This window comes from Pannonibacter phragmitetus (assembly GCF_050510895.1).
Lineage (GTDB): Bacteria > Pseudomonadota > Alphaproteobacteria > Rhizobiales > Stappiaceae > Pannonibacter > Pannonibacter phragmitetus_B.
The window spans coordinates 4,160,001-4,217,191 of sequence record NZ_JBNINT010000001.1 but is presented as its reverse complement, the minus strand read 5'-3'; the positions used below and the strand labels follow the sequence as shown (position 1 = coordinate 4,217,191).

The 57,191-nt window shown below is 62.0% G+C and carries 49 protein-coding genes, 1 tRNA gene, 2 rRNA genes and 2 pseudogenes (2 of these 54 cut by a window edge); 26 read left to right on the top strand and 28 right to left on the bottom strand.

The window, feature by feature from the left end:
* The 3 genes from ACQB61_RS20315 to recQ all read left to right on the top strand — a co-directional run.
* Positions 1 to 324: the 3' portion of an MAPEG family protein gene (locus ACQB61_RS20315; protein ID WP_430514088.1), read on the top strand. The gene continues 99 nt to the left of window position 1, outside the view; the window shows 324 of its 423 coding nt (coding positions 100-423); its start codon lies off the left edge, out of view; its stop codon occupies positions 322 to 324.
* A 120-nt stretch (positions 325 to 444) separates the two neighbouring features.
* Positions 445 to 1,341 (top strand): GNAT family N-acetyltransferase, encoded by an 897-nt coding sequence (locus tag ACQB61_RS20310; RefSeq protein WP_430514087.1) that lies wholly within the window; start codon positions 445 to 447, stop codon positions 1,339 to 1,341.
* Positions 1,342 to 1,451: 110 nt separating this feature from the next.
* On the top strand, positions 1,452 to 3,338 hold the full coding sequence (gene recQ, locus ACQB61_RS20305) for a DNA helicase RecQ (RefSeq protein WP_430514086.1): 1,887 nt from the start codon (positions 1,452 to 1,454) through the stop codon (positions 3,336 to 3,338).
* Between the two features lie 6 nt (positions 3,339 to 3,344).
* Here recQ and ACQB61_RS20300 read toward each other — a convergent pair whose 3' ends face one another.
* Positions 3,345 to 3,788: a cupin domain-containing protein gene (locus ACQB61_RS20300; protein ID WP_430514085.1), complete on the bottom strand. Its 444-nt coding sequence runs from the start codon at positions 3,786 to 3,788 to the stop codon at positions 3,345 to 3,347.
* Positions 3,789 to 3,791: 3 nt separating this feature from the next.
* The gene (gene gloB / locus ACQB61_RS20295; RefSeq protein ID WP_430514084.1) at positions 3,792 to 4,565 is read right to left on the bottom strand and encodes a hydroxyacylglutathione hydrolase; all 774 of its coding nucleotides are present in this window, start codon (positions 4,563 to 4,565) and stop codon (positions 3,792 to 3,794) included.
* A 254-nt stretch (positions 4,566 to 4,819) separates the two neighbouring features.
* On the opposite strand from gloB, the gene ACQB61_RS20290 reads away from it, so the two are divergent.
* Positions 4,820 to 5,482 (top strand): class I SAM-dependent methyltransferase, encoded by a 663-nt coding sequence (locus tag ACQB61_RS20290; protein WP_430514083.1) that lies wholly within the window; start codon positions 4,820 to 4,822, stop codon positions 5,480 to 5,482.
* 3 nt (positions 5,483 to 5,485) lie between these two features.
* Here the strand turns inward: ACQB61_RS20290 and metW are convergent, their stop codons facing one another.
* Positions 5,486 to 6,118 (bottom strand): methionine biosynthesis protein MetW, encoded by a 633-nt coding sequence (gene metW, locus ACQB61_RS20285; protein ID WP_430514082.1) that lies wholly within the window; start codon positions 6,116 to 6,118, stop codon positions 5,486 to 5,488.
* 1 nt (position 6,119) lies between these two features.
* Positions 6,120 to 7,358, bottom strand: coding sequence for a homoserine O-acetyltransferase MetX (metX, locus tag ACQB61_RS20280; protein ID WP_430514081.1), 1,239 nt, complete (start codon positions 7,356 to 7,358; stop codon positions 6,120 to 6,122).
* Positions 7,359 to 7,606: 248 nt separating this feature from the next.
* On the opposite strand from metX, the gene pheA reads away from it, so the two are divergent.
* From pheA to ACQB61_RS20265, 3 genes are all read left to right on the top strand, one after another.
* Complete coding sequence (pheA, locus tag ACQB61_RS20275; protein WP_430514080.1) at positions 7,607 to 8,476, top strand: chorismate mutase; 870 nt, start codon at positions 7,607 to 7,609, stop codon at positions 8,474 to 8,476.
* A 62-nt stretch (positions 8,477 to 8,538) separates the two neighbouring features.
* Positions 8,539 to 9,645, top strand: coding sequence for a histidinol-phosphate transaminase (gene hisC / locus ACQB61_RS20270; protein WP_430514079.1), 1,107 nt, complete (start codon positions 8,539 to 8,541; stop codon positions 9,643 to 9,645).
* Between the two features lie 76 nt (positions 9,646 to 9,721).
* Entirely contained in the window at positions 9,722 to 10,657 is a 936-nt protein-coding gene (locus tag ACQB61_RS20265; RefSeq protein WP_430514078.1) for a prephenate/arogenate dehydrogenase family protein, read from the top strand.
* 8 nt (positions 10,658 to 10,665) lie between these two features.
* Here the strand turns inward: ACQB61_RS20265 and ACQB61_RS20260 are convergent, their stop codons facing one another.
* The gene (locus tag ACQB61_RS20260; protein ID WP_430514077.1) at positions 10,666 to 11,862 is read right to left on the bottom strand and encodes a hypothetical protein; all 1,197 of its coding nucleotides are present in this window, start codon (positions 11,860 to 11,862) and stop codon (positions 10,666 to 10,668) included.
* A gap of 101 nt (positions 11,863 to 11,963) precedes the next feature.
* Positions 11,964 to 13,115 (bottom strand): hypothetical protein, encoded by a 1,152-nt coding sequence (locus ACQB61_RS20255; RefSeq protein ID WP_430514076.1) that lies wholly within the window; start codon positions 13,113 to 13,115, stop codon positions 11,964 to 11,966.
* A 391-nt stretch (positions 13,116 to 13,506) separates the two neighbouring features.
* Between ACQB61_RS20255 and ACQB61_RS20250 the strand changes: the two genes are divergently transcribed.
* The gene (locus tag ACQB61_RS20250) at positions 13,507 to 15,504 is read left to right on the top strand and encodes a putative bifunctional diguanylate cyclase/phosphodiesterase (RefSeq protein WP_430514075.1); all 1,998 of its coding nucleotides are present in this window, start codon (positions 13,507 to 13,509) and stop codon (positions 15,502 to 15,504) included.
* An 11-nt stretch (positions 15,505 to 15,515) separates the two neighbouring features.
* Here the strand turns inward: ACQB61_RS20250 and ACQB61_RS20245 are convergent, their stop codons facing one another.
* Complete coding sequence (locus tag ACQB61_RS20245; protein WP_430514074.1) at positions 15,516 to 16,418, bottom strand: polyprenyl synthetase family protein; 903 nt, start codon at positions 16,416 to 16,418, stop codon at positions 15,516 to 15,518.
* Positions 16,419 to 16,681: 263 nt separating this feature from the next.
* Between ACQB61_RS20245 and mtgA the strand changes: the two genes are divergently transcribed.
* The 3 genes from mtgA to ACQB61_RS20230 all read left to right on the top strand — a co-directional run bounded on the left by mtgA (position 16,682) and on the right by ACQB61_RS20230 (position 18,336).
* Entirely contained in the window at positions 16,682 to 17,380 is a 699-nt protein-coding gene (gene mtgA, locus ACQB61_RS20240; RefSeq protein WP_430514434.1) for a monofunctional biosynthetic peptidoglycan transglycosylase, read from the top strand.
* Positions 17,381 to 17,525: 145 nt separating this feature from the next.
* On the top strand, positions 17,526 to 17,711 hold the full coding sequence (gene rpmF, locus ACQB61_RS20235) for a 50S ribosomal protein L32 (RefSeq protein ID WP_026355869.1): 186 nt from the start codon (positions 17,526 to 17,528) through the stop codon (positions 17,709 to 17,711).
* A gap of 205 nt (positions 17,712 to 17,916) precedes the next feature.
* On the top strand, positions 17,917 to 18,336 hold the full coding sequence (locus ACQB61_RS20230; RefSeq protein ID WP_430514073.1) for a hypothetical protein: 420 nt from the start codon (positions 17,917 to 17,919) through the stop codon (positions 18,334 to 18,336).
* A 27-nt stretch (positions 18,337 to 18,363) separates the two neighbouring features.
* Here ACQB61_RS20230 and ACQB61_RS20225 read toward each other — a convergent pair whose 3' ends face one another.
* The 3 genes from ACQB61_RS20225 to ACQB61_RS20215 form a co-directional block, all read right to left on the bottom strand.
* Positions 18,364 to 19,014, bottom strand: a complete 651-nt coding sequence (locus tag ACQB61_RS20225; RefSeq protein WP_430514072.1) for a septation protein A — start codon at positions 19,012 to 19,014, stop codon at positions 18,364 to 18,366.
* 279 nt (positions 19,015 to 19,293) lie between these two features.
* A complete protein-coding gene (gene phbB / locus ACQB61_RS20220) occupies positions 19,294 to 20,022 on the bottom strand; it encodes an acetoacetyl-CoA reductase (protein WP_430514071.1) in 729 nt (242 codons plus the stop codon).
* A gap of 130 nt (positions 20,023 to 20,152) precedes the next feature.
* The gene (locus tag ACQB61_RS20215; protein WP_430514070.1) at positions 20,153 to 21,334 is read right to left on the bottom strand and encodes an acetyl-CoA C-acetyltransferase; all 1,182 of its coding nucleotides are present in this window, start codon (positions 21,332 to 21,334) and stop codon (positions 20,153 to 20,155) included.
* 331 nt (positions 21,335 to 21,665) lie between these two features.
* Between ACQB61_RS20215 and phaR the strand changes: the two genes are divergently transcribed.
* Complete coding sequence (gene phaR, locus ACQB61_RS20210; RefSeq protein WP_430514069.1) at positions 21,666 to 22,274, top strand: polyhydroxyalkanoate synthesis repressor PhaR; 609 nt, start codon at positions 21,666 to 21,668, stop codon at positions 22,272 to 22,274.
* An 85-nt stretch (positions 22,275 to 22,359) separates the two neighbouring features.
* Here phaR and ACQB61_RS20205 read toward each other — a convergent pair whose 3' ends face one another.
* Positions 22,360 to 22,791 carry a GlcG/HbpS family heme-binding protein gene (locus ACQB61_RS20205; protein WP_430514068.1) on the bottom strand — a complete coding sequence of 144 codons (432 nt, stop codon included), beginning with the start codon at positions 22,789 to 22,791 and terminating at the stop codon, positions 22,360 to 22,362.
* 168 nt (positions 22,792 to 22,959) lie between these two features.
* On the opposite strand from ACQB61_RS20205, the gene ggt reads away from it, so the two are divergent.
* Complete coding sequence (ggt, locus tag ACQB61_RS20200; RefSeq protein ID WP_430514433.1) at positions 22,960 to 24,537, top strand: gamma-glutamyltransferase; 1,578 nt, start codon at positions 22,960 to 22,962, stop codon at positions 24,535 to 24,537.
* Between the two features lie 89 nt (positions 24,538 to 24,626).
* Here the strand turns inward: ggt and ACQB61_RS20195 are convergent, their stop codons facing one another.
* From ACQB61_RS20195 to ACQB61_RS20175, 5 genes and pseudogenes are all read right to left on the bottom strand, one after another.
* The gene (locus tag ACQB61_RS20195) at positions 24,627 to 24,962 is read right to left on the bottom strand and encodes a hypothetical protein (RefSeq protein WP_430514067.1); all 336 of its coding nucleotides are present in this window, start codon (positions 24,960 to 24,962) and stop codon (positions 24,627 to 24,629) included.
* Positions 24,963 to 25,641: 679 nt separating this feature from the next.
* Positions 25,642 to 26,001 (bottom strand): 50S ribosomal protein L20, encoded by a 360-nt coding sequence (gene rplT / locus ACQB61_RS20190; RefSeq protein WP_430514066.1) that lies wholly within the window; start codon positions 25,999 to 26,001, stop codon positions 25,642 to 25,644.
* Positions 26,002 to 26,029: 28 nt separating this feature from the next.
* Positions 26,030 to 26,227, bottom strand: coding sequence for a 50S ribosomal protein L35 (rpmI, locus tag ACQB61_RS20185; protein ID WP_019965302.1), 198 nt, complete (start codon positions 26,225 to 26,227; stop codon positions 26,030 to 26,032).
* Between the two features lie 307 nt (positions 26,228 to 26,534).
* A pseudogene (infC, locus tag ACQB61_RS20180) lies at positions 26,535 to 27,076 on the bottom strand (translation initiation factor IF-3).
* Positions 27,077 to 27,286: 210 nt separating this feature from the next.
* A complete protein-coding gene (locus ACQB61_RS20175; RefSeq protein WP_430514065.1) occupies positions 27,287 to 28,324 on the bottom strand; it encodes a glycosyltransferase in 1,038 nt (345 codons plus the stop codon).
* Between the two features lie 223 nt (positions 28,325 to 28,547).
* Between ACQB61_RS20175 and ACQB61_RS20170 the strand changes: the two genes are divergently transcribed.
* Positions 28,548 to 29,348 carry an alpha/beta hydrolase gene (locus tag ACQB61_RS20170; protein ID WP_430514064.1) on the top strand — a complete coding sequence of 267 codons (801 nt, stop codon included), beginning with the start codon at positions 28,548 to 28,550 and terminating at the stop codon, positions 29,346 to 29,348.
* A 3-nt stretch (positions 29,349 to 29,351) separates the two neighbouring features.
* Here the strand turns inward: ACQB61_RS20170 and purU are convergent, their stop codons facing one another.
* Complete coding sequence (gene purU / locus ACQB61_RS20165) at positions 29,352 to 30,203, bottom strand: formyltetrahydrofolate deformylase (protein ID WP_334252146.1); 852 nt, start codon at positions 30,201 to 30,203, stop codon at positions 29,352 to 29,354.
* Positions 30,204 to 30,591: 388 nt separating this feature from the next.
* On the opposite strand from purU, the gene ACQB61_RS20160 reads away from it, so the two are divergent.
* The 3 genes from ACQB61_RS20160 (at position 30,592) to ACQB61_RS20150 (ending at position 33,432) form a co-directional block, all read left to right on the top strand.
* Positions 30,592 to 31,164, top strand: a complete 573-nt coding sequence (locus ACQB61_RS20160; protein WP_430514063.1) for a hypothetical protein — start codon at positions 30,592 to 30,594, stop codon at positions 31,162 to 31,164.
* Between the two features lie 155 nt (positions 31,165 to 31,319).
* Positions 31,320 to 32,369 (top strand): cache domain-containing protein, encoded by a 1,050-nt coding sequence (locus ACQB61_RS20155; RefSeq protein WP_430514062.1) that lies wholly within the window; start codon positions 31,320 to 31,322, stop codon positions 32,367 to 32,369.
* Positions 32,302 to 33,432, top strand: coding sequence for a methyl-accepting chemotaxis protein (locus ACQB61_RS20150; protein WP_430514061.1), 1,131 nt, complete (start codon positions 32,302 to 32,304; stop codon positions 33,430 to 33,432). Before ACQB61_RS20155 ends, ACQB61_RS20150 begins: the two co-directional genes overlap by 68 nt.
* 208 nt (positions 33,433 to 33,640) lie before the next feature.
* On the opposite strand, the gene ACQB61_RS20145 is transcribed toward ACQB61_RS20150, so the two are convergent.
* Positions 33,641 to 34,111, bottom strand: coding sequence for an Lrp/AsnC family transcriptional regulator (locus ACQB61_RS20145; protein ID WP_430514432.1), 471 nt, complete (start codon positions 34,109 to 34,111; stop codon positions 33,641 to 33,643).
* Between the two features lie 114 nt (positions 34,112 to 34,225).
* On the opposite strand from ACQB61_RS20145, the gene ACQB61_RS20140 reads away from it, so the two are divergent.
* Complete coding sequence (locus ACQB61_RS20140; RefSeq protein WP_430514060.1) at positions 34,226 to 36,610, top strand: transketolase; 2,385 nt, start codon at positions 34,226 to 34,228, stop codon at positions 36,608 to 36,610.
* Positions 36,611 to 36,662: 52 nt separating this feature from the next.
* On the opposite strand, the gene ACQB61_RS20135 is transcribed toward ACQB61_RS20140, so the two are convergent.
* The 7 genes from ACQB61_RS20135 to ACQB61_RS20105 all read right to left on the bottom strand — a co-directional run bounded on the left by ACQB61_RS20135 (position 36,663) and on the right by ACQB61_RS20105 (position 46,147).
* Entirely contained in the window at positions 36,663 to 37,661 is a 999-nt protein-coding gene (locus ACQB61_RS20135; protein WP_430514431.1) for a L,D-transpeptidase family protein, read from the bottom strand.
* A 254-nt stretch (positions 37,662 to 37,915) separates the two neighbouring features.
* A complete protein-coding gene (locus ACQB61_RS20130) occupies positions 37,916 to 38,329 on the bottom strand; it encodes an NUDIX domain-containing protein (protein WP_430514059.1) in 414 nt (137 codons plus the stop codon).
* A 181-nt stretch (positions 38,330 to 38,510) separates the two neighbouring features.
* Entirely contained in the window at positions 38,511 to 40,691 is a 2,181-nt protein-coding gene (locus ACQB61_RS20125; RefSeq protein WP_430514058.1) for a TRAP transporter permease, read from the bottom strand.
* A gap of 141 nt (positions 40,692 to 40,832) precedes the next feature.
* A complete protein-coding gene (locus tag ACQB61_RS20120; protein ID WP_430514057.1) occupies positions 40,833 to 41,810 on the bottom strand; it encodes a TAXI family TRAP transporter solute-binding subunit in 978 nt (325 codons plus the stop codon).
* Between the two features lie 237 nt (positions 41,811 to 42,047).
* Complete coding sequence (locus ACQB61_RS20115; RefSeq protein WP_430514056.1) at positions 42,048 to 43,397, bottom strand: sigma-54-dependent transcriptional regulator; 1,350 nt, start codon at positions 43,395 to 43,397, stop codon at positions 42,048 to 42,050.
* Positions 43,394 to 45,232, bottom strand: coding sequence for a sensor histidine kinase (locus ACQB61_RS20110; protein WP_430514055.1), 1,839 nt, complete (start codon positions 45,230 to 45,232; stop codon positions 43,394 to 43,396). Before ACQB61_RS20110 ends, ACQB61_RS20115 begins: the two co-directional genes overlap by 4 nt.
* Before the next feature lie 81 nt (positions 45,233 to 45,313).
* A complete protein-coding gene (locus ACQB61_RS20105; protein WP_430514054.1) occupies positions 45,314 to 46,147 on the bottom strand; it encodes an AraC family transcriptional regulator in 834 nt (277 codons plus the stop codon).
* 108 nt (positions 46,148 to 46,255) lie between these two features.
* Here ACQB61_RS20105 and ACQB61_RS20100 point away from each other — a divergent pair, with 108 nt between their 5' ends.
* From ACQB61_RS20100 to ACQB61_RS20065, 8 genes and pseudogenes are all read left to right on the top strand, one after another.
* A complete protein-coding gene (locus ACQB61_RS20100; RefSeq protein WP_430514053.1) occupies positions 46,256 to 47,515 on the top strand; it encodes a cytochrome P450 in 1,260 nt (419 codons plus the stop codon).
* A 27-nt stretch (positions 47,516 to 47,542) separates the two neighbouring features.
* Positions 47,543 to 47,863: a 2Fe-2S iron-sulfur cluster-binding protein gene (locus ACQB61_RS20095; RefSeq protein ID WP_430514052.1), complete on the top strand. Its 321-nt coding sequence runs from the start codon at positions 47,543 to 47,545 to the stop codon at positions 47,861 to 47,863.
* A 154-nt stretch (positions 47,864 to 48,017) separates the two neighbouring features.
* Entirely contained in the window at positions 48,018 to 48,260 is a 243-nt protein-coding gene (locus ACQB61_RS20090) for a type II toxin-antitoxin system VapB family antitoxin (protein ID WP_430514051.1), read from the top strand.
* A complete protein-coding gene (locus ACQB61_RS20085) occupies positions 48,260 to 48,700 on the top strand; it encodes a type II toxin-antitoxin system VapC family toxin (RefSeq protein WP_430514050.1) in 441 nt (146 codons plus the stop codon). The genes ACQB61_RS20090 and ACQB61_RS20085 overlap by 1 nt, the downstream gene beginning before the upstream one ends.
* Before the next feature lie 218 nt (positions 48,701 to 48,918).
* Complete coding sequence (locus ACQB61_RS20080; RefSeq protein ID WP_430514049.1) at positions 48,919 to 49,533, top strand: ImuA family protein; 615 nt, start codon at positions 48,919 to 48,921, stop codon at positions 49,531 to 49,533.
* Positions 49,448 to 50,698 carry a Y-family DNA polymerase gene (locus tag ACQB61_RS20075; protein WP_430514048.1) on the top strand — a complete coding sequence of 417 codons (1,251 nt, stop codon included), beginning with the start codon at positions 49,448 to 49,450 and terminating at the stop codon, positions 50,696 to 50,698. Before ACQB61_RS20080 ends, ACQB61_RS20075 begins: the two co-directional genes overlap by 86 nt.
* Positions 50,699 to 50,742: 44 nt before the next feature.
* Positions 50,743 to 50,928: a hypothetical protein gene (locus ACQB61_RS20070; protein ID WP_430514047.1), complete on the top strand. Its 186-nt coding sequence runs from the start codon at positions 50,743 to 50,745 to the stop codon at positions 50,926 to 50,928.
* Position 50,929: 1 nt separating this feature from the next.
* Positions 50,930 to 54,405 (top strand): annotated as a pseudogene (locus ACQB61_RS20065) (error-prone DNA polymerase).
* Positions 54,406 to 54,561: 156 nt separating this feature from the next.
* Here the strand turns inward: ACQB61_RS20065 and ACQB61_RS20060 are convergent.
* From ACQB61_RS20060 to ACQB61_RS20050, 3 genes are all read right to left on the bottom strand, one after another.
* Positions 54,562 to 54,638 (bottom strand) — tRNA-Met (locus ACQB61_RS20060).
* Between the two features lie 67 nt (positions 54,639 to 54,705).
* Positions 54,706 to 54,819 (bottom strand): 5S ribosomal RNA (gene rrf, locus ACQB61_RS20055).
* Between the two features lie 212 nt (positions 54,820 to 55,031).
* Positions 55,032 to 57,191, bottom strand: a 23S ribosomal RNA gene (locus ACQB61_RS20050); it runs 562 nt beyond the window's last position.

Below are 57,191 nucleotides of genomic sequence, written 5' to 3'. Positions count from 1 at the left end.
CGCGATCCTGCTTTCTGGGCCGAAGGCTTCCGGGCACGGGCACAAGGCGCACAGGCCAATGGCTTCGAGGCCTTCCCGCTGTTTGCTGTGGCCGTGCTGGTGGCCTATCAGCAGGGGGCGATCCCTTCTGGATTGATGTTCTGGCAGCGGCCTTCATCGGGCTTCGCGGGCTTTATGTCCTGTGCTACTGGGCCGACAAGGCAACCCTGCGCTCGCTCGTATGGACTGCGGCAACCGCCTGTTCCGTCGCGATTTTCACCTGCCCTATCTGGAGCTGAAGGCCGCACAAAAACACACGCCACCGGAAAATTGCCTGGCTTTTGACAGAATGACGTCACAAGCCTCTGCAAGGCTGAAGGTTCATGACCATTGCGGGCAGATGCCAGGATCTGTAACCATCAGGCGATCAAAGGGCGCCGAGCGCCCGACTTGAGGATTGTTACCGTGCCGCGTTTCCAGCACCCTGATTCGGCCGTCCTGACCCAAGCACGCAGTGGCGAGGTGGATGATCCCTCCCGTCACATTGTGGACGTGCTGATTGCCGAGCGCGGCAAACATGTGATGGCCGCCCCGTGGTGGCCGCTGTTCCGGCCGGTTGCCTACCGGATGCTGCGTTATTTCGATGCGCTGGAGATGGCCGATGCCATCTCGAACCTTCCGGCCGAAGAGGTTTTCGCCCATCTGTCCAATCTGCTGCAACTGAAGCTGACCGTTCAGGGGTTGGAGCGCATTCCCGCAGAAGGCCCCTGCATTCTTGTCTCGAACCACCCGACAGGCATCGCGGACGGGGTGGCGCTGTTTGATGCAGTGAAAAGCCGCCGCCGGGACATTTCCATTTTCGCCAACCGGGATGCGGTGCGCATCAACCCGCGCCTTGCCAGCATGATTGTGCCGGTGGAATGGCGGGCCGATTTCAAGACCCGCGAAAAGACCCGCGAGACCCTCAGAAACGCGGCCTCAGCCTTTGAACGCAACCGGGCCGTGGTGCTATTCCCCTCCGGACGCCTCGCCTACATGAACGAGGGCAAGCTGACGGAACGGCCGTGGATGACCTCGGCTCTCGCCCTGGCGCGCCGCCATCAGGTGCCGGTGATTCCGATCCACATGGGCGCTCGCAATTCGCGCCTGTTCTATTTCCTCGCGAAGGTTTCAATCGAACTGCGCGACATGACCGTCTTCAACGAACTCCTGAACAAGAAGCACGCCCACTTCCGCTTCCACGTGGGCGAACCGCTGGCACCCGGCCAGCTGGACGGCGACCTTGCTGAAGTCACCAACCAGCTCCGCATCCACTGCGCCGAGACACTGGCGCAGGATCCAGATGCGCGGTTCAGCCTCTGAAGCCCCTCCGGCCGCAAAAACCTTGCCGTCTTGCACAGGTCATCCACAGGCTGTCATTGCCCGGGGCGGGCGAATAGGGGATGGTGCGGCGACGAAGGAATCACCTGTTCATGCCGCAAGCACAGCCTCGTCTCGCCGGGACAGAGTACACAGCACCGACTGAGGGCACTGCCACGCCCGCAGCGAAGGATCCTGCACAGGTTCTGGCTGATGTGTTCGGCTATCCCAGTTTCCGCGGACGCCAGCGCGAGGTGGTGGACACGCTGATCGCCGGGGGCGATGCGGTGGTGCTGTTCCCCACAGGCGCCGGCAAATCCATGTGCTTCCAGATCCCCGCACTCTGCCGCCCCGGAACGGGGGTGGTGATCTCGCCGCTGATTGCGCTGATGAAGGATCAGGTGGGTGCACTGACGGGTGCGGGCGTGCGCGCTGCCGCGCTCAATTCCTCCGTTCCGCCAGAAGAGCAGGCGCGCATTGCCGCAGACCTGCGCAACGGCACGCTGGATTTTCTCTATGTGACGCCTGAACGGGTGGCGACGGCCGGTTTCTCCCGCCTCTTGGATGGTGCGGCCATCTCGCTCTTTGCCATCGACGAGGCGCACTGCGTCAGCCAGTGGGGGCATGATTTCCGGCCGGAATACCTGCAGCTCGCGAGCCTTGCTGACCGCTATCCCGGCGTGCCGCGTGTGGCGCTGACCGCCACCGCCGATCCGCACACGCAGGAGGATATCCGCGTCCGGCTGAAGCTCGAGACGGCGCAAGTCTTCACCACCTCCTTCGACCGGCCCAACATCCGCTACGAGATCGTCGAGCGGGTGAATCAGCGCCAGCAGCTTCTGGATTTCCTCAAGCGCCACAAGGGCGAGAGCGGCATCGTCTATTGCCTGTCCCGCGCCAAGGTGGAAGATATCGCAGGCTGGCTGAACGAAAAGGGCATCCGCGCCCTGCCCTATCACGCGGGGCTCGACCGGGAGATCCGCGAGGCCAATCAGGACGCCTTCCTGCTGGAGGAAAACCTCGTTCTGGTGGCGACCGTCGCTTTCGGCATGGGCATCGACAAGCCGGACGTGCGCTTCGTCGCCCACCTCGACCTGCCGTCTTCCGTCGAAGCCTACTATCAGGAAACCGGCCGTGCGGGCCGTGATGGCGCACCGGCCGAGGCCTGGATGGCCTATGGCATGGCCGACATGGTGCAGCGCCGCCGCATGATTGCCGAAGGCGAAGCGCCGGAAGAGGTGAAGCGGGCGGAAACCGCCAAACTCAACGCCCTTGTCGGTATTTGCGAGACAGCCGGATGCCGCCGTCAGGCGCTGCTGGCCCATTTCGGTGAGACCTATCCCAAGCCTTGCGGCAACTGCGACACCTGCCTCTCACCGGTGGAAACCTGGGACGGAACGGAAGCTGCCGCCAAGTTCCTCTCCGCCATCTACCGCACCGGCCAGCGCTTTGGCGCGGGCCATGTGATCGACGTGCTGCTGGGCAAGGAAAACGACAAGATCGCCCGCTTCGGCCACGACAAGCTGTCGGTCTATGGCATCGGCAAGGATCTTTCGCCGAAGACCTGGCAATCGGTGGCGCGCCAGCTTGTCGCCATGGGCCTTGTCGGGGTGGATCACGCCAATTACGGCGCGCTGGTGCTGACGGACGAATGCCGCGCCGTGTTCCGCAACGAGCGCAAGGTGCTGCTGCGCCGTGACCGGGCTGCATCCAGCCTCAAAGCCTCGCGCGGAGAACGGTCGGCCAGCCTTGCCGATGATCTTGATCCGGAAGACCGGCTGCTGTTCGAGCGCCTGCGCCGCCTGCGCACCCAGATCGCACGGGAAAACGAAGTGCCGCCCTATGTGGTGTTCCCGGATGCAACGCTTGCCGGTATAGCCATCGCCCGGCCCGTGACCTCCCACGCCCTGCTCGCTGTCTCCGGCGTCGGCCAGTCGAAGCTCGATCGCTACGGATCGCAGATCATCGATCTGGTCGAGGCCTTTGAAGCGGGCGTGTGAGGCGCTTCACCCCTTCGGCTGCCAGCCTTCCGGCGCCATTTCGAAGCCCTCGAAGGTGAAACCGGGGGCAACCGAGCAGCCCACGAGCGTGAAATCGCCAAGGCTTTGCGCCTGCTGCCAGGCATGGCGCGGCACCACCGCCTGAGGGCGCTGGCCTGCGGCCAGATCGGGCCCGAGTGTCACGAGCTCCACGGGCCCCTCGCCGCCGCTGATCAGAAGTTCCAGCGGCGCGCCGCCGTACCAGTGCCATACCTCCACCGCATCCACCTTGTGCCAGCGTGACAGCACGCCCTCCGGCAGCAGGAAGTAGATCGCCGTCGAAGCCGGGCGACCTGATGCATCGCAAGCCGGATCGCGGAAGGTCTCGGCGTAATAACCGCCTTCGGGATGCGGCTGCATGCCCAGAGTCTCGATGATTCCGGCGGCGGTGAATCCGGTCAGCGGTCTCATGGCTCAGAACCTGTCCTTGCGTCCCCGCAGTTCCGCGAAGACTTCGGCAGGGCTGGCCCCTGCCATGCCGAGGGCGGCGGCAAGCCCCGGATCACCCGCCCGCAGGAACGGATTGGTTGCCCGTTCCTGTTCCATGGTGGTTGGCAGGGTAGCCAGATGCTCCGCCCGCAACCGCTCCACTTCTGCTACCCGTTCCTTCAGGGCAGCGTTATCCGGATCAACACTCAGGGCAAAGCGCCCATTGGAGAGGGTGTATTCGTGGCCGCAGTAGATGACTGTATCATCCGGCAGGCGGCGGTTCAGCTTGTCGAGCGAGGCCCACATCATTTCCATGTCGCCCTCGAAAACGCGGCCGCAGCCCAGCGAGAACAAGGTGTCGCCCGTATGGATGACGCCCGCCTGCTCGAACCACCAGGAAATCTGATCGAGCGTATGACCGGGCGTCGAGATGGCCTCCACCTTCAGCTCGGCAATGTGGAAGATGTCTCCATCTTCCACCACTTCATCAAGGCCTGAAATCTTGTCCCGCGACAGGCCTGGGCCGATGACCCGGGCACCCGTCGCTTCCTTTAGCGGCACCAGTCCCTGCACATGGTCCCAGTGATGGTGAGTGATCAGAATATGGGTCAGACGCCAGCCGGTTTCCGCCAGTTCCGCCAGATAGGGCGCAGCATCCGGCACATCGATGGCAATCACCGATCCGCTCTCCGGATCACGTGCCAGCACACCGTAATTGTCGGACAGGCAGGGAAACTGCCTGATCTGAAGCCGCGCCATTCTGTCTCTCCCGTTGTTGAATCCGGCCCGCAGAGTGGCAAATGCCGCAGGCTGGGGCAAGGGCGATCGGGTCATTAGCCCTTGCGTCTTGCGCCAAGGCAAGGTTCAATCGCGCCGAATTGAACCGGGCAGGCCATGTATCTCGACGTCGGCGATCTCAGAACCTTTTATGACCTGCCACTTGGCCGTTTGCTGCGCAGCCTGATCGGAGCGCGGGTGCGGGCGCTTTGGCCCAGTGCCAAGGGGAAAGCCTTTTGGGCATCGGCTATGCCGGGCCGTTTCTGCGCCCCTACATGGATGAGGCGGAGCGCTGCGTGGCGGCCATGCCTGCCGCGCAAGGCGTCGTGCACTGGCCGCGCGAGCGGGCCAATGCCTCGGTTCTGGTGGAAGCGGACCAATTGCCGTTCTGCGACAGCTTCTTCCAGCGCGCCATCATGGTGCATGCACTGGATATGGCCGGAGATCCGGCTGCGCTGCTGCGCGAGGCGTGGCGCGTGCTTGTGCCGGGCGGCAAGTTGATCGTCATCGTGCCAAACCGGCGCGGTGTGTGGGCGCGGGCGGAAACCTCGCCCTTCGGTTATGGCCGCCCGTTTTCCAAGAGCCAGATCCAGGCGTTGCTGCAGAGCTGCCAGTTCGACGTGATCTCGAAGGAAGAAACGCTCTACATTCCGCCGGTGAAGTCGAAGGTCATCCTGCGCTCGGCACGCACCTGGGAAACCGTTGGCCGGGCGCTCTGGCCGGCCTTTGCCGGGCTGCTGGTGATCGAGGCGCAGAAGCGGCTTTACAAGCCTGCCCAGGCCGATGGCGGCAAACGCAGCGTGCTGCGGGTGCTCAGGCCCGTCTTTGTGCCGGAGACCGGCGTCACTCCCGGCCTCAATCCGCACCGGCGCGACAGAACACCACCGCGCCGCAAGTGAAGCTCAGCGGCGCAGCAGGAACACCGCCTGCTCGCCCACCAGATTCCACAGCCACCAGGGCGCATTGAAACTGATGCGCGAACCTTGCCCGTTAAGTGCAACAGCCTTGACCACTGTTGCATCCAGCTCATCCACCAGCGCGACAAAATCGCGGATGGAACAGAAGTGGATGTTGGGCGTGTCATACCACTGATACGACAGATACTTGGTCACAGGCATGCGGCCGCGCAGCAGGAGCTGCATGCGGTTGCGCCAATAGGCGAAATTCGGGATCGACACGACCACCTGCCCGCCGATGCGCAGCAGTTGCTCCATCACGCCCTTGGGATCGCGGGTGGCCTGCAGCGTCTGGCTGAGGATCACCACGTCGAAGGCATTGTCCGGATAGTCGGCAAGGTCCGTGTCCGCATCGCCCTGCACCACGGACAGTCCGCGTGCCACGGCCTTGTTCACCCCGCCCTGCGACAATTCCATTCCGCGCCCGTCGACACGGCGCCGCTCGGCCAGAAGCTGCAGCAGCGCCCCATCCTCACAGCCCACGTCCAGCACTCGCGCGCCTTCGGGCACAAGGTCGCACATGACAAGGTGATCGCCGCGCGGCTGGTTCAGTGTTCCGCCTGTGTTGCCGTTTGCCATCTTATGCCTCTCCCGGTCCGGCGATGCCGCGTGCGGCGGCTGCTCCCGTGAGGAAGCCGCGCACGGTGCGGAACATTTCCGGCTCATCCAGCAGGAAGGCATCGTGGCCGCGGTCACTGCTGATCTCCACGAAGGAGACGTTGGCCGCAGCTGCATTCAGCGCCCGCACCACTGCCTTGCTCTCTGAGGTCGGGAACAGCCAGTCCGAAGTGAAGGACATGACGCAGAAGCGGGTCGGCGTATGCAGGAAGGCCTTGCTCAGGACCCCGTCATGCTCTGCCGCCAGATCGAAATAGTCCATCGCCCTTGTCACATAGAGATAGGAATTGGCATCGAACCGGTCGACGAAGGTCATGCCCTGATGGCGCAGATAGCTCTCGATCTGGAAATCGGCGTCAAAGCCGAAGGTCAGAGCTTCCCGGTCCTGAAGGTTGCGGCCGAATTTCTGATGCAGGGACATGTCGGACATGTAGGTGATATGCGCGGCCATGCGCGCCACAGCCAGCCCCTTGCTGGGGCGGGTGCCATCGGCGAGGTAGCAGCCGCCGCGCCAATCCGGGTCAGCCATTACAGCCTGACGGCCCACCTCGTGGAAGGCAATGTTCTGCGAAGAATGGCGGGCCCCTGTGGCAATCGGAACGGCGGAGAAGACCCGTTCCGGGAACAGCGCCGCCCATTGCAGCACCTGCATGCCGCCCATGGAGCCGCCCACCACGGCAAACAGGGTTTCGATGCCCAGATGATCCACCAGCCGGGCCTGTGCCCGCACCATGTCGCGGATGGTCACCACCGGCATGGTCAGCGCATAGGGCTGACCGGTCTCCGGATTGGTGGAAGCCGGGCCCGTCGTGCCCATGCAGCCGCCCAGCACATTGGCGCAGATGACGAAGAAGCGGTCCGTGTCCACCGGTTTGCCGGGCCCAACCAGCATCGTCCACCAGCCGGGCTTGCCGGTCACCGGATTGCGCGAGGCAACATACTGGTCGCCGGTCAGCGCGTGGCAGATGAGAATGGCGTTGCTGCGGTCCGCATTCAGCGTTCCGTAAGTTTCATAGGCGATCTGCCAGTTGGCCAGCATGCCGCCCGCATCCAGCGGCAGGGCCTGATCCGGGCCGAAGCGCAGGCACTGGCTGCTCGGCGTGTCGATTTCCCGCCGTTGCGCCTTTTCCAGATCGGCAAGGCTTGCGGTAACTGCAGCTGCACCGTCCCGCAGGATCGAAGTCTGAGGTGTATCGGTCATGCCGGACGCATCATCCCGTTTTCACTGGCCGTTCCACTGGCCGTTCTCACGCGCCATTTCCCCGAGAGTGATCCGCCCTGCCGGGCAGCAAAGGCCTCACTGCGGCAATAGCACGCCACCATCTTCAAGGGGTTGTTAGCTAGGGTTCGCGGGGCCACGGTGTCAACGTTTTCTTTTGCTTTCCGCCCGCTTGCTGCCTATGACTATCGCCAAATGCGACGCATGTTTCAGGAAGGCATTTCCCGCCCATGGCCAGTGATCAGACCCAAGGCACCGCTCTCGACAGCCTGCGCCAGCGCATTGACGTGCTCGACGCCGAGCTGCACCGCCTGCTGATGGAGCGGGTGCGCGTGATTGACGGCATCGTCGCGGCCAAGCGCGCCAGCGGCGCAGACGGCGTGATGTTCCGCCCGGACCGGGAAGCCGATATGATGCGCCGCATGGTCGAGCGCCACGAAGGCAGCCTGCCGCTGACCAGCGCCGAACATCTGTGGCGCGAGATCATCACCGCCTGCACCCGCCTTCAGGGCGAATTCCAGGTGCATCTGGACGGGTCAGCCGACATCGCCGCCATGCGCGATGCCGCCCGCTTCTACTTCGGCTTTGCCGTGGAGATGGAAACAGCAGGCGATCCGGCCGATGTGGTCGGCTCGGTTGCGGCCTCCCATTCGGACCTTGGCGTCATTGCCCTGACTGAGCGGGCCGAACTGCCCTGGTGGCGCGGCCTTGGCCAGGATGGGGCGCAGATCATCGCCCGCCTGCCCTTCTTCGTCGCCGAAGAACGCCCGGCGGATCTGGCTTCCGTTGTCATCAGCCGCCCCATTCCGGGGGCCGGCATGCCGGACACGGCGGTCTATGATGCACGATGGCGCGGCGTCCTCCCCGGCAGCCTTATGGATTCAGGCCTCGAGATCCTGAGCTTCTTCCGCCATGCCGACGGCGTGGATGCCCTGCTGGCCGCCTCCGGCGACATCAGCGAGGATGAGGTTCTGACGCTCTGCCGCGAGGCTGGAGCCGAGCCAGACGTGCTGCGTTTCGTCGGCGGTTACGCCTCTCCCATCGACATCGATGAGGGCGAAGCCGACGAGCTTGACGATTTCGCCGAAGACGCAGACTGATATTTGCCCCGCAGCCCTTTTTAAAGACAGCGGCCAAACACACGAGAGACAGAGACACTTCCATGGACAGCGCCAGCAAATCCCGCCCTCAACCGCGCGCAGGCATTCTCGACATCGCCCCCTACGTTCCCGGCAAGTCCAAGGCCTCGGGCACCGGCAAGGTGCACAAACTGTCCTCGAACGAATCTCCGCTGGGTGCCAGCGATGCGGCCAAGAAGGCCTATGCCGAAGTGGCATCGAAGCTGGAGCTTTATCCGGACGGCGCATCGACCGCCTTGCGTGAAGCCATCGGCGAGGTGATGGGCATCAACCCGGAGCGCATCATCTGCGGCGCCGGGTCGGACGAGATCCTGACGCTCATTGCCAACACCTATCTGGCGCCGGGCGATGAGGCGATCTATTCCGAGTTCGGCTTCCTCGTCTATCCGATTGCCATCCGCGCCGCCGGTGCAACGCCCGTAGTCGCGCCGGAAAAGAACCTCACGACCGATGTGGACGCGATCCTTGCCCGCGTGACGGAGAAGACCAAGATGGTCTTCCTCGCCAATCCGAACAATCCGACGGGCACCTACATTCCCTTTGACGAGGTGCGCCGCCTGCATGCGGGCCTGCCCTCCCACGTGGTGCTGGTGCTGGATGCGGCCTACGCGGATTATGTGCGGCGCAATGACTACGAGAGCGGCATCGAGCTGGTGGCGACCTCGAACAATGTCATCATGACGCGCACCTTCTCCAAGATCTATGGCCTTGCCAACCTGCGCCTCGGCTGGGGCTTCGGCCCGGCAGAGATGATTGACGCCATGAACCGTATCCGCGGGCCGTTCAACGTCTCCGGACCCGCCATGGCGGCTGGCATTGCCGCGATCCGCGACCGCGCCTTTGTCGACGCAGCCATTGCTCACAACGAGACCTGGATGGCCTGGACGGCGGCAGAGATCGAAAAGCTCGGCCTCAAGACCACGCCCAGCGTCGGCAACTTCCTGCTCATCCACTTCCCGGATGAGGATGGCAAGCGCGCCGCCGATGCCGATGCCTATCTGTCGGAACATGGCCTGATCCTGCGGATGGTTGCCAACTACGGCCTGCCGGGCGCGCTGCGTCTATCCATTGGCACCGAGGAAGCCAACAAGGCAGTGGTTGCCGCCCTTGCCGGTTTCATGGCGCGCTGAAGGCGCCAAGCCCTGATGGCCCGGCGCAGCCCAAGCGGCAGCCGGGCCAAACCCATTTGAAGACACCAGACAAGACATGTCAGATCCCCATTTTCAGCGCGTTGCCCTGATCGGCATCGGCCTCATCGGCTCCTCCCTCGCCCGCGTCATCCGCGAAAAAGGCCTGGCGGGGACCATCACCATCTCGACCCGCTCGGCGCCGACACTGGCCCGCGCGGAAGAGCTGGGACTTGGGGACCGATACTGCCTTTCGGCTGCGGACGCGGTGAAGGATGCGGATCTGGTGGTGGTCAGCGTGCCGGTTGGCGCTTCGGAAGAGGTGGCAAAAGCAATCGCGCCGCATCTGAAGCCGGGCGCGATCCTGACGGACGTGGGCTCCACCAAGGGCTCGGTCGTCTCGCAGATGGCCCCGCATGTGCCGGAGGGCGTGCATTTCATCCCCGGCCACCCGATTGCAGGTACGGAGCATTCCGGCCCGGATGCGGGCTTTGCCGCGCTGTTCCAGAACCGCTGGTGCATCCTGACGCCCATGCCGGACACGGACGCCAGGGCGATTGAAAAGCTTGCAGCCTTCTGGACCGCTTGCGGCTCCAACGTGGACACCATGGACCCGCAGCACCACGATCTGGTGCTCGCCATCGTCTCGCATCTACCGCATATCATTGCCTACAACATCGTCGGCACGGCCGATGATCTCCAGACCGTTACAAAGTCGGAAGTGATTAAGTACTCGGCGTCAGGCTTCCGTGACTTCACGCGTCTGGCAGCGTCCGATCCCATCATGTGGCGCGACGTCTGCCTGCACAACAAGGATGCGATCCTTGAAATGCTGGCGCGGTTCTCGGAGGATCTGTCTGCCCTGCAAAGGGCGATCCGCTGGGGCGACGGTCAGGCTCTGTTCGACCTTTTCACCCGCACGCGCGGCATCCGGCGTTCGATCATCGAGGCCGGTCAGGAAACCCCGGCCCCGGACTTTGGCCGTCAGGCCACAGCACCTGGTGCGGGCGAATAGGTCAGAAGTTACACCTTCACATCCGTCTGCAACACGACGCTGACGGATGTGGAAGCAAAGCTGATGGCTGTCTTATTGATGGAAACCGAAACACCGGACGTACCCGCCGGCATGCCGGTTTCCGCGCCTTGAGACCCGTTGAGACCTGTAAAGAGATTAGCGATGCCGCCGGCACTGCCCTCGACGCCCGGCATGCCCTGAGCCTCGAGCTGGGCCGTGCGAAACTCATTGAGCGCGTCACGCCCCTCGTCCATCTCCCGCTTTGCCGCCTCCAACTCCTTGCGCTGCTCCTCGTCATCCCTATCGGAAAGAGCCCCGATCTGCTCGGCCAGAAGATCGATCTGCTTTTCCAGATCGCGCAGCTTGTCGTAATCGGCCTGCTTGCGGGCACTGCCGTCATAGGCGCTGCCATAAGCCTTCACGGTCACTTGCGTGCTGTTGTAGGTGGCGATCGCCTCCCGGACCTGCAGCAGCAGCTGCGCCTGGGTCTCCTCCTGCGATCCTGCAGCCTCCCCCTCAGCAGACTGCCCTTGCGCGCTTGCGCCGCCCGAAGCCTGAGCCGTGGAGACTGAAGCGTTATTCGCCATAGGGTCAGAACCGGCGGGCAGACCCAGCAGGGCATTGGCGGTCTCGACCGCCAGTTCCCCTTCTGCCAGCACAGCGGTTGCCGATGCGTCAGACAGGGACGAACTTGAAGATGAGGCAGAAAGAGTGATTGAAGAGCCGGCACCCGGCTGCCCAGCTGCCGTCTTGCTCCCACCATCAGAAAGTGACTGGGCCGCCAGCTTGAAATCCTGGCCGAGTTGTTTCAACTCGCGGATCAGTGCTTTGGCCTGTGCAGGGCTGGCAAATTTCAGCCGTTCCTTGAGAGCTTCGATACGCTGCTCGATGCGGGCAATCTTATCGGTCCGCTGATCATCCTTGGCCTTGGCCACCGCATCTTCAAGCGAATTGCCGAGCTGCAGCAGTTCCTCGACACCTTCAAGAAACTCCTCGGAGAACTCGCCAAGTACCCCGTTCTTGGCAATGGACAGAAGCTTCGCGTCCTGCTTGTCGAGGCGGCCCTGCGCCACGTTGCTGGACGTCGCCCCCTTTTGCTCCATGACAGTCATGGACTGGCTTCGGGTTTGCGGCTTGTCTTGTGTCTGCGCACGCTGAGACTGGGCGGCCAACGGGTTCGGAGAGGCAGAAAGGGGTGACAGCATAGCATTTTCTCCTTTCCGAACCGGCGTGCGTCTCCTCGCAGAACAGGCCAATTGGCCGCAGGGAAGCAGCCTTTGCGCCTCCGCCTCGGCGGATTATTCCATCATACGGTCACGTCCGTACGAAGATTGAGTGTAAGTGGCACAGACAGTGCCATGACCGGCATGCCAACGCCACCTGAAACTGAAGGGCCCGGAGTCACAGCGCCCACCGGGCCGGCTGGCGCCTGCGCATCGGAGACAGCCACGTCTGCGGCCCCATCATCGGGCGCAATCCCGCCTGTGCCGGCTTCAGCATCAGCCTCGTCTTCACCGCCGCCAGCAAGCTCCGAATTGCGCAGCCGCTCCAGCACATAACCGTCAAGAGCCTTCTGTCCTTCAGCCAGCTCACGCTTGGCTTTTTCCAGTTCGCGGCGCTGCTCCGGATCATCCTTGTCCGCCAGCGCCTCGATCTGCTTGGCGATGAGGTCGATTTCCTTCTTCAGCTTGCTCAGCTTGTCATGATCACCGGATTTGATGGCTGCGTCAGCTGCGGCCCGGTCTGCCGCCTGCTTGCGCTCTGCCTTGTCCTGATCGGAAGGTTTTGCTGCGGTATATCCGGCGATCGCCTCGCGCATGCTGGTCTGGAGCGCAAGCGCCTTGCCGTCATCTTCATTGCCGGCAATTGCCTCAGCTCCCGCCGTTGCATCTGCATCATCAGTTTCAGAGGAGGCCTGTTGGGTTTCTCCGGTGGCGGAAGCCGTTGCGTCTCCTTCGCCGCCAGCATCCACAGCAGGCTGGGCATTTGAAGTCTGGTTAGCTTGGGTCTGAGCAGCACCAGCGTCTGCACCCTGGGCCTGAGACACGGCAGCACCGGTCCCGCCTGCCGCACTCTGCGCCGCGGAGTTGGCACCCACACCAGCCGTCTGAGCGCCGGTTCCGCCAGCCCCGGTGGCACCAGCAACAGCCGAAGTGCCGGCCGCGGCCGTTACCGGGATCGCGGTTGCACCGGTCATGGCGGCAGATGCCCCGCCGCCACCGCTGGAAAGCGACTGAGCCGCTTCCTTGAATTCCTTGCCGAGCTCCTTCAGCTCACGGATCAGAGCGCGTGCCTGGGCAGGCGTCGCGAACTTGAGCCGCTGCTTGAGCGACTCGATCTTCTGCTCGATCTGGGCAATCTTGTCGGCGCGCTTGTTGTTGTCAGACTGGGAGGCCGAGTTCTTGAGGGTGTCACTAGCCTGCTTTGCTTCGCTCAGCTGCTTGACGACGCCGTCCACGGCCTCATCCTGACCGCCCGTTGACTTCTGAGCTGCAGCCGCCGCAAAAGCTTCTGCTTGCCTGGCTTTGGTCACTTCAAGAGGATTGGCAGCAACAGAGGACCCCTCGGCGCCTTTCTCCCGGTTGAAAATACCTGCAGTGCCGATGATAGATCTTTGAGCGGGTGAAAATGAGACCGACATGATGCCCTCTGGCCCATATTGTAACGACCTGCGGTCGCTCCCTACTCAGCAACCAGCTTGGATTGTGCCGCCAAAAAGGTTAACGGCACATTAAGATTTGCGCAATTCCGGATACAGATGCACATTCCCTGCAACTTTTGCCCATTCCCGGATAGAGAAAATTAGGGAGTAGGCTTCTAACTTCACCCTGGGTTAATCGGGGGCAGGGATGAAAGAGCTGAAGTGGGCAGCAAATCTTCGTCTGATTGGCAGTTCCATTCTTGTTGCGATTGTTTTCGTGACATTGACGGCGTCCTTTCTGAGCACGGCCGTGGACCACTGGATCCGCCATGATGCGCAGATTGAGACAATCGGGTTAGCGGAGGCCCTGCAAGAACGGCTGCCACAGCTTGAGGCGATGATTGGCGGTTCATTTCCTCCAGATTCTGACGCAACAGTTCTGCAGCTCATTCAATCTCTTAGCCGTGCCAGCCATGTAACGCTCGCAACGCCGGAAGGAGAGCCTGTCCTGATACTGACAGGCGGTCAGGTGCTTGCAGCTTCCGGCCTGGAGAGCCGGGTCCATGCGGGAGATGCAGGCACGCCCTATACGCGGGTCGAGACAATTAAGGACAACGGCACGGCATCCGTTATCGCCGTTACGGCCATGATCCTGCAGCGCCAAGGCCAACCGGCAGGCATTCTCGAGACACGGATCGACGAAACGGCTCTCGCAGACAGTCTTCACCAGGACCTTCTGATCGCCAGCATCATTCTTGCCAGCGTCCTGGGCCTCACCTTCACCATCGGTTATTCCTGGCTGAGCGAGGCCGTCCGCTCACGCAACGCCTCTGAGGAGAGGGCGGAGTTTCTGGCCAGCCACGATGGCCTGACAGGCCTGCTGAACAAAACAGCCTTCCAGGCCAAGCTGGATGCAGCGCTCGAAGAGCTAGAAACAAGCCAGGCAATCGCCCTGCATCATCTGGACATAGACCGCTTCAAGCGCATCAATGACGATCTGGGCGAAGAAGGGGCAGACAAGCTGATCCGTCTCGTCGCGCTGCGCCTGTGTGATCAGGTCAGGCCCTGCGATATCCTGGCCCGGCTTGGCGGTGATGAGCTTGTCATCGCACAATGCGGCATTGCCCATCCCGCACAGGCCGAAGCCTTTGCCCGGCGGCTGGCAGAGCGGCTGTCCGAACCCTATGCGCTGGAAGGGCGCGAGATCCGAATCTCGGTCAGCATCGGCTGCAGTCTTGCCCCGCTCCATGCCCGGCAGGCCCAGGACCTGATGAACAAGGCCGGCATGGCCCTGCAGTTCATAAAGGCCACAGGCCAGCGGGGCTTCGGCATTTTCCGAGAAACGATGGAGGACGAACTCCTTGGGCGCAGGGATCTCGAGGGGCTTGTGCGCAGCGCCCTGCGCAAGGACCTGTTCAGCCTGCATTTTCAACCCATCGTGAGCCTGCCCAACGGCCGAATCTCTGGATTTGAAGCGCTGCTTCGGCTGACCAGCGAGGCAGGCACACCGGTTTCACCCGATCTCTTCATTCCGGTGGCGGAAGACCTGGGTCTCCTGCCGGAGACTGGCGAGTGGGTGCTGAATAAGGCCTGTGAAACAGCCGCAGGCTGGCCGGACGGGATCTCCGTAGCTGTGAACCTGTCCCCCTCGCAGTTTGCTACCGGCGGCCTGCCCCGTCAGGTTCAGGCTGCGCTGACAGCAAGCGGCCTTGCGCCGGAGCGGCTGGAGCTGGAGATTACCGAAGGCATCCTGCTGAAGGATACGGACGCAATCCTGCAGCAGCTGACCGAACTGAAAGCACTTGGCGTCACCATCGTCATGGACGATTTCGGCACTGGCTACTCCAGTCTCAGTTATCTGTGGCGCTTCCCCTTCGACAAGCTCAAGATCGACCGCAGCTTCATGGAGGCTTATTCCCATTCGGGCGAGACCATCCAGCAGATCCTCAGGGCCATCGTCGCGCTCGGCCGCGCCCTGAAAATGCAAGTTACGATCGAGGGCATCGAGACCCCGTTCCATGCTCGCGCCGTCAAGGATCTGGCAATCGACAATCTGCAGGGCTACCTGTTCGGAAAGCCGATGGCAGACGTGGAAATCCCCAACGCAATGCTGAACGGTTTCATGAACACGATGAATGCACCGTCCGAAACGGCAGGCCCCGTTCGCCTGCAGCCACCCACAGGGCAGAAGACCAGCGCAGGCTAAAGCGGGAAGGCTTAGCGATCACGGAAGGCAACGAAGGCGGCAATCTCTGCCAGCCTCTGGCTGCCCTCGCCGGCTCCCGCCACCAGTTGCTCCGCCTCAGCCACAAGGCCTGCGAGAATGGCGCGGGTACGCTCGGGCCCATAGAGGCTGACCAGCGTCGCCTTGCCGGCCTCGGCATCCTTGCCCGTCGCCTTGCCCATGACTTCCGGCGAAGCCTCCAGGTCCAGCAGGTCATCGGCCAGCTGAAAGGCAAGGCCAATGATCTCCCCGAAGCGCGTCATCCGCGCCACATCTTCAGAGGAAGCGCCGGCCAGAACCGCACCGGCCCGGCAGGCATAGCGCAGCAGCGCGCCGGTTTTCATCGCCTGCAAGGTGCGGATCTCGTCTTCGGACAGCTGCCGGTGCTCCGCCGCCAGATCCAGCATTTGTCCGCCCGCCATGCCGCCAACACCGGAAGCGCGCGCCAGCTCCTGCGACAGCTGCAGCCGGACGGACGGATCCGCATGAACTGCGGGCTCTGCGATCAGATCGAAGGCCAGCGTCAGAAGGGCATCGCCCGCGAGAATGGCAGCTGCTTCGTCAAAGGCCTTGTGAACGGTCGGCTGCCCCCGGCGCAGGTCATCATCATCCATCGCCGGAAGGTCATCATGGACCAGCGAATAGCAATGAACGCATTCCAGCGCCGCCGCAGCGAGCAGCACCCCGTCATCCCGGCGCCCGAAGGCCGCCGCCGTTTCGGCCATCAAAAGCGGGCGCAGGCGCTTGCCGCCGTTGAGCGAGCCATGGCGCATTGCAGCCAGCAGGCGCTCCGGGCGCAGAACCTCGCCCGGCCGCGGCTCGTCCGACAGCACCTTGCCCAGAACCGCATCCATCTGCTGCGCCATCACGCGCAGGCTTTCCTCAAGCCACGTCATTGCATCTGCCCTTCACGCAAGGCTCCAACCGGATGCCCTCGTCACCCGAAACCGCCCCGCCGTCAAGACGGCTTGCACATCTTCCGCCCGGCTTTGACGCAAGCCCCAACCGCATGTAGAAACGGCAGGAAGGCACGAGGCGGCATGCACCCGCCGCAATGGTGAGGAGCAGCGTTCCTTTGGCCCAGGAAGATGGCTTGCCAGGCAGCACGACCAGCCCGCCCGATGGACCGGAAGCCACCGGACCGGAAGAGACTGCCAGTATGCCGCGCAACCGGACAAGACGCAGTCTGAAGATAACGCGCATCCTCCTCTGGGTGCTGCTGGTGCTGGTGCTTGCCCCGCCCGTATTGACCGTCATCTATTCCATTGTGCCCCCTATCAGCACGCTGATGATCAGCCGCTACGCACAGGGCCTCTGGGTGGACCGGCAGTGGCGCACGCTCGACCAGATATCCCCGCATCTGGTGCGTGCCGTCATCACTTCGGAAGACGCAAGGTTTTGTGAGCATGATGGCGTCGACTGGGATGCCTTGCATGGCCAGATACAGAAGCTGAACGCGGGCGAAGACGCACGCGGAGCTTCCACCATCACCATGCAGCTGGCCAAGAACCTGTTCCTGTGGGGCGACCGCAGCTTCATACGCAAGGGCCTGGAGCTGCCCACAGCGTTGATGATCGACCAGATCCTGACCAAGCGCCGGATCATGGAACTTTATCTCAACATCGCAGAATGGGGCGAGGGCATTTTCGGGGCGGAAGCGGCAGCGCAGGCCTGGTTCGGCAAGTCCGCGGCAGATCTTACCCCTGCCGAAGCCTCGCGCCTTGCCACTGCCCTGCCCAATCCGATCCTGCGCAATCCAGCCCGGCCCGGCCGTGGCCATGCCCGGCTGGCCAGCACGAATCAGCGCCGCGCCGCCTCTGCGGGCAATATTTTCGACTGCGTTCTGGCCAGCAGATGAGGCGGTGAAGAAAAATTCCGTTATGGACTGGCAAAAGCCTTCAGTTGCCTGTATAACCCCGCCCATTCTTACACGCTGCGTGATGCCACGCCCCGGGCAATCCCGGTCCGGGCCGCGCTGACTATGGACCACGGAGAACAAAAAAATGGCCGTTCCGAAGAGAAAAACCTCGCGCATGAAGCGCGGTTTTCGCCGTTCCGCGGACGCCCTGAAGCAGCCGACCTACGTCGAGGACAAGGATTCGGGCGAACTTCGCCGCCCGCATCACGTTGACCTGAAGACCGGCATGTACCGGGGCCGTCAGATCCTGCAGCCGAAGGCAGACGTCTGAGGCTAAGGGTCGCGACTGCGATTTCAAGATCAAGGCTGGTGGCAACACCGGCCTTTTTCGTGTGCGCAGGCAGACGCAGCCCATGCTGCCGCAACACAAGGGCAGCGTGACAGGCATTCCGGCCGTTCTGTATTCTGTTGCAGCAGAGCACGCCGGAATGAGACATGCTGCATCACTGCAGACTCAAGTCTCCAAGGAGAGGCACATGTTCAGGATCCTGTCCCTTCCGCTGACACTCATTCCCCTCGCGATCTACAATATGGCCGCCTTCGGCTTTTTCGGCACTCCGGCCGGAGATCCCTGGTTCCAGCCGATGCTGACGGTGGAGCTGGTGTCGGGCGCCAGGTTCTCGCTTGTCTCGGGCGACCTGATGATCCTATGCGGCCTGGTGGTGCTGTTCCTTGAAATCCTCAAGGCCACCCGCACCGGCACCGCCGCGCTGGCAGATCACATATTTTCGATGCTGGTCTTTGCCGTCTATCTGGTCGAATTCCTCACCGTGCCTCTGGCAGCCAGCTCGGTCTTCTTCATCCTCACCGTGATTTCGCTGATCGACGTGATTGCGGGCTTTACCGTCAGCCTCACAGGCGCCCGGCGGGATGTCAGTTTTGGCGGGCGGGAATAACCCGCCCGGATAAGGCGTGAAGCGGCCTCAAGCGTCCGTCTTGCCGCTGCCCTCTTCCGGCAGGGAATGGCGCTGGATCAGCGGCAGCTGGGTCATGGTGAAAATGAGCGTGATCGGCATCATGCCGAACACCTTGAAGCTGACCCAGAAATCCGTCGAGAAATTGCGCCAGATCACTTCGTTGAGCACCGCCAATACCAGGAAGAAGATACCCCAGCGCAGCGTGAGAATGCGCCAGCCCTCGTCCGTCAGGCGGAAGGCGCTGTCGAAAACATAGCCCAGCAGCGATTTGCCAAAGAAAAGCCCGCCCAGCAGGATGACGCCGAACATCGTGTTGATGATCGTCGGCTTCAGCTTGATGAAGAGATCATCATGCAGCCACAGGGTCAGCGCGCCGAACACAAAGACCACGATACCCGACACCAGCGGCATGATGGGCAGGCGGCGCGTCAGATAGAGCGACACGGCCAGCGAGATCCCGATTGCCACCATGAAGGCGGCGGTCGCCAGAAAGATCGGTGCGCCAAAGACGTTGAGCGCCGGAAAGGCCGCTGCGATTTGCTCGCCGCGCGTGTTGAAGAGAAAGAAGACCGCCAGCGGCCCCAGTTCCAGCGCCAGTTTCAGCAGCGGCGCCATGTCCTTGTGTGCAGGGTCGTTGGGGGCCCGTTCAAATTCCATGTCCACTCCACCAGCCGCTGGCTGTCATTGTGCCAAGGTTTAGGATGCTGACGCATCTTGCCTTGAAATTACGCAGGCGCCGCACGGGCCTGAACAGCACTCGACGAGAATGGCTCCTCAAGCGCTGCCATTGTGCCAGCCTGCAGATAGGGACAGCAGGGTCATAAGGTCAAGGGCGCAGCATCCGGCAGATGGAGTTTCGGAATACAAAACCCCGCCGCAGCCTCAAGGACCACGGCGGGGCGGAATCAGAAGATCCATTTCCTGTTTTGTGCAGGATCAGCCGTTGGCGATGTACTGGCCGCCGTTGATGGTCATCACCGCGCCGGTCATGAAGGCGGCTGCGTCAGAGGCGAGATAGACCACCGTCTGGGCAATTTCCTCCGGGTGGCCGAGACGGCCGACCGGGATGCCGGAAACGATCTGCTGCAGCACCTTTTCCGGCATGGCGGCAACCATGTCCGTGTTGATGTAGCCTGGGCAGACCGTGTTGACGGTGATGCCCTTGAAGGCGTTCTCCTGCGCCAGCGCCTTGCTGAAGCCGATCACACCAGCCTTGGCAGCGGAGTAGTTGGCCTGGCCCATCTGGCCCTTCTGGCCGTTGATCGAGGAAATGTTGATGATGCGGCCCCAACCACGGTTGCGCATGCCCTCAATGACCGGACGGGTCATGGTGAACATGCTGTCGAGGTTGGTGGACATCACGGCGCGCCACTGCTCGAAGGTCATCTTGTGGAACATGCCGTCGCGGGTGATGCCGGCATTGTTCACGAGGATCTCGACCGGGCCGAGATCGGCTTCCACCTTGGCAATGCCTTCAGCGCATTCCTGCTCATTGGCCACGTCCCACTTGTAGACATGGATGCCCGTTGCTGCCTTGAAGGCTTCGGCCTTTTCCGTGTTTCCGGCATAGGTGGCGGCAACCGTGTAACCGGCAGCCTTCAAACCCAGAGAAATTGCCTCACCGATACCGCGAGTGCCCCCGGTGACCAACGCAACCTTGCTCATTCATCTCTCCCCAGACTACGGGCCTCTTCCTTCAGCCCTGTTCCCGATTGAACTTCCCGGCAGATAGTCCGCCGGGAAGAGAACTGGCCATGCAGGCTCTTGCGGCCCGCTTCACAGCATAGATTTTGGCTTAGCGCTCGACGCAGAGCGCCACGCCCATGCCGCCGCCGATGCAGAGCGTGGCAATGCCCTTCTTGGCATCACGGCGGCCCATTTCGTGCAACAGCGTCACGAGAACGCGCGCGCCCGATGCGCCGATCGGATGACCAATGGCGATGGCGCCGCCGTTCACGTTGACGATGTCCGGGTTCCAGCCCATGTCCTTGTTGACGGCGCAAGCCTGTGCTGCGAAGGCCTCGTTGGCCTCCACCAGATCAAGATCGGCAACACTCCAGCCGGCCTTTTCCAGCGCCTTGCGCGAAGCCGGGATCGGGCCGGAGCCCATCACGGCCGGATCAACGCCAGCGGTGGCCCAGGATGCGATACGGGCGAGCGGGGTGAGGCCGCGGCGGGAAGCTTCCGCTGCGCTCATCACCACAAGGGCAGCGGCGCCATCGTTGATGCCCGAAGCATTGCCAGCGGTAACGGAGCCTTCCTTGTTGAAGGCCGGGCGCAGTTTGGACATGCTTTCCAGCGTGGCGCCGTGGCGGATGTACTCGTCATCCTCAATCACCTTATCGCCCTTGCGGTCGGCAATGGTGACGGGCGTGATCTCGTCCTTGAAACGGCCGGCCTTCTGGGCAGCTTCCGCCTTGTTCTGCGAGGCGAGGGCGAAGGCGTCCTGCTCATCACGGCTGATCTGCCATTTCTGGGCGACATTCTCGGCCGTCTGGCCCATGTGATAGCCGTTGAAGGCATCCCACAGACCGTCCTTGATCATGGTGTCGATCATCTTGTAGTCGCCCATCTTGTAGCCGGCGCGCATCGGAGCGCAGTGCGGCGAGAGCGACATGTTTTCCTGACCACCTGCGACAACGATGCTGGCGTCGCCGCACATGATCTGCTGCGCGGCGATGGCAACGGTGCGCAGGCCGGAGCCACAGACCTGATTGAGCAGCCAAGCCGTGGAATCCTGGGAGAGGCCAGCGGCGATGGCAGCCTGACGGGCCGGGTTCTGGCCCTGACCGGCCGTAAGCACCTGCCCGAAGATCAGTTCGTTGACGTCGGTAGCATCCACGCCTGCCTTTGCCAGCGCTGCCTTGATGACGGTGGCACCCAGCTCATGGGCGGGCGTATTGGCGAAAGACCCGTTGAATGAACCCACGGCCGTGCGCGTGGCACTGACAATAACAACGTCGGTAGAAGCGCTCATGAAGACCTCCTGAAACTGATTCCTCCCGGGATATGGCAGGTCCGCCGATCGTTTTTCTGACAGGACCAAACTCCCCGCTCCGTCAGACTAGAGACTGTGAAACGCGACAAGTCAACCGCTCTTCGCGGCCGCAACAACCCGCATAGCGTGCAACGCACACAAGCTTTCGCCCCGCAGCAGGAAAAGGCTGGCATGGGTGCCCGGCTTTGGCATACTCTTGTCGCGGAGGACGCCGCAACACGGGGAAGATGTTGCAGCAAAAGAGGAACTTGCCACCACCGGCCCCGCATGTCCGGGCAGGCACGGAAGGCACCCGGGAGCGACAAACGAGATGGCCAAGACGAACGAGCCCACGATCATCAAGAAATACGCCAACCGCCGCCTCTACAACACGGGCACCAGTACCTATGTGACCCTTGAGGATCTGGCCGTGATGGTGAAGGGCGAAGAGGATTTCGTGGTTTTCGACGCCAAGACGGGCGAAGACATTACCCGCTCCGTCCTCACCCAGATCATTTTCGAGCAGGAAGGCAAGGGCGGGCAGAATCTGCTGCCAATCACCTTCCTGCGCCAGCTGATCCGCTTCTATGGCGACAGCATGCAGGGTCTGGTGCCGAGCTATCTCGAATTCTCGATCTCCTCCCTGACCAAGGAGCAGGAGAAGCTGCGCGCCCAGATGAGCGACGCTTTCGGCGCCAGCGCCTTCGAGGCGATGGAAGAGCAGGTGAAGCGCAACACCGAAATGTTCGAGCGGGCGATGAAGATGTTCATCCCCTTCCCGCTTCCTGGCGCCACCGCCCCCACTTCAGGCTCCGGCACGGCCCCGGCCGCTGCACCGGAAAAGCCGGCCGCTTCCTCCGGATCGGATCTGGACGACATGAAGAAGCAGCTTGCCGCCATGCAGAAAAAGCTCGACGCCATCAGCGGCAGCAAGGACTGACACCAAAGGCATGCGGCACCTGAGCCTTTTCAGGGCATGCTGATGTGAGATAGCAGGGGCCGCATCGTGGCGGCCCCTTCTCCTCTTAGCCGCAATCTGCCTTGAAACCAGCGGCGTCGATGCCCGCAACAGCGCAGGCCTCGTCATTGTCCGAAGTGTCGCCGGAGATGCCGACAGCGCCGAGAATTTCACCAGCCCCGTCGCGGATCAGGACACCGCCCGGCACCGGCACAATGGCACCACCCGAAATGCCGTTGAGCGCCTGCACGAAATGCGGCCGCTCCGCAGCTGCCGTATTGAGCCAGCGCGATCCAGCCCCCACGCCGACAGCACCATAGGCTTTACCGAAGGCAACCTGCGGCCGCAGGATCGAAGAGTTGTCCTGCCGGGCCATGGCAACGAGATGCCCGCCGGCATCGATGACCGCAACGGTCAGCGGCTTCAGCTTCAGGCTCTCCGCCTTTGCCAGAGCGGCAGAGATGATTGTCTGTGCGGACGAAAGTGTCAGTTTGCTCATGGGCTAGCTTCTCCTCTAGACTTGTTCGATGCAGGGTGTGACCGCCCTGCCCTTCCATCTGGCTACCAGATCTTACGGACGGGACACAGCGGCAGCAGCGGGTAAAGATCTGCGCCGTGCGGGAAACAATGGGCAAGGGAGAATAAGATCTTGGCGCGAAATTTTGAAATGCCTGGCCGTTCGCCGGTCTATGCCACCAATGGCCTTGCCGCCACGTCCCACCCGCTGGCGACAGCTGCCGCCCTCGAGGTGCTGCAGGAGGGCGGCAACGCGGTGGATGCTGCCATTGCCGCCGTTGCCGTACAATGTGTGGTCGAGCCGCATATGACAGGCATCGGTGGTGATTGCTTTGCCATCGTCACGGAAGCCGATGGCCGCATGGCTGGTTTCAATGGCTCGGGCGCGGCGCCCAAGGCCGTCTCTTCGGCAGCTTTGCGCGATGCGGGGCTGACCAGCATCGGACTGGAAAGCGCCCATGCGGTGACGGTGCCCGGCGCGGTGCGCGCCTGGGAAACCTTGCTCAAGGCCCATGGCACCCGTTCCTTCGCCACTCTTTTCAAACGCGCCATTTCCTACGCCCGTGACGGCTTTGCCGTGGCGCCGCGTGTAGCCCTCGACTGGCCCGCGTCCATCGCCAAGCTTTCCGCCGATGAAGCAGCGGCCAAAACCTATCTGCCCGGCGGAAAGGCGCCTGAAGCGGGTGAGATCATGCGTTTCCCGGCTCTGGCCGACACGCTGGAAGCCATCGCCAGCGGCGGCGCAGATGCCTTCTACACCGGCCCGGTGGCTGAGGACATTGTTGACACGCTGAAGGCGCGCGGCAGCTACATGACGCTGGAGGATCTGGCCGCATGTCACACCACCACCGTTGCCCCCGTCACCCGCGACTATCGCGGCTACACGGTGGCCGAACTGCCGCCCAACGGGCAGGGCATTGTTGCGCTGATCATGCTCGGCCTGCTGGAACGGCATAACCTGCCCAGCCTAGACCCGCTGGGGGGCGAGCGGCTGCATCTGGAGATGGAGGCGGCCCGCATCGCTTATGCGATGCGCGACCGGTTCGTCGCCGATCCTGCCCATATGGATGCCTGCCACATGTCACTCTTCGCCGATGACATGATCGAAAGACTGTCCCCGCTGCTCAACCCTTCGGCGCGCACGCAGGACCTGCCCCTGCCCAGCGCCCCGCCGCAGACGGATACGGTCTATCTCACCATTGCCGACAGCAGCGGTCTGACGGTGTCCTTCATCAACTCCATCTTCCACAGCTTCGGGTCCGGCATTCTGGCGCCCAATTCCGGCGTGCTGCTGCACAACCGGGGTGCCAGCTTCAAGGTGGCACCGGGCCATCCCAACACCATCGAGGGCGGCAAGCGCCCCATGCACACGATCATTCCCGCCTTCGTGCTGAAGGATGGCACGCCTTGGATGTCCTTCGGCGTCATGGGCGGCCAGTATCAGGCCTGCGGCCACACCCATGTGCTGACCAACATGATCGACTATGGCATGGACGTGCAGCAGGCCATCGACTTCCCGCGTATCTTCATGGATGACGGTTTCAGCTTCCTGCAGGCGGAGAGCGGCATTCCGGAAGCAAGCCTCGACGTGCTGCGCGCAAAGGGCCACATCGTGAAGAAGGCGCCCGCGCCGATCGGCGGGTCCCAGGCCATCCGCATCGACCGCAAGCGCGGCCTGTTCATTGGCGGCTCCGATCCGCGCAAGGACGGCCACGCGGCCGGATACTGAACCCGAAAATGCGAGAGGGCGGCTCCCCCCGAAACCGCCCCTCCTGAAGTCCCCACCCGGGGACCTCGTAACTGCCTCGATGCTAACTTTCAAAAGCTCTGTGACACCACGAATCCGGCCGGCCGGCGGCGTGGACTTGCGGCTGTGCGGCGGTAACTCACCGCCGCATCGCTGCCCGCATCATCGTTCAGCGTGCCGGCATCGCGCATGGCGATGAGCTGGGCCAGGAACGCCGCGTCGGGCCGGTACATGGTGAAGCTGGCGCTGCGCTCTTCGGTGCGCAGCACCATGGGCACGGGAACTGAGGGCGGCGTGCGGCGCAGCTCTTCGGCTTGCGCGGCGGTGGCAGCTTCAGCCTTGGCTCTCGCTCTGGCACTGCGGCGGGCGGCAGCACGCTCTTGGGCTCGGATAGGATCGATACGCAACGGATCTGCCTCTGCCTGTTTCACTTCGGGACGCCCTCACGGGGCTTGTCCTGAAAGTCGCAAGGCATGTGCCAGCAGGCCGGAGCGCGTTAACTTTTTGACGTTGAATTTATTGAGAAATTTCATTTAATGGTTAACGCCGCAGGCCGCACGAAAGCCTGAAACGCTCAAGGCACTGAGATTCCGTCTGAATCTTCCCGCTCCCGCCCTCCCCATCCGCCAGCCTTTTTCGCCGTCCAAGCACCCCCGACCGGACGTACCGTGCTGGTCTGGTCCATAGATCCAGCACGCCTGCCTGTCCCGTCCCGGCACCCGGCCCCGCTTTGGCACAGAGTGGGGACGTGAAATGGGACGGGATAGCAGCGGCAATGGAGCGGCCATCCGTCAAGTACGCCCTTTCCGGCGTCATCCCGGCCGGGCAGAGCAAGAGCCGGGACCGGTGAGCCGGGGCGCATGATGTTAGTCCCTTGCGCCATAGCCGATGGTCCGGGACTCACCGGTACCGGATCTCCGCTTCGCTGCGTCCGGTATGACGATGGAGGGGCTTGAGCATTTTCAAGGCGTGATGCGTCAGCATCGAAAGCCTTGGTATTATGCGTCTCTCCCCCCAAAGAAAAAGGCGCCTCCGTTTCCGGAAGCGCCTTGCGATCATGCGATCACGCCGTGAGGGCTTGTCTGCTTATGCAGCCAGAGCGCCCTGAGCCTTCTCGACCAGAGCCTTGAAGGCTTCCGGCTGATGGATGGCGAGATCGGACAGAACCTTGCGGTCGACTTCGATGCCGGCCTTGTTGAGGCCGTCGATGAAACGGCCATAGGTCATGCCCAGCTCACGGGTGGCAGCGTTGATGCGCTGGATCCACAGCGAGCGGAAGTTCCGCTTCCTGACCTTACGGTCGCGATAGGCGTATTGTGCTGCCTTCTCGACGGCCTGCTTGGCCACGCGGATGGTGTTCTTGCGGCGGCCATAGTAACCCTTGGCTGCCTTGATAACCTTCTTATGACGGGCATGGGCCGTTACGCCCCGCTTGACACGCGCCATTGGTAGTCTCCTTGATTGTCAGGTGGCGTTAGGCGTTCGGCATGTACTGCTTCACGATCCGGGCGTCCTGCGGCGACAGCGTGGTGGTGCCACGTGCGTTGCGGACGAACTTGGCCGTGCGCTTGATCATGCCATGACGCTTGCCAGCCTGACCGGTCTTGACCTTACCGGTCGCGGTCAGCTTGAAGCGCTTCTTGGCTCCAGACTTGGTCTTCAGCTTGGGCATTTTGCATCCTTTCATTGGCGCGGGCCAAAGCCCGCTCGTTTGTTGGTGCATCGAGAAGCCGCCACGGCATGCCCTGTTTCTCTTGGGACCGGCCTGCTCAGTCTGACTCGCTTCAGGGAAACAGATCAGAAAACGGCAACAGGCTACTGGTCCACGGAGAGCCGGACGACTCTGGACCGGAGGCTTATAGGGACAGCCCGCCCCCTTTGCAACCGGATTCATGCGGGCACTTGATCACCTGCATCAAAAGCAAGGCGGCCACGGATTGCTCCGCAGCCGCCACGCAAATCTTTTGCCGGAAAAGGGCTCAGCGCTGGATCGGCGAGAGAACCATCACCATCTGGCGGCCTTCAAGGCGGGGTGATGACTCGACCTTGGCGATCTCCGCCGTCTCGTCGCGAACCTGCATCAGCAGCTTCATGCCCAGATCCTGGTGCGCCATTTCACGGCCGCGGAACCGGAGCGTGACCTTCACCTTGTCGCCTTCGGAGAAGAAACGCATCATCGCCTTCATCTTCACTTCATAGTCATGAGTGTCGATGTTCGGACGCATCTTGATCTCCTTGATCTCGACGGTCTTCTGCTTCTTGCGCGTTTCAGCTGCCTTCTTCTGCGACTGATACTTGAACCTGCCGTAGTCAAGAATCTTGCATACGGGGGCTGCGCATTCGGCTGAATCTCGACCAGGTCGAGACCGGCCTCCATCGCGATTTCGAGGGCTTCACCAGTCGGGACAATGCCGCGGTTCTGGCCTTCGTGATCAATCAGCTGGACTTCGCGAACGCGAATTTCGTCATTGGTGCGCGGGCCATCCTTCGTGGGAGGCGGGGCGCGGAACGGACGGCGAATGGTCGCTATCTCCTCTATCGTTGCAGCACGGTCGTTTGGCTGTTCCCGCAAAGGCACGGAGCACCATTCCAGAACAGGAACAGAGCACCACTCCAATGCGCTTCAGCCCCGCGCGCTTGCGCCGGGGCCTCGGCCACATCCAGTGTGGCGGGAACAGATGAAGCATTGGCCGAAGCGCAGAGAAAGTCAACCTTTCTTGCAAGCCGGCGATCATTCTGCCCCGCGGCCAAGCAGCCTGGCATAAGCTTCAAGCGTGGACGCACACATGGCTTCCACCGTGAAATGCCGCGCCACATGCGCCTGCGCCCGCCCGACAAGCGCCGCCCTTGCATCGGGCGCAAGCGTCAGAACACCGGCGATAGCATCAGCCAGCGCACCTGCATCTCCCGGCGGCACACGCCAGCCGGTCCGCTCCGCTTCAGACACCTCCGGCGGAGCCAGCACCGTTTCCGGAACGGCCCCCAGATCCGACACGATCACCGGCACACGGGCCGCCTGTGCCTCCACCGCAGCCCGGCCAAAGGCTTCCGGCTCGATCGACGCCACCGCCGACAGGGACGCGAGCGCGAGAGCGGCCGGCACATCGGCGCAGTGGCCCACCAGCCGAACGTCCTCCTCCAGCCCGGCGGCGGCAATCTGCGCCTTCAACTCCGCCAGATAACTGCTGCGGCCCTGATCATCGCCGGCAATAATGGCAAGCGGCAGGCCTGCAGCCCGCGCCTTCAGCTCTGCCATGGCAGCAATCAGCACCTTTTGCCCCTTCCAGCCAGTCAAACGGGCCAGTTGCAGCAGAACAGGCCGGGAGCCATCAACACCCCAGGCCCCAGCCAGCGCCGCACGCCGCTCAGGCGTCACGGCCTCTGGCGCCAGGGCGGCCAGATCCGAGCCCCGGTAAATGACCGTGATCCTGCCACGGGCAAACGCATGACGGGCCGCGATGAGGTCTGCCGTGTAGCGCGAATTGGCAATGACACAATCGCCCCGGGCCATCACAGAATTATACCAGGACTTCAGCGCGCCCTTCTGCTTGTAGATGCCGTGATAGGTGGTGACGAAGGGAAGGCCAAGCCCGCGCGCCGCCATCAGCGCCGACCAAGCGGGCGCGCGGCTGCGGGCATGGATCAGCGAAATGTTCTCCGCCAGCGCCACCTGCTTGAGGCGCCTTGCATTGGCAAGAATGGTCAGCGGGTTCTTGGATTTCACCGGCAGGATGATGTGCTTTGCACCAAGCGCTTCCAGCTCCGGCACCAGCCGCCCCCTCGCTGACGACAACCGCCCGCCAGCCCTTCGCCACCAATGCAGCGGCCACATCCACCGTCGTGCGTTCGGCCCCGCCGGTGTTGAGATCCGGAATGACCTGCAGCACGGCCGGGCGGGTGGTGGTGTCGCTCTTCACAGGCAGGGCCCTTCAATTTGCCGCCCGCCTGTGCCAAACCGGCCCGCAGCAGGACTGTTACAGCGGAGCCTTACATTGGATCAGGACGGCCTTCAATTCCTCACCCTCGGCAACGGCCCGGATGAACGGCAGATCGCGGTGAAGGCAGAACCTGGCAGACAGCCAGGCCTGTTCTGGCTCTCCGGCTTCAAGTCCCACATGAATGGCTCCAAGGCAGAAGCACTGGCAGCTCACGCAAGGGCGCGCGGACAAGCCGTGACCCGGATGGATTACTCCGGCCACGGCCTGTCGGGCGGCGCCTTCGAAGACGGCACCATCTCGCGCTGGCTGGAAGAAGCACTTGCCGTGCTTGAGCGTATTACCAACGGCCCGCAGATCCTCGTCGGCTCGTCCATGGGCGGCTGGCTGGCGTTGCGGCTGACGCAGGAGCATCGCAAGGCTGCGCTGGCCGCCGGGCGATCGAGCCGCATTGGCGGACTTGTCCTCATCGCCCCCGCCACGGACTTCACCGAGGAACTCATTTGGAAAATGCGGCTGGATGAAGAGGGCCGGGAGCGGCTGATGCGCGATGGAAGGGTCGAGCGTCCCTCCGCCTATGGAGACGGACCCTACGCCATCACCCGCCAGCTGATCGAGGATGGCCGCAATCACCTTCTGCTGGACAAGCCCCTCGCCACAGGCTGCCCGGTCACCATCCTGCAGGGACGTGAAGACCCGGACGTCCCGTGGCAGCATGCCAGCCGTCTTGTCGAAGCGCTGGCGGAAGATGATGTCACCTTCACGCTCATTCCCGATGGCGATCACCGCCTGTCCCGCCCGCAGGATGTGGACTTGCTCCTGCAGGCGGTGGACCGGCTTTCAGGCCTGAAGGCCTGAGCTTCAGCGGTTAAAGACGATGGTCTTGTTGCCGACGATGATCACCCGGTTTTCCAGGTGGCACTTGACCGCTCGGGCGAGCACCCGCGCCTCGATATCACGGCCGCGCGCTGCGAAATCATTGGCCGACAAGGAATGGTTCACCCGCTCCGCGTCCTGCTCGATGATCGGGCCTTCGTCGAGATCCGCCGTCACGTAGTGAGCCGTCGCGCCGATCATTTTCACGCCGCGCTCATGAGCCTGATGGTAAGGCCGGGCGCCCTTGAAGCTGGGCAGGAACGAGTGGTGGATGTTGATCACCTTGCCGAACAGCCGCTTGGACAGGGTGTCGGACAGGATCTGCATGTAACGGGCCAGCACCACCAGATCGGCACCAGTTTCCTTCACCAGCGCAAGCAGCTTTTCTTCCTGCTCGGCCTTGTTAGCCTTGGTCACCGGCCAGTAGTGGAAGGGAATGCCCTCGTGGGTGGCGGTGCGGGCGCTGTCCTCGTGGTTGGAAACGATGGCGACGACTTCCGCATCCATCCAGCCCACGCGGATCTGATAGAGAAGATGCAGCAGCGCATGGTCAAACTTCGAGACCATGATGATCATCTTCTTGCGGCGTGACAGGTCGGTGAGTTCGGTCTTCAGATCGAAGCGGTTCACCACCGGCGAGATGGCATTGGCGATTGCATCGCGGGTTGTCTCCACCGGGACAATGAACTCGATCCGCATGAAGAAGCGGTTGGTCACCCGGTCCCAGAACTGATCGCTCTCGGCGATATTGGCGCCAAGATCGGCCAGCTCGGTGGTGATGGCAGCCACGATTCCCGGACGGTCTTCGCAGGACAGGGTCAGGACAAAAGACTTCATTTTGAGGACCAATCTTGTTTTCCAGTCAGTGGGCGAGCGTTGTAGATCAATTCGACAGAAAGTGCAGCGCGCTTTTCTGCCGCCCCTCCACCAATCGTGATCTGAAGGACTGTTTCAGGTTCCTCCCACCCTCTTTCAGAAACACCTCGGCCTGCCGTCCTCGAACGCACCGGCAGCAGGAGAATCAAAGCCGCCCCAGACAGAGAGCGCGCAAGGAATGGGCAGGGGTGATCAAAACTTACAATACAACACTCCCAAATATTACAAATTTGGATCAATCACCATAATAGAAATCGAGAAAAACAAGTGAACTCACTTTGATTAATGATTCATTCACCGATTAAAAAGCAATAATCTCGTATAACGTGTTAGAAAACAGGTTAGATACATGAGATTGCACTTTTTAACAGTGATAATTGCATCTACCTCCCTTACGTCAATCGCGACAGCAAATGAGTTTCAACAGGAGCTTGAAACACTCGCGAGGACCCGCATCGCCGAACTTGCCAAGGCATCTGAAGTTGTGTCGGCGGTGATCGAGCAGAACCGGCGCACGAGCAGCTACACGCAGGCAGACATCCAGCGGCTGGATGCGGAATGGGGCGAGCAGGCCCGGTCGATCAACCAGCCGATGATTGACGAAGTTATGGACAATGCGCTCTCCCGTCTTCTGGTCAAGAAACAGGAGACGAGCGGAGGCCTCTTCACCGAGATCATCGTGATGGATGCCAAGGGGCTGAACGTTGGCCAGAGTGAGCTGACTTCAGACTTCTGGCAAGGTGACGAGAGCAAATGGCGTGAGACCATGCTCAAGGGACCTGGATCACTGGATATCAGCGACATCACCCAGGATGAATCCACACAATCCATTCAGAGTCAGGTCAGTCTTCCTGTGATTGATCCGGCGACCGGCGAAGCAATTGGCGCCCTGACGGTTGGGGTAAACATCGAACAGCTCTGAGGAGCGCTTCAGATTTTACGGGGTTTGCAGATGAAGATCGCACTGAAACTCCCCTTGTCATTGTGGGCATCGGGCTGCTCTGTTCCGCCGGTGTCGGCACGGCCACGTATTTCTCGGCCTCCAACTTCATCCAGAAACTTCGTGATGAGCGGCTTGTGGCACTGGCCGAGAACAAAAAGGCCAGTCTCGAAGCCTTTATGAACGATGAGATCACTTCAGCCGTTGCCTTTGCGGACAGCCCCACAGCCGTGGCGGCTTTCAAACGTCTGCTGGACGGCTGGGAAAAATACGGCAGCGACGCCAGGAACAGGGTGACGGAAACCTATGTTACGCGTAACCCCAATCCCCCGGCAGAAAGAAAACAGCTGAGCAAGGCGGGCCGCAAGCCCTATGATACGGCCCATGCAGCCTTCCATCCGCTGCTGCGCAACTACATGGCGGCCAGTGGCTTCGGTGACCTTCTGCTGATCGACCTCAATGGCAATGTAATTTACTCGGTTCAGAAGCTGAGTGACTATGCCATCAACCTGCAAACGCCGGAATGGTCAGGCACACCGCTGGCCGAAGCATTTCAGAAAGCCCTGACCGGACCTGCGGATAATCTGATCATGAGCGAGATCAGACAGCACGAAGGACTGGGCATACCCACCGGCTATTTTGCAACGCCTGTTTCAATTGGCCGCAAGACCATCGGCATCATGGCTTTGGAATTGCCGCATGAGCGGATAGACAACCTTCTGGGCGCCTATGACGGACTGGGGGACACCGGCAACGTCATGCTGACCGATGCTGATGGACTTGCGCTGAATGACAGCAAGCGCACGCCAGATGCAATCGAACGGATGACACAGGCCATCCCCCTGAACTGGCCAGGAGCGCCGCATCAGGCAGCCGCCAGCTTGCCAATTTCCCCGATGTCTCCGGCGAAAGTGCCCATGGCGCAATCATTCCCGTCACGATTGCAGGCACACCGCTGGCTCTTGCTGTCTCGCAGCATACGAGTGAGGTGGTTGCCCCCTGCATGCCCTGCGCAACTGGGCTGCCCTGATCGCTATCGCCGGTGGCGTGGCAGCGGGCATTATTGCCGTGATCGTGTCGAGCAATATTGCCGGACGGATACGCCGGCTAGCGGACGTCATGTCGGAACTGGCAAAAGGCAAGACCAGCACGCTGTTGCCCCCGGACCGCAACAGCGACGAGATTGACAGCATGACACGCACAGTTGCCGTATTCCGTGACAATCTGATCCGCCGTGCGGAGCTGGAGCAAACAGCCATGGCCGAACGCGCCAAGGAACAGCACCGGCAGCAGCATGTGGCCACCATCATCCAGCGGTTCCGCGACTTGATCGGAGCCATGGTGAAGCAGGTCGATGAGAAAACCGGCGCCCTGACAGTCAGCGCCAACAACGTGAACCAGGTTGCTACGGCGGCAGCAGGAGAAGCAGCCAGCGCGTCCGAAGCCTCCAGCAACTCAGCCCACAATGTCCAGACAGTTGCAGCAGCAGCCGAGGAACTCACTGCCGCGATCTCCGAAATCCTCTCACAGTCCGCGAAGGCTGGAGATATCGTTGAAAATGCGACGCAAGCCGCACGGCATACGGATCATGAGGTTGCAAGTCTCGACGAAGCGGCAGACCGCATCGGAGCAGTGGTAGGCATGATCCGGGACATTGCGGAGCAGACAAACCTGCTGGCGCTCAACGCCACCATTGAGGCCGCACGGGCCGGAGTGGCCGGCAAGGGGTTTGCAGTCGTCGCAGCCGAAGTGAAGGCCTTGTCAGACCAAACCGCACGGGCCACGGATCAGATCGGCGTGCAGATTGCTGAAGTTCAGAAAATGACCAAAGGCTCTATTGGCGCCATCCGGCGCATCGCGGAACAGATCGAGAGCGTGCATACTGTAACCGGTGCCATCATCAATGCCGTCGGCGAGCAGCAAAAGGCGACACAAGAGATCACCCAGAGCATCACACTTGCCGCCAACGGCACCACGGCTGTGGTCAGCAACGTCACTCAAGTGAGTGATGCCATCCGCACCACCCTGCGAGAAGCCGGAGCCGTAGACAGCGTCACCGCCGACGTCAAACAGGTCTCCAACGAATTGATGCAGGCCGTGGAACAGTTCCTTGCCGAAATGCAGCAGGATGTAAACGAGCGGCGCAAGGCCTTGCGCATTCAGGCGGGGAGGAGCCAGTCACCGTGGAAACGGAGGAAGGCACCTTCAACACGGAGCTGCGCGATGAGACGCCGGGAGGCCTTGGCCTGAAACCAGTCCCCGCACTGCAGCCCGGCCAGAACATCACGGTTCACCGTGCAGCCGGGTTTGAACAGAAAGGGCAGGTCGTCTGGTCTTCCGATAAGGGCGTCGGCGTTACGAATGTCCAGCGGATCTGAACACCCCCTCCGGCAGAGCAGGAAATGACCCCAAACCAATGAGCCTCCTGCGAAAGCAGGGGCTGCCGCCATCTGAAATCTCACAATGTGCGGCTGATGCCGGATTTGACGCGGCGCAAGGGGATGGAGCTTTCGATGCTGGAGACGCAGGCAAGCTTTGTCAGACGGCCGGTCAGAAAGGCCTCGAACCCCGCAAGCCCATCCGTCACCACCCGGAGCAGATAATCCCGGTTTCCCGTCATCAGCCAGCAATCCACCACTTCGGGCAGCGCGCGCACCGCCTCCTCGAACTGGGCCAGCGCCTGATCCACTTGCCGGTCAAGCTTCACCGACACGAAAACAGACACGGAAAAGCCCAGCGCCGCCTCATCGATGAGGGCCGCGTAGCCGGTGATGATGCCAGCCGCTTCCAGCTGGCGTACACGCCTTGCCACAGGCGTCGGGCTCAGCCCCACCCGCTCACTCAACTCCTGCACGCTCAGGCGGCCGTTGGCGCCAAGCTCCCGCAGGATACGGACATCAAATTCATCAATCTTGGCTGTTTCCACTATTAGAAACCCAGAATTAGAGAAAACCGGCAAAACATTGAACCTGAAAGCCGGAAATTGCAAGGACACACTCCACGGCTTCGCCCCATGATGAGATGCCGGAAGGAGAGAACAACAATGTCCCATCAGCATCTCAAGACCATCGAGCAGCGCCTGCTCTGGCTGTCGCACTGGATGATCCACAACGCCAATCACCTGCGCCCCAAGACGGATGGCATCAAGATCGGTGGCCATCAGGCTTCCTCCGCCTCGATGGTGTCGATCATGACGGCACTCTATTTCTCGGCCCTGCGGCCAGAAGACAGAGTGGCCGTGAAGCCGCATGCGGGGCCGGTTTTCCATGCCATGCAGTATCTGATGGGCAACATCGCGCGCGAGAAGCTGGAAAATTTCCGCGGTTATGGCGGGGTGCAGAGCTATCCGAGCCGCACCAAGGACGTGGATGACGTGGATTTCTCCACCGGCTCGGTCGGCCTCGGCGTTGCCATCACCTCCTTCGCCTCCATCGTGCAGGACTACATCTCCGGCAAGAGCTGGGGCAAGGATCTGCGGCAGGGCCGCATGATTGCGCTGATGGGCGACGCCGAGGTGGACGAAGGCAATGTGCACGAGTGCCTGCAGGAAGGCTGGAAGCACGACCTGCGCAATGTCTGGTGGATCATCGACTATAACCGCCAGTCCCTTGACGGCGTGGTGCATGAGGGCTTGTGGGCGCGGATCGAAAAGATCTTCGAGGCCTTCGGCTGGGATGTGGTGAAGGTGAAATATGGCGTGTTGCAGCGCGCCGCCTTTGCCGAGCCCGGTGGTGAGCGCCTGCGCGCCTGGATCGATGCCTGCCCGAACCAGCTTTACTCCGCCCTCACCTTCAGCGGCGGCGCCGTCTGGCGCCAGCGGCTGATGGACGATCTGGGCGATCAGGGCGAGGTCTCAGCGCTTATCGCCCGGCGCAGCGATGCAGAACTCGCAGCGCTGATGGAAAACCTCGGCGGCAACTGCGTCGAGACCATGGCGCAGACCTTTGACAGCATCACGCATGACCGGCCGGTCTGTTTTCTCGCTTATACGGTGAAGGGCTGGGGCACGCCGATTGCCGGGCACAAGGACAACCACGGCGGCCTGATGACCAAGGCGCAGATGCAGGACTGGCAGGCCCATATGGGCGTGCCGGAGGGGCAGGAATGGGAGCCTTTTGCCAGCGTAAAGGACAATGCCGGGCTCCAGGCTTTCCTGAAATCCGTACCCTTTTTCGCCGCAGGCCGCCGCCGCCACACCAGTAACCGGGTGAGCGTCCCTGCCCTGCCCGCCCCTTCGGCGGAGCGCGAAACCTCCACCCAGATGGCCTTCAGCCGCATTCTGGATGACATCGGCCGCCAGAAGAGCGATCTGGCGGAGCGTATCGTCACCCTGTCCCCGGACGTCACGGGCACCACAGGCCTTGGCCCCTGGGTCAACCGGCGCAAGCTCTGGGCACGAAACGCAAGAGCCGATCTCTTCCGTGCCCAGAACATTCCCTCCACGGCCAAATGGGACTTTGCCCCGGAAGGTCAGCATATCGAGCTGGGCATCGCAGAGATGAACCTGTTCCTGCAGCTTGCTGCAGCAGGGCTTGCCTCTCCCCTCTTCGGCAAGCGGCTGCTGCCGGTCGGCACCGTCTATGATCCCTTCGTCTGCCGCGGCCTCGATGCACTGAACTACGCCTGTTATCAGGACGCCCGATTCCTCATTGCCGGAACGCCCTCGGGGGTGACATTGGCGCCCGAAGGCGGCGCGCACCAGTCGATCAACACCCCGCTCATCGGCATGTCGCAGGACGGGCTGGCCTCTTTCGAGCCTGCCTTTGCTGTAGAACTGGCGCTGATCATGGGCTGGGCCTTCGACTACATGCAGCGCGAGGGTGATGCCACGCCCGACCCGGTGAGCCTGCTGCCGGATGCCAAGGGCGGCGCGGTCTATCTCCGCCTCACAACAAGGCCCATCGAGCAGGCCGCGCTTCCGTCCGGTGAAGACTTCGCCAGCGATGTCATCAATGGTGCCTACTGGCTGCGTCCGCCGGGGCCGAATTGCGAGGTGGTGATTGCCTATCAGGGCGCTGTAGCTCCGGAAGCCATTGCTGCCGCTGGCTATATCGGCGAAGGACGCCGCGATGTGGCGGTGCTGGCCGTCACCTCTGCCGGGCGCCTGCATTCCGGATGGACGGCCGCCCAGCGCCTGCGCCGCAAGGGCGAACTGCCGCCCTTTGGCCCGGCGAGCCATGCGGAACGCCTGCTGTGGAACCTGCCGCGCCATTGCAAGCTGGTGACCGTTATCGACGGCCACCCGGCCACACTCTCCTGGCTCGGCAGTGTCTGTGGCCACCAGTCACTGGCACTTGGTGTGGAGCACTTCGGCCAAACCGGCACCATCGGCGATCTCTACCGCCACTTCGGCATCGACACGGCCTCGATTGTTGCCGCTGTCTCCAGCCTCACCGCAGGCCGCCAGCTGCGGCAGGTGCCTGCCTGAAACAGCAACGGGGAGCCAAGGCTCCCCGTTCGTACGTTCAGCTTGGTGCCGCTCAGTCCTTGCCTGCCAGCCTGTCCGCCGGCTCCACCAGCATCTTGAAGGGGTCAGCCAGCGCCGCGTCCGGGCGGCTGACCGGATAGGCGCGGTTCGATGTGCGTGCGGCCAGAAGCTCCGGCCCGTCACGGCGCAGGAGCGCACGGAAGCTCGGGTGCATGCCGCCATCCACATAGGACGACACATGCTCGCGGCGGCTTGAGGCAATGGCCTCATCCACCTTCATCTTTTCCGCCTCAAGCTGGGCCACAAGCTCCGGCTCCGGCGCGACGGCCACCTCGGGGCAAGGTGCCAGCGGATTACGCGGCATGCCATCCTTGAACTCGGTATTGAAGACATAACGCTTGCCGCAGGCAGCCACCTTCGGCTGCTGCTTCGTCAGCTCAAAACTGTCGTAGCCTTCCTTCAGCGTGCGCCAGAAGGACATTTCCGGATCAGACCGGTGCAGGGCCATGTTCTCTGCCGTCATGCGGAAGGGATAGGCCTGCACCTGAAAGGCGGCCTGACCGGAGGCGAGCGCCTTGGCAACGATCGCATAAATCTCGCCTACGGCCTGATCGGTCATGGCATAGCAGCCCGAAGACGAACAGGCGCCGTGCACCATCAGCGCATCGCCCGTGTAGCCGAGTGCTGATTCCAGCCGGTTGGGATAGCCGAGATTGAAGGAGACGTAATACTGAGACCGGGGATTCAGCATGCCCGCAGAGACATGATAGAAGCCTTCCGGCGCCTGGCGGTCACCAGCCTTCCGCTTCGGCCCCAGCTTTCCGGACCAGCGGCACATGGGGTAGGTCTTGAACAGGGCGTAGCGGCCGGTCTTGTCCACCTTCCAGACTTCAAGCTCGCTCTCCTTCTTGAAGATGCGGACCAGCACCGGGCTTTCCGGCTTCATGTCCTTCTTCGCCATTTCGGAGATCGTGGCACTGGAAAGGCGTGGCGCATTGCGCGACAGATTTTCGTAATCCGACCCGGCACAGCCGGCAAGGACAAGCGCCATGACGCCTGCAATGGCGAGCCTGCGCAAGGGCCGCAGAACCTGTCTCGAACGGCCTTGGGTATGGTTGGATGCGCCGGTCAGATGGAACAGCAAACTCATTCTGGCAATATCTTCAGCTTCCGGTCCTGAGCCCCCGGAACGGGTGGTTGCACGGATCTGCATCAAGATCAACCGAAGTTATTACCGGCACGTTAAGGATACGAACACGTTCAGGTGAGCGGCTAAGCAGAGCCTGAACGGCATCGATGGCCACTTCAGGTGACGCAGCCTTCTTCAAACTCCTGATAGGTCTGCGGGCTGGAGAGCACCGCCCAGACATAGGGTACGATCTGGTCACGCAAGGCACCAGGATCGAACATGCCGATTTCAGAAATCTTTTCAGGCTCGCAAATCTGCCAGACAGCGGGCATGCGCTCCGTCTTGAAGAAGTAGTCAATATAGATCCGGTCCGGCAGGCGGCGGTGGAGCACCTTGGCAAAGGACACATCGCCCGGCGGCAGCCTCACGCCGATTTCCTCCTCAACCTCGCGCACCAAGGCTTCCAGCGGAGTCTCTGGCGGTTCCACATGACCGGCAACAAGACTGAAAAAGCCAGGATAGTAGGCACTGCCGGCACGCCGGATCATCAGGTGCTTGCCGTCTTTCTCATGGATAAGATGGGTGGACACCTGTGTCTGCATCAGTCTCGCCTGCTTCGTCCGCAATGGCTGCATTTAATGAACGAATGTGACGCTGTGTAGAAAGCCCTGCAACAGCTCAAACTTTGATGCAGCTCCAGCAAACAGAAAGGGCGGCGCCAACAAACTGATGGCGCCGCCCTTTTTCAATCGCATGCTCTGATCAGAACCATCAATCCGAGCCACGCGCCAGCACGGACGGGGTGACGAAGCGCTTCTGATAGGCAAGCAGCGCCACACCGATGGCAAGACCGGCGAGATCGGAGATCAGGCCGCCCTGGATCATGCACAGCGCCCCGATCAGCAGCACCACCCGCAAGACTGAGGCGAGTTTGCCGAAGTACCAGCCCTGCACGGCGGCTGCGAGCATGTAGATGCCGATGCTGGCCGTGACAAAGACATGCAGGACTTCCATCCACGTTCCCTGCATCAGCATGGCCTGGGAATAGAAGAACATGAAGGGCACGACGAAGGCGGCAAGACCGATCTTGAAGCTTTCGACCGACGTCTTCATCGGATCAGACCCCGACAAGGCCGCCCCCGCATAGGCGGCAAGCGCCACCGGCGGCGTGATGGCGGACATGACAGCGAAGTAGAACACGAAGAAATGCGCCGTCAGCACCGGAATGCCGAGATTGACGAGGCCCGGAGCCACGACAGCCGCAGCAACCGCATAGGCAGCCGTCGTCGGCATGCCCATGCCCAGCACGATGGAAATGCACATGGCAAAGAACAGCGCCAGAAGCTGGTTCTGTTCGGCAATGCCAAGCAATAGGCTGGAGAAGCGGGCACCGACACCGGTGAGTGCGATCACGCCGACGATGATACCGGCACAGGCACACACAGCCACCAGCTGGATCGACATGCGGGCCGCCATGTCAAAGGCCTTGGCAAACAGTTTCGGCCCCATGCGGTTCGGCGTCAGCCAGCTGACCACCGCGGCTGCCATCATCGACACCGTACCGGCACGGATCACCGAATAGCCGGCAAACAGCGTGTAGATCAGCATGATGATCGGGATGAAGAGATAGAGCTGCTTCAGCAGTTCCTTGAAGACCGGCAGCTCTTCCTTCGGCAGGCCCTTCATGCCCATCTTCGTCGCCTGAAGATCGACCATGAAATAGACGGATGCGAAATAGAGCACCGACGGGATGATCGCGGCAATGACGATGTCCGTGTAGGGAATGCCCGTCACTTCGGCCATGATGAAGGCGCCAGCGCCCATGATCGGCGGCATGATCTGCCCGCCGGAGGAGGCAGCTGCTTCCACGGCAGCCGAGGTCTTGGCCGGATAGCCGACCTTCTTCATCAGCGGGATGGTGAGCGATCCGGTGGAGACCACGTTGCCGGCCGATGTGCCGTTGATCATGCCCATCAGGCCCGAAGCCAGAACCGCCACCTTGGCCGGACCGCCACGGGCGCGGCCTGCCGCCGCAAAGGCGAAGTTGACGAAATAATCGCCCACTTTCGAGGCCTGCAGGAAGGCAGCAAAGGTGATGAACAGGATGATGTAGGTGGAGGACACCGCCACCGGGTCACTCAGGATGCCCTGATCGGTGAAGATGTAGGTGAAGAAACGGGCAGGCTCATAACCACGGTGGTTCAGGAAGCCGGGCAGGTAAGGACCCGCGAAGGAGTACAGAATGAAGATCGAGGCGATCACCACCAGCGCAAGGCCAGCCACGCGCCGCGTCACCTCAAGAATGAGGATCACGCCAACGAGTGCCGCATAATAGTCCGCCGGCTGCGCCATGGCTGTACCAGCGCGCAAACGCAGCGCCCCGACGTTGAAGAGGATGTAGCCCAGAACCGCAATGGACGCGATACCGAGGGCATAATCCGCCCAGCCGACACGGGCACGGTCCCGGTTGGGCAGGAACCAGGCTCCGGCCAGGGCAGCAAGGGTGCCGATCAGAAGCGGCAGACCGAAATTGGCGAAAACGAACACCGGCGGACGGGGAATGCCGGCAAACCAGTATCCGCCCCAGGCATAGGCCACCATCGCAAAGCCATAACCGATGCCGCCAATTCCCACGGCCATGAACAGCCAGTCGAGCGGATTGCGCCGGGCACCGGCAGGCGCCGTATTCGGCAGCTGTACGGCTGAGTAGATCAGGAAACCGAGCAGCAATCCGCCGCAGACGTGGATCAGACGGTAGGTCCAGGTCTCCAGCGGATAGAGGTTCATGACCCCGATGTGGAAAGCGGTATAGGCAATGCAGAGAACCGTGATTGTCAGGTTGAGCCAGCTGCCATGCAGGCGCTGGTTGCTGGCAACCGGTTCTTCATCGACATTCTGGGCCAGAATAGGCCCGCTGCCCTTGGGCGCTGAGGCGGTGTCAGCTTGTGTCATGGTGTTCGTCCCGAATGGATACCGGATCATTCACGAAGAATGGCGGCAGCCGGCAGCTGCCGCCCTCCGGAGTTTGGCCACCCGGCTCAGGGCCGGGGGCTCATCTCAGGGCTTGATGCGTCAGCATCCAAAGCCCTTGTCTTACTGACCCTTCAGGGCATCGGGGATGGTGATGCCCTTTTCTTCATAGTAGCGCACGGCACCGGGGTGGAACGGCAGGAACGAGTTCTTGTCGATGTTCTCTGCAATCGTCTCGGCTGCGGTCGCATGGATCTGCAGCATGCGGTCGTTGTTTTCCATCACCAGCTTGGTGATTTCATAGGCCAGCGTTTCCGGCATTTCGACATTGGCAACGGCAAAGTTCCACAGACTCACGGTGCCCTGCGGGTCCGGGAAGCCCTGATAGAGGCCGCCGGGCACTTCGAAGGCAGCCAGTTCCGGCATGGCTTCGAGGATCTTCTTCTGCTCGTCTTCGTTGAAGCCGAAGATGTTCACCGGGTTTTCTGCCGCGATCTGGGCGAAGGCGGAGATCGGAACGCCAGCAGCAAAAGCGAACGCATCAATCAGGCCATCCTTGACCTGGCTGGTGGCGTCGTTGGCGCCGGAATAGGAAATCTCAGGCTTTACACCGACGGTTTCAAAATAACGCGGCCAGTAGGTGGCTGCCGTGCCGCCGGCCGGGCCGACGGAAACGCGCTTGCCGTCAAGATCGGCCACCTTCGTGATGCCAGAAGACTTCAGCGCAACAACCTGGAACGGCGTCTGATACATGGGGAACAGGGCACGCAGCTTCTTGTGCTCGACACCCGGTGCCAGCTCACTCTCACCCATCCAGGCCTGATAGGCCGGGCCCATGGTGACGAGGCCCATCAGATGGTCGCCTGTTTCCACCAGCGTGGCATTCTGCACCGGGCCGCCGGTCACTTCCGCCGAAGCGTTGACGCCAAGCTTCTCGGTGATCAGGCCGGCAAGGCCCGTGCCGTAGATGAAATAAGTGCCTCCCTGGCTTGCCGTTCCCACAGTCATGCTGCCGGGCCAGCCAGTCTTGTCCTGGGCAACGGCCGGAGCAGCAACGCAAAGCGCCATGGCACCAGCCATGGCAATCATCAGCTTCTTCATGGAATCCTCCCAACGGTCTTCCGACGTGGTCCGCCCGGCGCCTCCTCTGGGCCGGACTTGACGGGACCTAAGCGCCTGCCGGGACGCATGGCAACGCCGCCTGGCCCTCCGGATGACCGGAGTCTTTCATTTTCCGTAAAGGGATGGGAGGAATCCGTAACATCGCGCAGCTGGCATGTGTGGAATTCCACACATGCACAGATCACCCGGCTTATATTTAAAGACCTGAAGCCTGCCCTACTCGCGTGCATCCAGGGCAAGACTCTTGTCGAGCCCGTACTTCTGCATCTTTTCGTAGAGCGTCTTGCGCGAAATGCCGAGCTGTTCGTAGACAGGCTTCAAAGCACCGCCGTGAGCCGTAATGGCATTGGCAATGAGCTGCCTCTCATATGTGGCTACCTTGTCGGCCAGCCGGGTTGAGGGCACATCCTGCGTCCCTGCACTGTCCAGTCCCGTCTCCAGCCCCAGTACCAGCCGGTCCGCCGCATTGCGCAGCTCCCGCACATTGCCCGGCCAGTCGCGCCCGGCAATTTCCGACAGGACTTCTGGCGCCACTTCCAGAGGCTCACGGCCATAGCGTGCGCAGGCCTCCCGCACCAGATGCAGGAACAGGAGCGGAATGTCCGCCCGCCGCTGAGACAGCGATGGAACGCGAATGGTCGCCACATTCAGCCGGTAGAAGAGGTCGGCCCGGAACCGCCCGGCGGCCACTTCTGCGGCGAGATCCACCTTGCTGGTTGCCAGAAACCGCAAGTCCAGCGGCACGGGTTCGTTGGAGCCGAGCCGGGTGATCGTGCGTTCCTGCAAGACCCTGAGAAACTTGGCCTGCAGGTCCACCGGCATGGAGCCGATTTCATCCAGCAGGATTGTCCCGCCGCGTGCATGCTCGAACTTGCCGTAACGCGCACGCAAGGCGCCGGGAAAAGCTCCGGCCTCGTGCCCGAACAGCTCGCTCTCGATCAGCGTTTCCGGCAGCGCCGCGCAATTGATGGCAATGAACGGCCCCTTGGCCCGGGCACTGATGTCATGCAGGCTGCGGGCGACAACTTCCTTGCCGGCCCCCGTCTCGCCGATGATCAGCGCATCCGCATCGCTGGCGCCGATGGCCCGCAAGCGGTAACGCAGATCGACCATCACCGGCGTGCGGCCCGGCAGACGCGTTTCGATATCGTCACGCTTGCCCGCAACGGCCCTCAGGCGGCGGTTCTCCAGCACCAATGCACGCCGGTCGAGCGCATGGCGCGCCACGCCCGCAAGCGCCTGGGTGGTAAAAGGCTTTTCGATGAAGTCATAAGCCCCTTCGCGCATGGCCTTCACGGCCAGCTGCACATCCCCGTGGCCGGTCACCAGAATGACCGGTATCTCGTGATCCAGCTCCCGGACCCGTTGCAGAAGCGTCATGCCGTCCATGCCCGGCATGCGTATGTCACTGACCACAATCCCGTCGAAGCCGAAGCCGGTACGTGCCAGCACTTCTTCTGCGGAGGAGAACGTCTTGACCTGCAACCCGTAGAGCTCCAGTGCCTGACTGGTGGAAAGGCGCAGATCCTCCTCATCATCAACAAGCAGCACCACGCCGGAGTTCATACGGCCACCTCTTGCAATGCCCCGGCGCCCGCTTCCGTCTGCGCCTGCAAAAGCCCGATACGGAACAGCGCCCCGCCCCCAGGCCTTGGCAAGACTGCTAGACTGCCACCGAAGTCCTTGATGATATTATAGGAAATCGAAAGACCCAGACCAAGCCCCTTGCCGACGCCCTTGGTGGTGAAAAAGGGATCGAAAATGCGTTCGATGATTGCCGGCGGCACGCCTGGCCCCCGGTCGCCGATCTCTATGATGATTTGCCCTCCATCCTCCCGCGCGTTGAGCATGATCTCCCGGTCCTCCAGCTCCTCGACCGCATCACAGGCATTGGTCAGGATGTTGACAAGCACCTGCTGCAGGCGCACCGGACCGCCGCGCACCGGCGGAAGGCCTGGAGGAATGCTGGTGTTCACGGTTGCGCCAGCCGAAGCCAGGCGGGCTGACACAATTTCCAGAGTATCGCGGACAGCATCCTCGATCCGCACCGCCCCGAGCCGCTCGTTCGGCTTACGGGCAAAATTGCGCAGATGCCGCGAGATCGACGCCATCCGGTCGATGAGCCTCGAAATGCGGGCAAGATTGTCTTGCGCCTCTGCAATCCGGTCCCGCTCGATCAGCAGGGCGGCACTGTCCGCATAGGTCTTGGCGGCAGCGAGCGGCTGGTTGAACTCATGCGACAAGGCGGCCGACATCTGCCCGAGACCGGCGAGCTTGCCGGCCTGGATCAGGTCGGCTTGCGTCTGGCGCAGCTGCAGGTTCACCCTTGCAAGATCGGCCGTGCGCTCTTCCACCCGCCGCTCCAGTTCCGCCTGCGCCTCGATCTGCATGAACATCCGCTCCTGCAGCCGGGCGCGGCGCTGGATGACAACGGAGCCGCCCAGCACGGACAGGCAGAGAAACAGCAGGATGGCAACGAGGCTGGTGCGCGCCTGAGCGTGGAGCGAGGCGGTGTCGAGAAGCACCTTCACCGTCCAGTCAGCTCCCCGCATGTAGTCCTCGAGCATCAGATATTCACGGCTGCCATTGGCCTGACTGATGGTCATCAGATCATGCCCGGCAAAAGTGCCTGTCGTGACCGGCAGCTCCCGCAGGACGGCGTCGGAATACCGGCGGGATTCTTCGGTCCGGCTCAGGCGCTCCCGTGTCAGCGGCAGCACCGAGGCATAGAGCCATTCCGGATTGCCGGTCATGAAGATGATGCCTTCCGGATCCGAAACGAGGATCTTGTACTCCCCGCCCTGCCAGGAGCTTTCGATGCCTTCGATATCGACCTTGAAGACGATCACCCCGCGGATTTCACCAGCGACCCGGACTGGCGCCGAAAAATAATAGCCGCGTTTGGCCGATGTTGTGCCAAGGGCGTAGAACCGCGCCGGCTGCCCGGCTGCGGCCTCCTGGAAATAAGGCCGGTAGCTGAAATTCTCGCCAACAAAGCTCGCCGGCCCGTCAAAGTTGCTGGCGGCGATGGTCGTGCCGTCCGTTGTCATGACATAGATGTCGGACGATTCCAGCAGCGTGTTGATTTCCTTGAGATACTGGTTCGCAAGCTGACGCAGGGCCTCATTGCCCGGGTCCATCAGCAGATCCTTCATGTCCTGATGATCGGCAATCAGGACTGGCAGCGGTTCATAGCGGCTGAGATGGCCGCTAAGCGCCGAGACAGCCAGGCGCAAGGCACTACCGGCCTGCAGTGACGCCTCATGCATGAAATGCCGGGTCAGAGCCCTGTCTCCGACCGTCACAAGCGCCAAGGCCGAAAGCCCCAGCAGCACGATCAGCGCCGCAATCATCCGCCGCGCTGCAATGATGCGTCTTTCAGGAGATGTCACATCCGCCATCAGGTCCGGTCCTCTTCGGGCAGAAGATACCGTGGCAGGCAGACGTTTCCAATGGCAAGCCAAAGCGGCCTCTTGCACCCGTCAGAAACCTGCCCCCTTGCGGAACCGTGCGGGCGGAAATCCGGTAAGGCGGCGGAAGTCGCGGGAGAAGTGATAGGGGTCGGCATAGCCGCAGGCGGCGGCAACCTCCGCCACGGTTGCCGGGCTTTCCGTCAGCGCCCGCTTGGCGGCCGTGATGCGCTCATGGCGCAAGAAATCCATCGGCGTCGCGCCCGTGGCCGCCCGGAAGGCCCGGAAAAGCTGGGAGGGGCTGAGACCTGTCAGTGCTGCCATGTCCCCGATCCGCCAGGGATGGGAAAGACTGGCACGCAGGCGCTCCATCAGCACTGCAATGCGAGGATCCTGCGTGCGCCCTGCATCTGCCGGGCGCCCGGCAGCCAGCCGTGAGACGATGAGTGCCACTTGCGCATTCACCAGAGCATCCACCGCAGGCCCGCCCTGCTGCGCAAGCCGCAGCACGGCCGCAAAGGCCGCCTCCATGTCCCTGCAGGCCTCAGGCAGAAACAGCGGCTGGCGCGGCACATCCAGCACCCGGTGCAGCGCATCAAGCGTGGCACCGCGCAGACCCATCCAGTAATAGCGCCAGCGCCCCTCCCCCGCCGCGCCATGGGCATAAGGTCTTGATGTATCGAGCCAGGCCACCATGCCCGGCAGGACTGTGTGGGTGGCACCGCCCGTCTCGATCCAGCCCTGCCCTTGCGTGGCGATGAGAAGCACATGATCGCGGTAGCGCTTGCGCGTCGGCTCGGCGCCGGGCAGCGCCAGCCCATGACCAGCCGCCTGCAGCGCATAGGGCAGCACCGCGGCCAGCGCACCGGGGGTGTGAAAGGCAATCTCTTCACGCTCGTCCATCATGCGCGGACGATGCGGGGCCTTGCGAGTTTTGTCCAGTTTTTGCGTCGATTCTGCATTTTCGCGCGGATTTTCTGAAGCTATCTTCCGCCCCTTGAGGGAGATTTTGTCATGACCGGTTCCGCAAACGGCGCAGCGCCGTCACAGGATGAGTTTGTTTTTGCGCCGCTGGAGCCTGCCTTTGCAGCCGATCCTTATGCCGCCTATGCACAGCTGCGGGCACGTGAAGGACTGACATGGTTCCCCGATTTCAAGATCCATCTGGCCTCACGCTTCGAGGATGTGTCCGCCATCGTCATGGACAAGCGCATGGTGCGCTCGCTGGACGGGCTGGTGAGCCCTGAAGAGATCGCCGCCGAGAAGCGCGCCGGAAACTGGCATGACATGCCCCACCACTCCCGCTTCGTGCAGTTCAGCCTGCTGGACAGCGACGGCGAGGTGCACGACCGGCTGCGCAAGGCCGTGTTCCGCCTGTTCACCCCGGCCATGATCGCAAGGCTGCGCGACAGCATCCAGTCCTACGTGGACGGCCTGGTGGACCGGCTGCTGGAACAGCGGGACATCGACTTCGTGGAAGATCTGGCGGCGCAGGTGCCCGGACACATCATCGGGCGGCTGCTCGGTGTGCCGGATGAGGACTGCCCGCAGCTGCGCATCTGGTCCGAGAATATCGTCCAGTTTTTCGATATCGACCGGTCGGACGCCCGCAAGCAGCTGGCCGAAACCGCGACCACCGAGTTCTACACCTATCTCACCGCGCTGAAGGCCGAGCGGCAAAAGGCCCCGCGTGAGGATCTCATTTCCGAGCTGATCCGCGCAGAAACCGCCGGGCAGTTCACCGAGGACGAGTTCATCTCCACCTGCATGCTGATCCTCATGGCCGGGCACGGCTCCACCATCGACGTGCTGGGCTCAGGCATGCACTGCCTGTTCCGCTTTCCCGATGAACGGGAGAAGCTGAAGGCAGATCCCGGCCTGCTGCCCACCGCCGTGCAGGAGATGTTCCGCTTCGAATCGCCCCTGCCCTTCTTCCACCGCTACGCAACGGAGGACGTGACCATCGCCGGCACCGCCTATCCACGCGGAACAAAGTTCGGCCTGCTCTATGGCGCGGCCAACCGCGACCCCGCAGCCTTTGCCGATGCAGACCGGTTTGATGTGGCGCGCAAGCCCAACCGGCATCTGGCCTTTGGCGGCGGCGCGCATTTCTGCCTGGGCAACCATCTGGCGCGGCTGGACATGGAGATCATCTTCGCCACCCTGCTGCGCCGTTGCGCAAGGCTGGAGCTGTTGGAGGACCAGGTGGAATACAAGCGCGGCCTGTCCGTGCGCGGGCCCAAGCGCCTCAATCTGCACCTGTCTCCTGCCTGAGTTTTTCTTTCTGACCGGACACGCCCCATGCCCCGTATCATTTTCCAGTCCGCCGATGGCACCCGCACCGAAGTGGAGGCCACAAGCGGCCAGAGCCTGATGAGTGCCGCCGTTGCTCATGGCATCGAGGAAATCGCCGCCGAATGCGGCGGTGCCTGCGCCTGCGGCACCTGCCACTGCTACATCCCCGAGGGACAGGGCATCGCCCTGCCAGAGGCGGAAGAGATGGAACTGGCGATGATCGAATGCGTCATCGACCCGCGCCCGCACAGCCGCCTCACCTGTCAGGTCACCGTCAGCGAGGCCATGGACGGGCTCGTGGTGGAGCTTCCCGCCAGCCAGCATTGACGCTGTGGCCGCAGCATGAGATGCGGCCGCCGTTTTATCTCTCTGACACAGCCTCTCTGGCACTCTCCCCTTCCGCCATGACCGTGCGGCAGATGGAATCTGGCAAGGATATGAAATTGAGGATATGATCATATCCTTGAAAGGATATGCCGCCATGCCGCTTTATATCAAGGACCCCGAGGTCGACAGGCTCACCAATGAGCTTGTCGGCCTTACCAAATCCAGCAAGGTCGATGCGGTCAAGGATGCTCTGAAGAGTGCCATCGCCAATAAACGGGCTCGTCTCCCGATCCGCGAAAAGCTGGCAAAGACCCTTGCCATGATGCATGCACTGGGGCCACTGGCACCCGGAGACCACAAGCGGGAAACCGATGAAATGTGGGGCGAGGGCGGCTGATGCTGTTTATTGATGCCTCTGTCATCGTCGCAATTCTCGCCCAGGAGGAAGATGCAGGCGCGCTTCTGGACCGCCTTGAGGCGGATGGTGGGCCTTATTACATCTCATCCATCGTCCGCATGGAGGCGACACTTGCCCTGACCCGCCGAATGGCAGAGGCCACCGGCAGGGATATGCCTGCGACTTCCCAAATGATGCTGAAAGCGCGGAGTGTGGTCGAACAGTTCGCCGTAGACCTCGATTGCAAGGAAGCCATGATTTCCGGCGATGTCGGGTCCAAGGCGCTCGATGCTGCCATGCAGTTCGGCAAGATCATGAACCACCCGGCGCGTCTGAATATGGGCGACTGCTACAGCTACGCTTGCGCGAAAGCATACCGCACAAAAATCGCCTACAAGGGGGATGACTTCACCCATACCGATCTGGGCTGGCCGGTCTGAGTTGGCCAGTCTGAGCCAGCCTATCCGGGCTGGCCCATCTGCTGACGCACAGACCAGGAGCATCAGACCCACTCGTGCGGACTTTTTCCCGCTCTCGGATCAAACAGTTCCGGGCATCGGGCTGCAGGCAAAACCTTGCCAGATTCAACAGGGAGACTCGTCACCGCTTTCAGGCTATAGGTGGCTATGTTCACGTTTTACCCCAATTATGCCAAATGATGAGTAACAGTCCGTCAGCCTCCCTTCCCGTTCTGGCCCCGGCCCGCGTGCATGAAGCTTCCGGCCCGGCAGCATTAGCCTTTGCACTGCTGCAGGCGGCGCAGCCGCGGGAGGACAAGGGCGCGGACAGGGCCGTTCTGCTGATCGTGCCCACGCATCTGTGCGATGGCTTGATGCCCGCCGGAGCTGCGTCATTGATTGATCCCAGCCGCCTCATCACGGTACTCGCTCCCACGCAGACCGATCAGCTGTGGAGCATGGAGGAGGCCCTGCGCTCCGGCGCGGTTCATGCGGTCATTACCCTGACGGAAAAGCCCCTGACACTGACGCAAGGCCGGCGCCTTCAGCTGGCGGCCGAGGCTGGCGGCACGCTGGGCTTTCTGGTCACCGGACAGGAGGGCGGCAGCAACGCCTGCGAAACCCGCTGGCACTGTGTACCCCTGTGGGACGAGGTGGACTCGACTCTTCAAAGCTGGTCACTTATAAAGAACAAAAGAGGAACAAACGGCAATTGGGTGGTGCGCCTCAATGACAAGAGCTCTGGCACGGCGGGTGTTGTGCATCTGGTTTCCCAGACTGGCGAGCGACCAGGTTCTGCGGCTGCGGCCTCATGAGGGGCCTTTTGCCATCATCCTCAACCGCAGCAACAGCGAGCATATCCACTGCCTGAACAGGGCGGCACAGGCACATGGCCTGCGCCGGGGCATGAGCCTTGCCGACGCAAGAGCCCTGTGCCCGCAGCTTGTCAGCGAACCGGCGGATCTTCCCGGAGAACGGCAATTTCTGGCCGCCCTTGGCCGCTGGGCTGGGCGCTATGGGCCCATGGTGGGGCGCGATGGCCCCGACGGGCTGGTGGCCGACATCACCGGCGTGCCACATCTTTTCGGCGGAGAGGAAGGACTGCTTGCCGATCTCCATGACCGCCTTAACCGCGCCGGGCTGACCGCCGCCGCCGCCATCGCGGGAACGCGCGGGGCGGCCTATGCACTCTCGCGCCATGGCGGCGGCATTGCCCAGCCGGGTGAGGCGCTGGCAACCATTGGTGCGCTGCCTTCCTCAGCCTTGCGAATTGATGCAGAGACGGCAAACGGCCTGCAACGAATGGGCCTGCGCACCATCCGCGACCTCACGCAGGTGCCCCGTGCGCCGCTGGCACGCCGTTTCGGCGCTTCGCTGATGCTGCGGCTGGATCAGGCGCTCGGCCTTGCCGGAGAGCCCGTCTCTCCCGACGGCCCACCGCCGCATTTCGGCGCCCGCATGACCCTGCCCGAGCCGGTGGGCCTTGTCGATGACGTGATGGCTGGCCTCACCCGCCTGCTGGAACGATTGTGCGAAAAGCTGGCGTCCAGCAACCTCGGCGCCCGGCGGCTGCATGTGGAGCTGCGGCGGGTGGACGGAGATCTGGCGCAATTGGATGTGGGCCTTGCCCGGCCCATGCGTGACCCTGTGGCCATCACCCGCCTGTTTGCCCGCACGATCGAGAAGGTGGATGCCGGCTTCGGCTTTGACCAGTTGCGCATGACCGTCAGCATCGTGGAAGAGATGCAGCCGCAGCAGCTGACGAGTGCCGGCGAAGGCGAAGCGGAGGAAAGCTTGCCGATCTCATCACCCGTATCGGTAACCGGCTGGGCTTTGATGCCGTGCGCCGCCACCTGCCAGCAGACAGCCACATTCCCGAGCGCAGCTATCTGGCTGCACCCGCCGCCTTCAGCCAGCCAGAACCGTTTCTCCAGAGCGGCCCACGCCGCCCGCTCACCCTGTTTCCGCCCGAACCGCTGAGCGCGCAAGGGCCGACGCCCCCTGCCCGGTTCTCCTGGCGGCGCATGCGTTTCACCCTTGGCCGCGCCTCCGGGCCGGAGCGCCTGCTGCCGGAATGGTGGCAGGATGATCCCGCGTGGCGCCGGGGCATGCGCGATTACTGGTTCGTCGAAACCCGCGAGGGCCGGCGCCTCTGGCTGTTCAACACGCCCCAGAATCCGGGATGGTACGTCCATGGCGAGTTTGCCTGACATGCTGGAACAGAGTTATGCCGAGCTTTGCGTCACCAGCAACTTCACCTTCCTGACTGGAGCATCACACCCCGAGGAGCTGGTGTTGCGGGCAGCGGAACTGGGGCTGCAGGCGATTGCCATCACCGACCGCAACAGCCTTGCAGGCGTGGTGCGCGCCCATGTGGCCCTGCGCGAGCTGCGGCGGCAACTGGAGGAAAAGACAGACGCACCAGAGGCGGCCCAGACGGCACAACCAGCGCCGGAAAAACCAGGTGAACCACCGCTGCATCCCATGACAGGCCGTCCGCATCCGCCCGTCCGCTCCCACCGGCGCCTTGATCCGTCAAGCCGGCAGGACGCCGGAAAGCAGGATATGCAGGCACTGGCTTCCAGCGTGCCGCAGAACAGGGTCAAGCCGCGCCAAAGCCCAGCTGCCCCACCCTGCCGAAGCTGATCGTCGGATCACGCCTTGTGCTGGAAGACTGCCCGGTGGAATTTGTGGCCCTGCCGGTAGACAAGGCAGCCTATGCCCGGCTGTCGCGCCTGCTGACCCTTGGCAAACGCCGCGCCATCAAGGGCAGCTGCACCCTGCATCTTGCCGATCTGATGGAATGGGGCAACGGCCTCATCCTCATCACTCTGCCGCCGGATCTTCTGGCCGTGAAGCCCGAGACCGCACGGGAAGTGAAAGCCGTGCTGAACCGGCTGGCTCAGCATTTCCCAGGCCATGTCTACACCGGCGCAGCTCCCCGTTATGACGGGCAGGATCAGGCCCGCTTCGATGCGCTCTACCGTCTGTCGATGGCCACGGCCGCTCCCTTGGTCGCCGTTGGTGATGTGCTCATGCACCGGGCCGGCCGCCGGGCACTTGCCGATGTGCTGACCTGCCTGCGCGAGGGATGCACCATTGCCACCCTCGGCCGCCGTGCCCTGGCCAATGGCGAGCGGCGGCTGAAAGACGGTGCCGGCATGGCTCGCCTTTTCCCCCGCCATCCGGCAGCCCTCCGCCGTACGCTGGAGATTGCCGGCCGCTGTGCGTTCTCGCTGGACGATCTCAGCTACCAATACCCTGAGGAAGTGAGCGGCGGGGAGGATGCGCAAGCCCGGCTGGAGCGGCTGGTGCGGGCGGGCCTCGAAAGCCGCGAGCGCTTTCCCGATGGCGCGGATGCGGACACATTGGCCAAGGTGGAAAAGGAACTGGCACTCATCCGCCTCAAGGCCTATGCGCCCTATTTCCTCACCGTGCATGACATCGTGCAGTTCGCCCGCAGCCGGAGCATCCTGTGCCAGGGGCGGGGCTCGGCCGCCAATTCCATCGTCTGCTATGTGCTTGGCATCACCGAGGTGAAACCCGGCACCACCTTGATGGTGTTCGAACGCTTCATCTCTGCAGAACGCGGCGAGCCGCCGGATATCGACGTTGATTTCGAGCACGAGCGGCGCGAGGAGGTGATCCAGCACATTTACGAGCGCTATGGCCGCCACCGCACCGGGCTGACCGCCACCGTCATCCATTTCCGCTCCCGCGCCGCCATCCGCGAGGTGGGCAAGGTCATGGGCCTGTCCCAGGATGTGCTGGCCGCAATCGCCGGGCAGAGCTGGGGCTGGTCCAGCGGCCCGCCGGATCCGGCGCGTCTGCGCGAGATCGGGCTGGACCCGTCAGAGCCCCGCCTTGCCATAACGCTGGAGCTGATTGCCGAAATTATCGGCTTTCCGCGCCATCTGTCCCAGCATGTGGGCGGCTTCGTCATCACCCGCGACCGGCTCGACGAGCTTTGTCCCATCGAAAATGCTGCGATGGAGGGCCGCACCGTCATCGAGTGGGACAAGGATGACATCGACGCCCTTGGTATCCTCAAGGTCGATGTGCTGGCGCTCGGCATGCTGACCTGCCTGCGCAAGGGTTTCGAGCTTCTCGCTCTGCACGAGCGGAAAACACTGACGCTGGCCAGCGTGCCGGAGGAGGATCCGGCGGTCTATGACATGTTATGCAGGGCAGATGCCATCGGCGTCTTCCAGGTCGAAAGCCGGGCGCAGATGAACTTTCTGCCGCGCATGCGCCCGCGTGTCTTCTATGATCTGGTGATTGAGGTCGCCATCGTCCGGCCTGGCCCGATCCAGGGCGGCATGGTGCATCCTTACATCAACCGCCGCAGAGGCAAGGAGAAGGTGGAGTACCCGTCCGAAGCACTCAGGGGCGTGCTGGGCAAGACGCTGGGCGTGCCGCTGTTTCAGGAACAGGCGCTGCAGATCGCCGTGGTTGCGGCAGGCTTTTCCCCCGGCGAGGCCGACAGCCTGCGCCGCAGCCTTGCCACTTTCAAACGCATGGGGACGATCCATACATTCCGGGACAAATTCATCTCCGGCATGCTGGCCAATGGCTACAGCCCGGAGTTCGCCGAACGCTGCTTCAGCCAGATCGAAGGCTTTGGCGAATATGGTTTTCCTGAAAGCCATGCGGCGAGCTTTGCCCGGCTGGTCTATACCTCCGCATGGATGAAATGCCACCATCCGGCCATTTTCGCCTGCGCCCTGCTCAACGCCCAGCCGATGGGCTTCTATGCTCCGGCTCAGATCGTGCGTGATGCACGCGAGCATGGGGTGGAGATACGTCCCATCTCCGTCAATCATTCGGACTGGGACAATACGCTGGAGCGGCGCAGCGACGGCCCGCTGGCCTTGCGTCTTGGCTTCCGCCAGATCAAGGGCCTGCGCGAGGCCGATTGCCGGCTCATCGCCGCGAACCGGGGGAATGGCTATCCGGATGTGGAGACCATCTGGCAGCGGACAGGCATCAAGGGCGACGTGCTGCAGCGGCTGGCGGAAGGCGATGCGCTGAGCTGTTTTGGGCTTACCCGCCGGACCGCTCTGTGGCAGGTGAAGGCGCTGGGTCAGGCCCGGACCCTGCCGCTGTTCTCCGGCATGGATGGGGAAGCGATTGACGAGCCTGAGGTTACTCTCCCCTCCATGTCGCTGGGAGAGGAAGTGGTGGAGGATTACTCAGCGCTGCGCCTGTCCTTGCGCGCCCACCCGATGGAGCTGCTGCGCCCCGCACTTCCGGGCCTGACGCCCCATGACCAGCTGACACGGCCGGATCTGCGGCAGGTGAGTGTGGCTGGGCTCGTCATCACCCGCCAGCGCCCCGGGACCGCCTCAGGCGTCATCTTCCTGACGCTTGAAGATGAAACCGGCGTCAGCAATGTGGTGGTCTGGCCCAAGATTTATGATGCATTTCGCCGTTCTGTTATTTGTGGTCGTTTTTTACGCGTTATGGGGCGGCTTGAGCGATCTGGGGAGGTTGTTCATTTGATTGCGGATTTGATTGAAGATCTTTCACCGCTGCTTTCTGGTCTCGGCCGGTTTGGGGGAGAGATTTCTGCCCTTGGCGGGACGGCTAGTACGGCGGATTGTTCTGGTTTTGTGGCGGGAGGATCTGGGTCCCGGGATCTGCGAGATGAGGGCAGGCTTTTATTCCGGAGCCGTGATTTTCATTGATTATGTTGTGTAGGTGCCTTCGGAGTATTTTGGCCTGCTGCGCAGTGTTTTGGCTTGTTTTTGTTTCTGTTTTGTTCTTATTGTTATGTGTTTATGTATCATACGCGAATATCCCCGCCGTGTTTTGGCGAGGTTTTTTTTGTGTTTTTTTTGATTTGGTTGCGGGGGCAGGATTTGAACCTGCGGCCTTCAGGTTATGAGCCTGACGAGCTACCGGGCTGCTCCACCCCGCGTTGAGGTGTCTTGGCGGTTTTTGCCGCGGTTTGTTGAAGAGATTGATTATTTATCTGCGTTTTGCAGGCCTGGCAGCGACCTACTCTCCCGTGTCTTAAGACAAAGTACCATTGGCGCTGGGGGGTTTCACGGCCGAGTTCGGGATGGGATCGGGTGTTGGCCCCCGCTGGGGCCACCAGGCCGGCGAAACGCAGATATGAGGAACTGGTCTTGTTTCAGCGAGTGCTGATCGATGTGTTTTGGCGTGTTTCCCTGAGTAGTTAGGGACGTTACGAACCTATGGTTCGCAAGCGCGACGCGCGCCGGCCGGTCAGGCCGCCCTTCCGGAGGGGCAGGCGTAAGCCGTGCGCCCCGTGAGGGATTTAGAATGGAATGGACATTGATTAATGAGAGTGATCAAGCCGAACGAGCTATTAGTAAGGCTCAGCTTCACACGTTGCCGTGCTTCCACATGCCTCCTATCGACGTGGTGGTCTACCACGGCTCTTCAGGGAGAACTTGTTTTGAGGTTAGTTTCCCGCTTAGATGCCTTCAGCGGTTATCTATTCCGAACATAGCTACCCTGCACTGCGGCTGGCGCCACAACAGGTCCACCAGAGGTTCGTCCATCCCGGTCCTCTCGTACTAGGGACAGATCCTCTCAATTCTCCTACACCCACGGCAGATAGGGACCGAACTGTCTCGCGACGTTCTGAACCCAACTCACGTACCGCTTTAAATGGCGAACAGCCATACCCTTGGGACCTGCTCCAGCCCCAGGATGCGATGAGTCGACATCGAGGTGCCAAACAACCCCGTCGATATGGACTCTTGGGGGTCATCAGCCTGTTATCCCCGGCGTACCTTTTATCCGTTGAGCGATGGCCCTTCCACGAGGGACCACCGGATCACTATGGCCGACTTTCGTCTCTGCTCGACTTGTCAGTCTCGCAGTCAGGCAGGCTTATGCCATTGCACTCGACGAGCGATTTCCGACCGCTCTGAGCCCACCTTCGCGCGCCTCCGTTACCATTTGGGAGGCGACCGCCCCAGTCAAACTACCCGCCACACACGGTCCCGGATGCTGTTACATCGCGGTTAGATATCCATGACGACAAGGGTGGTATTTCAAGGATGACTCCACGAGAGCTGGCGCCCTCGCTTCGACGTCTACCACCTATCCTACACATGTCGACACGAATACCAGTGTGAAGCTGTAGTAAAGGTGCACGGGGTCTTTCCGTCTGACCGCAGGAACCCCGCATCTTCACGGGGAATTCAATTTCACTGAGCCTATGCTGGAGACAGCGGGGAAGTCGTTACGCCATTCGTGCAGGTCGGAACTTACCCGACAAGGAATTTCGCTACCTTAGGACCGTTATAGTTACGGCCGCCGTTTACCGGGGCTTCAATTCGGAGCTTGCACACCTCCTCTTAACCTTCCGGCACCGGGCAGGCGTCAGACCCTATACGTCGCCTTACGGCTTCGCAGAGCCCTGTGTTTTTGATAAACAGTCGCCACCCCCTAGTCTGTGCCCCTCCTGACCGGTTGCCCGATCAGAAGGCTCCCTTCTCGCGAACTTACGGGAGCAATTTGCCGAGTTCCTTCAGCATAGTTCTCTCAAGCGCCTTGGTATGCTCTACCTGTCCACCTGTGTCGGTTTAGGGTACGGTCTATAATGCGGGGGCTATTTCCTGGAACACCTTCACCGCATCCCCAATCCAGTAAGGGGATACGATACACGGCATCCGTCACCACCCGCAGGCTGCAGAATATTAACTGCATTCCCATCGACTACGCCTTTCGGCCTCGCCTTAGGGGCCGGCTAACCCTGCTCCGATTAACGTTGAGCAGGAACCCTTGGACTTTCGGCGAGCGGGTCTCTCACCCGCTTTGTCGTTACTCATGTCAGCATTCGCACTTCCGATACCTCCAGCAGCCCTCACGGGTCTGCCTTCATCAGCCTACGGAACGCTCCGCTACCGCGCACTTACGTGCACCCGCAGTTTCGGCACATGGCTTGAGCCCCGTTACATTTTCGGCGCGGAACCCCTTGTTTAGACCAGTGAGCTGTTACGCTTTCTTTAAATGATGGCTGCTTCTAAGCCAACATCCTGGTTGTTTTGGGAGTTCTACATCCTTTCCCACTTAGCCATGATTTGGGGGCCTTAACTGGCGGTCAGGGTTGTTGCCCTCTCCACAATGGACGTTAGCACCCACTGTGTGTCTGCCAGATAGTACTTCCTGGTATTCGGAGTTTGGTTAGGATCAGTAAGACGGTAAGTCCCCATAGCCCATCCAGTGCTCTACCCCCAGGAGTATTCGTCTGACGCTCTACCTAAATAGATTTCGCGGAGAACCAGCTATTTCCGAGTTTGATTGGCCTTTCACCCCTAGCCACAACTCATCCCCGACTTTTTCAACAGGCGTGGGTTCGGTCCTCCAGTGCGTGTTACCGCACCTTCAACCTGGTCATGGCTAGATCACCCGGTTTCGGGTCTAATCCAACGAACTAAGGCGCCCTATTCAGACTCGGTTTCCCTACGCCTACACCTACCGGCTTAAGCTTGCT

Coding starts and splice junctions, on each gene's coding strand:
- ACQB61_RS20075 (WP_430514048.1), top strand. CDS start 49,448: ATGACAAGAGCTCTGGCACGGCGGGTGTTGTGCATCTGGTTTCCCAGA.
- ACQB61_RS20225 (WP_430514072.1), bottom strand. CDS start 19,014: ATGGAATTTGAACGGGCCCCCAACGACCCTGCACACAAGGACATGGCG.
- ACQB61_RS20140 (WP_430514060.1), top strand. CDS start 34,226: ATGTCCCATCAGCATCTCAAGACCATCGAGCAGCGCCTGCTCTGGCTG.
- mtgA (WP_430514434.1), top strand. CDS start 16,682: ATGCCGCGCAACCGGACAAGACGCAGTCTGAAGATAACGCGCATCCTC.
- ACQB61_RS20245 (WP_430514074.1), bottom strand. CDS start 16,418: ATGACGTGGCTTGAGGAAAGCCTGCGCGTGATGGCGCAGCAGATGGAT.
- hisC (WP_430514079.1), top strand. CDS start 8,539: ATGGACAGCGCCAGCAAATCCCGCCCTCAACCGCGCGCAGGCATTCTC.
- ACQB61_RS20085 (WP_430514050.1), top strand. CDS start 48,260: ATGCTGTTTATTGATGCCTCTGTCATCGTCGCAATTCTCGCCCAGGAG.
- rpmI (WP_019965302.1), bottom strand. CDS start 26,227: ATGCCCAAGCTGAAGACCAAGTCTGGAGCCAAGAAGCGCTTCAAGCTG.
- ACQB61_RS20095 (WP_430514052.1), top strand. CDS start 47,543: ATGCCCCGTATCATTTTCCAGTCCGCCGATGGCACCCGCACCGAAGTG.
- ACQB61_RS20135 (WP_430514431.1), bottom strand. CDS start 37,661: ATGGCGCTTGTCCTTGCCGGCTGTGCCGGGTCGGATTACGAAAATCTG.
- ACQB61_RS20260 (WP_430514077.1), bottom strand. CDS start 11,862: ATGCTGTCACCCCTTTCTGCCTCTCCGAACCCGTTGGCCGCCCAGTCT.
- ACQB61_RS20120 (WP_430514057.1), bottom strand. CDS start 41,810: ATGAAGAAGCTGATGATTGCCATGGCTGGTGCCATGGCGCTTTGCGTT.
- ACQB61_RS20265 (WP_430514078.1), top strand. CDS start 9,722: ATGTCAGATCCCCATTTTCAGCGCGTTGCCCTGATCGGCATCGGCCTC.
- purU (WP_334252146.1), bottom strand. CDS start 30,203: ATGAAGTCTTTTGTCCTGACCCTGTCCTGCGAAGACCGTCCGGGAATC.
- ACQB61_RS20080 (WP_430514049.1), top strand. CDS start 48,919: ATGAGTAACAGTCCGTCAGCCTCCCTTCCCGTTCTGGCCCCGGCCCGC.
- ACQB61_RS20100 (WP_430514053.1), top strand. CDS start 46,256: ATGACCGGTTCCGCAAACGGCGCAGCGCCGTCACAGGATGAGTTTGTT.
- pheA (WP_430514080.1), top strand. CDS start 7,607: ATGGCCAGTGATCAGACCCAAGGCACCGCTCTCGACAGCCTGCGCCAG.
- ACQB61_RS20115 (WP_430514056.1), bottom strand. CDS start 43,397: ATGAACTCCGGCGTGGTGCTGCTTGTTGATGATGAGGAGGATCTGCGC.
- ACQB61_RS20230 (WP_430514073.1), top strand. CDS start 17,917: ATGTTCAGGATCCTGTCCCTTCCGCTGACACTCATTCCCCTCGCGATC.
- ACQB61_RS20110 (WP_430514055.1), bottom strand. CDS start 45,232: ATGGCGGATGTGACATCTCCTGAAAGACGCATCATTGCAGCGCGGCGG.
- gloB (WP_430514084.1), bottom strand. CDS start 4,565: ATGGCGCGGCTTCAGATCAGGCAGTTTCCCTGCCTGTCCGACAATTAC.
- ACQB61_RS20125 (WP_430514058.1), bottom strand. CDS start 40,691: ATGACACAAGCTGACACCGCCTCAGCGCCCAAGGGCAGCGGGCCTATT.
- metW (WP_430514082.1), bottom strand. CDS start 6,118: ATGGCAAACGGCAACACAGGCGGAACACTGAACCAGCCGCGCGGCGAT.
- ACQB61_RS20300 (WP_430514085.1), bottom strand. CDS start 3,788: ATGAGACCGCTGACCGGATTCACCGCCGCCGGAATCATCGAGACTCTG.
- ACQB61_RS20090 (WP_430514051.1), top strand. CDS start 48,018: ATGCCGCTTTATATCAAGGACCCCGAGGTCGACAGGCTCACCAATGAG.
- ACQB61_RS20150 (WP_430514061.1), top strand. CDS start 32,302: ATGTCGGAACTGGCAAAAGGCAAGACCAGCACGCTGTTGCCCCCGGAC.
- phaR (WP_430514069.1), top strand. CDS start 21,666: ATGGCCAAGACGAACGAGCCCACGATCATCAAGAAATACGCCAACCGC.
- rplT (WP_430514066.1), bottom strand. CDS start 26,001: ATGGCGCGTGTCAAGCGGGGCGTAACGGCCCATGCCCGTCATAAGAAG.
- ACQB61_RS20105 (WP_430514054.1), bottom strand. CDS start 46,147: ATGATGGACGAGCGTGAAGAGATTGCCTTTCACACCCCCGGTGCGCTG.
- ACQB61_RS20205 (WP_430514068.1), bottom strand. CDS start 22,791: ATGAGCAAACTGACACTTTCGTCCGCACAGACAATCATCTCTGCCGCT.
- ACQB61_RS20070 (WP_430514047.1), top strand. CDS start 50,743: ATGCGTTTCACCCTTGGCCGCGCCTCCGGGCCGGAGCGCCTGCTGCCG.
- metX (WP_430514081.1), bottom strand. CDS start 7,358: ATGACCGATACACCTCAGACTTCGATCCTGCGGGACGGTGCAGCTGCA.
- phbB (WP_430514071.1), bottom strand. CDS start 20,022: ATGAGCAAGGTTGCGTTGGTCACCGGGGGCACTCGCGGTATCGGTGAG.
- ACQB61_RS20250 (WP_430514075.1), top strand. CDS start 13,507: ATGAAAGAGCTGAAGTGGGCAGCAAATCTTCGTCTGATTGGCAGTTCC.
- ggt (WP_430514433.1), top strand. CDS start 22,960: ATGCCTGGCCGTTCGCCGGTCTATGCCACCAATGGCCTTGCCGCCACG.
- ACQB61_RS20215 (WP_430514070.1), bottom strand. CDS start 21,334: ATGAGCGCTTCTACCGACGTTGTTATTGTCAGTGCCACGCGCACGGCC.
- recQ (WP_430514086.1), top strand. CDS start 1,452: ATGCCGCAAGCACAGCCTCGTCTCGCCGGGACAGAGTACACAGCACCG.
- ACQB61_RS20160 (WP_430514063.1), top strand. CDS start 30,592: ATGAGATTGCACTTTTTAACAGTGATAATTGCATCTACCTCCCTTACG.
- rpmF (WP_026355869.1), top strand. CDS start 17,526: ATGGCCGTTCCGAAGAGAAAAACCTCGCGCATGAAGCGCGGTTTTCGC.